At 43.1% G+C, this 57,671-nt stretch carries 50 protein-coding genes; 22 read left to right on the top strand and 28 right to left on the bottom strand.

Annotated elements, in window-relative coordinates:
• Positions 1-21: 21 nt before the first annotated feature.
• Positions 22-402, top strand: a complete 381-nt coding sequence (locus Q0E19_RS00250) for a DUF6465 family protein (protein WP_294405964.1) — start codon at positions 22-24, stop codon at positions 400-402.
• Between the two features lie 122 nt (positions 403-524).
• On the opposite strand, the gene Q0E19_RS00245 is transcribed toward Q0E19_RS00250, so the two are convergent.
• The 13 genes from Q0E19_RS00245 to Q0E19_RS00185 all read right to left on the bottom strand — a co-directional run bounded on the left by Q0E19_RS00245 (position 525) and on the right by Q0E19_RS00185 (position 11,768).
• Entirely contained in the window at positions 525-929 is a 405-nt protein-coding gene (locus tag Q0E19_RS00245) for an NUDIX domain-containing protein (protein ID WP_294405962.1), read from the bottom strand.
• A 191-nt stretch (positions 930-1,120) separates the two neighbouring features.
• Positions 1,121-1,354, bottom strand: a complete 234-nt coding sequence (locus Q0E19_RS00240; protein ID WP_294405957.1) for an acyl carrier protein — start codon at positions 1,352-1,354, stop codon at positions 1,121-1,123.
• A gap of 109 nt (positions 1,355-1,463) precedes the next feature.
• Positions 1,464-2,294, bottom strand: a complete 831-nt coding sequence (locus Q0E19_RS00235; RefSeq protein ID WP_294405956.1) for an acetyl-CoA carboxylase carboxyltransferase subunit alpha — start codon at positions 2,292-2,294, stop codon at positions 1,464-1,466.
• Positions 2,287-3,186, bottom strand: a complete 900-nt coding sequence (gene accD / locus Q0E19_RS00230) for an acetyl-CoA carboxylase, carboxyltransferase subunit beta (RefSeq protein ID WP_294405955.1) — start codon at positions 3,184-3,186, stop codon at positions 2,287-2,289. Before accD ends, Q0E19_RS00235 begins: the two co-directional genes overlap by 8 nt.
• Positions 3,186-4,556, bottom strand: coding sequence for an acetyl-CoA carboxylase biotin carboxylase subunit (locus tag Q0E19_RS00225; protein WP_294405953.1), 1,371 nt, complete (start codon positions 4,554-4,556; stop codon positions 3,186-3,188). Before Q0E19_RS00225 ends, accD begins: the two co-directional genes overlap by 1 nt.
• 31 nt (positions 4,557-4,587) lie before the next feature.
• Complete coding sequence (locus Q0E19_RS00220) at positions 4,588-5,031, bottom strand: hypothetical protein (protein WP_294405951.1); 444 nt, start codon at positions 5,029-5,031, stop codon at positions 4,588-4,590.
• 37 nt (positions 5,032-5,068) lie between these two features.
• Entirely contained in the window at positions 5,069-5,500 is a 432-nt protein-coding gene (gene fabZ, locus Q0E19_RS00215) for a 3-hydroxyacyl-ACP dehydratase FabZ (protein WP_294405949.1), read from the bottom strand.
• 37 nt (positions 5,501-5,537) lie between these two features.
• On the bottom strand, positions 5,538-6,014 hold the full coding sequence (gene accB / locus Q0E19_RS00210) for an acetyl-CoA carboxylase biotin carboxyl carrier protein (RefSeq protein ID WP_294405947.1): 477 nt from the start codon (positions 6,012-6,014) through the stop codon (positions 5,538-5,540).
• 15 nt (positions 6,015-6,029) lie between these two features.
• A complete protein-coding gene (gene fabF / locus Q0E19_RS00205) occupies positions 6,030-7,262 on the bottom strand; it encodes a beta-ketoacyl-ACP synthase II (protein WP_294405945.1) in 1,233 nt (410 codons plus the stop codon).
• Positions 7,263-7,861: 599 nt separating this feature from the next.
• Positions 7,862-8,596 (bottom strand): 3-oxoacyl-[acyl-carrier-protein] reductase, encoded by a 735-nt coding sequence (gene fabG, locus Q0E19_RS00200; protein WP_294405943.1) that lies wholly within the window; start codon positions 8,594-8,596, stop codon positions 7,862-7,864.
• 43 nt (positions 8,597-8,639) lie between these two features.
• Positions 8,640-9,767 carry an alpha/beta fold hydrolase gene (locus Q0E19_RS00195; RefSeq protein ID WP_294405941.1) on the bottom strand — a complete coding sequence of 376 codons (1,128 nt, stop codon included), beginning with the start codon at positions 9,765-9,767 and terminating at the stop codon, positions 8,640-8,642.
• On the bottom strand, positions 9,767-10,705 hold the full coding sequence (gene fabK, locus Q0E19_RS00190) for an enoyl-[acyl-carrier-protein] reductase FabK (protein ID WP_294405939.1): 939 nt from the start codon (positions 10,703-10,705) through the stop codon (positions 9,767-9,769). Before fabK ends, Q0E19_RS00195 begins: the two co-directional genes overlap by 1 nt.
• A gap of 40 nt (positions 10,706-10,745) precedes the next feature.
• Positions 10,746-11,768 (bottom strand): beta-ketoacyl-ACP synthase III, encoded by a 1,023-nt coding sequence (locus Q0E19_RS00185; RefSeq protein WP_294405937.1) that lies wholly within the window; start codon positions 11,766-11,768, stop codon positions 10,746-10,748.
• A 384-nt stretch (positions 11,769-12,152) separates the two neighbouring features.
• Here Q0E19_RS00185 and fabD point away from each other — a divergent pair, with 384 nt between their 5' ends.
• The 4 genes from fabD (at position 12,153) to Q0E19_RS00165 (ending at position 16,472) form a co-directional block, all read left to right on the top strand.
• Positions 12,153-13,091, top strand: coding sequence for an ACP S-malonyltransferase (gene fabD / locus Q0E19_RS00180; protein WP_294405935.1), 939 nt, complete (start codon positions 12,153-12,155; stop codon positions 13,089-13,091).
• A gap of 176 nt (positions 13,092-13,267) precedes the next feature.
• Positions 13,268-13,840: a DUF6630 family protein gene (locus Q0E19_RS00175; protein WP_294405933.1), complete on the top strand. Its 573-nt coding sequence runs from the start codon at positions 13,268-13,270 to the stop codon at positions 13,838-13,840.
• Between the two features lie 180 nt (positions 13,841-14,020).
• Positions 14,021-15,100 (top strand): histidinol-phosphate transaminase, encoded by a 1,080-nt coding sequence (hisC, locus tag Q0E19_RS00170; protein WP_294405931.1) that lies wholly within the window; start codon positions 14,021-14,023, stop codon positions 15,098-15,100.
• A gap of 142 nt (positions 15,101-15,242) precedes the next feature.
• Entirely contained in the window at positions 15,243-16,472 is a 1,230-nt protein-coding gene (locus tag Q0E19_RS00165) for a glycoside hydrolase family 5 protein (RefSeq protein WP_294405930.1), read from the top strand.
• Between the two features lie 69 nt (positions 16,473-16,541).
• Here Q0E19_RS00165 and Q0E19_RS00160 read toward each other — a convergent pair whose 3' ends face one another.
• From Q0E19_RS00160 to Q0E19_RS00130, 7 genes are read right to left on the bottom strand one after another with little or no spacing between them, the layout of a single operon-like run.
• Positions 16,542-18,815 carry a GGDEF domain-containing protein gene (locus Q0E19_RS00160; protein WP_294405928.1) on the bottom strand — a complete coding sequence of 758 codons (2,274 nt, stop codon included), beginning with the start codon at positions 18,813-18,815 and terminating at the stop codon, positions 16,542-16,544.
• Between the two features lie 41 nt (positions 18,816-18,856).
• A complete protein-coding gene (gene thrB, locus Q0E19_RS00155) occupies positions 18,857-19,747 on the bottom strand; it encodes a homoserine kinase (RefSeq protein WP_294405926.1) in 891 nt (296 codons plus the stop codon).
• A gap of 48 nt (positions 19,748-19,795) precedes the next feature.
• Positions 19,796-20,410 carry a TIGR04100 family radical SAM protein gene (locus tag Q0E19_RS00150; RefSeq protein ID WP_294405924.1) on the bottom strand — a complete coding sequence of 205 codons (615 nt, stop codon included), beginning with the start codon at positions 20,408-20,410 and terminating at the stop codon, positions 19,796-19,798.
• A 20-nt stretch (positions 20,411-20,430) separates the two neighbouring features.
• Positions 20,431-20,877 carry a hypothetical protein gene (locus tag Q0E19_RS00145; protein ID WP_294405922.1) on the bottom strand — a complete coding sequence of 149 codons (447 nt, stop codon included), beginning with the start codon at positions 20,875-20,877 and terminating at the stop codon, positions 20,431-20,433.
• A 4-nt stretch (positions 20,878-20,881) separates the two neighbouring features.
• Positions 20,882-21,853, bottom strand: a complete 972-nt coding sequence (locus Q0E19_RS00140) for a TIGR01212 family radical SAM protein (protein ID WP_294405919.1) — start codon at positions 21,851-21,853, stop codon at positions 20,882-20,884.
• Positions 21,846-22,619: a hypothetical protein gene (locus Q0E19_RS00135; protein ID WP_294405917.1), complete on the bottom strand. Its 774-nt coding sequence runs from the start codon at positions 22,617-22,619 to the stop codon at positions 21,846-21,848. Before Q0E19_RS00135 ends, Q0E19_RS00140 begins: the two co-directional genes overlap by 8 nt.
• A 3-nt stretch (positions 22,620-22,622) precedes the next feature.
• On the bottom strand, positions 22,623-24,002 hold the full coding sequence (locus tag Q0E19_RS00130) for an acyltransferase (protein WP_294405915.1): 1,380 nt from the start codon (positions 24,000-24,002) through the stop codon (positions 22,623-22,625).
• Between the two features lie 217 nt (positions 24,003-24,219).
• Between Q0E19_RS00130 and Q0E19_RS00125 the strand changes: the two genes are divergently transcribed.
• Positions 24,220-25,146: an NAD(P)-dependent oxidoreductase gene (locus Q0E19_RS00125; protein ID WP_294405913.1), complete on the top strand. Its 927-nt coding sequence runs from the start codon at positions 24,220-24,222 to the stop codon at positions 25,144-25,146.
• Between the two features lie 131 nt (positions 25,147-25,277).
• On the opposite strand, the gene Q0E19_RS00120 is transcribed toward Q0E19_RS00125, so the two are convergent.
• The 4 genes from Q0E19_RS00120 to metE form a co-directional block, all read right to left on the bottom strand.
• Positions 25,278-26,567, bottom strand: a complete 1,290-nt coding sequence (locus tag Q0E19_RS00120) for an aminotransferase (RefSeq protein ID WP_294405911.1) — start codon at positions 26,565-26,567, stop codon at positions 25,278-25,280.
• Positions 26,568-26,885: 318 nt separating this feature from the next.
• Positions 26,886-27,785 (bottom strand): dockerin, encoded by a 900-nt coding sequence (locus Q0E19_RS00115; RefSeq protein WP_294405910.1) that lies wholly within the window; start codon positions 27,783-27,785, stop codon positions 26,886-26,888.
• Between the two features lie 296 nt (positions 27,786-28,081).
• Complete coding sequence (locus Q0E19_RS00110) at positions 28,082-28,603, bottom strand: GtrA family protein (protein ID WP_294405908.1); 522 nt, start codon at positions 28,601-28,603, stop codon at positions 28,082-28,084.
• A gap of 243 nt (positions 28,604-28,846) precedes the next feature.
• Positions 28,847-31,132, bottom strand: a complete 2,286-nt coding sequence (gene metE / locus Q0E19_RS00105; RefSeq protein ID WP_294405906.1) for a 5-methyltetrahydropteroyltriglutamate--homocysteine S-methyltransferase — start codon at positions 31,130-31,132, stop codon at positions 28,847-28,849.
• 466 nt (positions 31,133-31,598) lie between these two features.
• On the opposite strand from metE, the gene Q0E19_RS00100 reads away from it, so the two are divergent.
• The 5 genes from Q0E19_RS00100 (at position 31,599) to Q0E19_RS00080 (ending at position 41,052) form a co-directional block, all read left to right on the top strand.
• Complete coding sequence (locus Q0E19_RS00100; protein ID WP_294405904.1) at positions 31,599-32,708, top strand: site-specific integrase; 1,110 nt, start codon at positions 31,599-31,601, stop codon at positions 32,706-32,708.
• A gap of 154 nt (positions 32,709-32,862) precedes the next feature.
• Complete coding sequence (locus tag Q0E19_RS00095; RefSeq protein WP_294405902.1) at positions 32,863-36,408, top strand: leucine-rich repeat protein; 3,546 nt, start codon at positions 32,863-32,865, stop codon at positions 36,406-36,408.
• Between the two features lie 43 nt (positions 36,409-36,451).
• Positions 36,452-38,623, top strand: a complete 2,172-nt coding sequence (locus Q0E19_RS00090) for a dockerin type I domain-containing protein (protein ID WP_294405899.1) — start codon at positions 36,452-36,454, stop codon at positions 38,621-38,623.
• A 24-nt stretch (positions 38,624-38,647) separates the two neighbouring features.
• Positions 38,648-40,573, top strand: a complete 1,926-nt coding sequence (locus Q0E19_RS00085) for an Ig-like domain-containing protein (RefSeq protein WP_294405896.1) — start codon at positions 38,648-38,650, stop codon at positions 40,571-40,573.
• 95 nt (positions 40,574-40,668) lie between these two features.
• Complete coding sequence (locus Q0E19_RS00080; protein WP_294405894.1) at positions 40,669-41,052, top strand: DUF5640 domain-containing protein; 384 nt, start codon at positions 40,669-40,671, stop codon at positions 41,050-41,052.
• Between the two features lie 4 nt (positions 41,053-41,056).
• Here Q0E19_RS00080 and Q0E19_RS00075 read toward each other — a convergent pair whose 3' ends face one another.
• On the bottom strand, positions 41,057-41,836 hold the full coding sequence (locus Q0E19_RS00075) for a ZIP family metal transporter (RefSeq protein WP_294405892.1): 780 nt from the start codon (positions 41,834-41,836) through the stop codon (positions 41,057-41,059).
• 227 nt (positions 41,837-42,063) lie between these two features.
• Here Q0E19_RS00075 and Q0E19_RS00070 point away from each other — a divergent pair, with 227 nt between their 5' ends.
• The 5 genes from Q0E19_RS00070 (at position 42,064) to Q0E19_RS00050 (ending at position 46,041) form a co-directional block, all read left to right on the top strand.
• Complete coding sequence (locus Q0E19_RS00070; protein ID WP_294405890.1) at positions 42,064-42,372, top strand: hypothetical protein; 309 nt, start codon at positions 42,064-42,066, stop codon at positions 42,370-42,372.
• 27 nt (positions 42,373-42,399) lie between these two features.
• Positions 42,400-43,356: a D-2-hydroxyacid dehydrogenase gene (locus Q0E19_RS00065; protein ID WP_294405889.1), complete on the top strand. Its 957-nt coding sequence runs from the start codon at positions 42,400-42,402 to the stop codon at positions 43,354-43,356.
• A gap of 30 nt (positions 43,357-43,386) precedes the next feature.
• Positions 43,387-44,175, top strand: coding sequence for a glutamate 5-kinase (gene proB, locus Q0E19_RS00060; RefSeq protein ID WP_294405886.1), 789 nt, complete (start codon positions 43,387-43,389; stop codon positions 44,173-44,175).
• A 23-nt stretch (positions 44,176-44,198) separates the two neighbouring features.
• Positions 44,199-44,726 (top strand): nitroreductase, encoded by a 528-nt coding sequence (locus tag Q0E19_RS00055; protein WP_294405884.1) that lies wholly within the window; start codon positions 44,199-44,201, stop codon positions 44,724-44,726.
• Between the two features lie 61 nt (positions 44,727-44,787).
• Positions 44,788-46,041 carry a glutamate-5-semialdehyde dehydrogenase gene (locus Q0E19_RS00050; protein WP_294405882.1) on the top strand — a complete coding sequence of 418 codons (1,254 nt, stop codon included), beginning with the start codon at positions 44,788-44,790 and terminating at the stop codon, positions 46,039-46,041.
• Between the two features lie 125 nt (positions 46,042-46,166).
• Here the strand turns inward: Q0E19_RS00050 and spo0A are convergent, their stop codons facing one another.
• On the bottom strand, positions 46,167-46,952 hold the full coding sequence (gene spo0A, locus Q0E19_RS00045) for a sporulation transcription factor Spo0A (RefSeq protein ID WP_294405880.1): 786 nt from the start codon (positions 46,950-46,952) through the stop codon (positions 46,167-46,169).
• Between the two features lie 375 nt (positions 46,953-47,327).
• Positions 47,328-48,596, bottom strand: coding sequence for a SpoIVB peptidase (spoIVB, locus tag Q0E19_RS00040; RefSeq protein WP_294405878.1), 1,269 nt, complete (start codon positions 48,594-48,596; stop codon positions 47,328-47,330).
• A 293-nt stretch (positions 48,597-48,889) separates the two neighbouring features.
• Here spoIVB and Q0E19_RS00035 point away from each other — a divergent pair, with 293 nt between their 5' ends.
• The 6 genes from Q0E19_RS00035 to Q0E19_RS00010 all read left to right on the top strand — a co-directional run bounded on the left by Q0E19_RS00035 (position 48,890) and on the right by Q0E19_RS00010 (position 56,934).
• Positions 48,890-49,528, top strand: coding sequence for a hypothetical protein (locus tag Q0E19_RS00035; protein WP_294405876.1), 639 nt, complete (start codon positions 48,890-48,892; stop codon positions 49,526-49,528).
• Positions 49,529-49,785: 257 nt separating this feature from the next.
• Positions 49,786-51,213: an MBOAT family O-acyltransferase gene (locus Q0E19_RS00030; RefSeq protein ID WP_294405874.1), complete on the top strand. Its 1,428-nt coding sequence runs from the start codon at positions 49,786-49,788 to the stop codon at positions 51,211-51,213.
• Between the two features lie 17 nt (positions 51,214-51,230).
• Complete coding sequence (locus Q0E19_RS00025) at positions 51,231-53,954, top strand: DHHW family protein (RefSeq protein WP_294405872.1); 2,724 nt, start codon at positions 51,231-51,233, stop codon at positions 53,952-53,954.
• Positions 53,955-53,984: 30 nt separating this feature from the next.
• Positions 53,985-55,793, top strand: a complete 1,809-nt coding sequence (locus Q0E19_RS00020; protein WP_294405870.1) for an HAD-IIIC family phosphatase — start codon at positions 53,985-53,987, stop codon at positions 55,791-55,793.
• A gap of 21 nt (positions 55,794-55,814) precedes the next feature.
• Complete coding sequence (locus Q0E19_RS00015) at positions 55,815-56,060, top strand: acyl carrier protein (RefSeq protein WP_294405868.1); 246 nt, start codon at positions 55,815-55,817, stop codon at positions 56,058-56,060.
• Between the two features lie 322 nt (positions 56,061-56,382).
• Positions 56,383-56,934, top strand: a complete 552-nt coding sequence (locus Q0E19_RS00010) for a TIGR04002 family protein (protein WP_294405866.1) — start codon at positions 56,383-56,385, stop codon at positions 56,932-56,934.
• A 117-nt stretch (positions 56,935-57,051) separates the two neighbouring features.
• On the opposite strand, the gene Q0E19_RS00005 is transcribed toward Q0E19_RS00010, so the two are convergent.
• Positions 57,052-57,498: an Rrf2 family transcriptional regulator gene (locus tag Q0E19_RS00005; protein WP_294405863.1), complete on the bottom strand. Its 447-nt coding sequence runs from the start codon at positions 57,496-57,498 to the stop codon at positions 57,052-57,054.
• Positions 57,499-57,671 lie beyond the last annotated feature (173 nt).

The following is a 57,671-nucleotide window of genomic DNA, read 5'->3' as shown; positions in this document are numbered from 1 at the left end:
TATAGAAAAGGAGATATAGTTATGGCAAGCAGAAAGAAAGTAACAGCAGCAGACGCAGCTGTTAAGGCAGAAGAGATCAAGGAAGAAGTTAAGGCAGCGGCAGAGTCCGTTGAAACAGCGGTAAAGGAAACTGCTGCCAAAGCTAAAACAGCAGGCAAGAAGGCTGCTGAAAAGACCAAGACAGCTGTTGAAAAGGCAGTTGCAAAGGACGTATGCGTACTCCAGCTCGCAGGCAAGGAGGATATCGACGTAGAGGCAGTTGTAGAGGCTTGCAAGGCTGACTACAAGGCTAAGGGTCACAGAGCGCCAAAGGCTGTTACAGTTTACATCAAGCCTGAGGAGAATGCTGCTTACTATACAGTAAACGGCAAGGGTTCTGAGGATATGAAGGTATATCTTTGATATCATCGCCCAATAATTTCTGAATAAAAAAGGTCCGCCCGATAAAGGCGGATCTTTTTCTGTTGTTGAAGAAAAGAATGTTGAGCGGACAAAATAAGCAAAACAACGATCTTCATTTGTCATCAGATAATGAATTTCTTAGCCTTGTTCACAATGCTCCTGTCATTTTCATATGCAAGTACCTGACCGCAGCGGTCGATCTCCACCCATCTTATATCCGCAATTTCTTCAGCCTGCGGTCTGTAATCGGTGTTCTTCGCCTTGCCTATAAAGTATACGACGATCTTCTGCGTATCCTTTCTCGGAGAATAGGATACGATCTCACGGAAGGTTGTGTCAAGGTTGACGTCAATTCCGGTTTCCTCCATGATCTCACGCTTGGCAGTTTCTTCTTCGGTTTCATTGCCCTCCACGTGACCCTTGGGGAAAGACCAATGCCCGCTGTTGATGTGTTTTATCAACAATATTTCTGTGTTGCCATGATATTTTCGGTATACGATAGCGCCACAGGATTTCTCATGCAGCATTGTCAAAGATTCCTTTCTGAAAGATATATTAATATAATTATATCACACAAACCCGTTTTTGTCTATACCTTTTAATAAATTAGCCATTCTTTTTTAAACAGCAGCAAAATCATAAAAATAAAAAAGCCATGCCGCAGCAAATGCTCAGCACAGCTTTTTGTATAATAGACATATCCGACATAATTAAGAAATTAAGCCTCTGTCTTAGCCTCGATGAACTTAACAATGTCACCAACAGTCTTGATGTTCTCAACCTCTTCGTCTGGGATCTCAATGTCAAAGCTTTCTTCGATGCTCATTACGAGATCTACTACGTCAAGTGAATCTGCGCCGAGATCCTCAGAGATAGAAGCCTCAGCTGTAACCTTCTCTTCCTCAACGTCGAGCTGCTCTACGATAATGTCACGAATCTTGTCAAATACCATTCTCACTTACCCTCCATTTCTATACTTGGAATCAATTAGATATGCAAGGCGGTGCCTGACGGCGTTTGCCCGCTATCAGCGTAAGAACACAGAAAAAATATCTGTTTTCTTATTTATCAGAAAGCGGAAGCTCTTCAAATTCTCCCACATCTCTAAACTTATTATACCGCCCCTTTATCAATTCGTCAAGACCTTTTTGCAATTTTCTTTGATTTCTTTCCAAAGCGGCGGCGATATACTCTGCCATATATTCTGCGGTCAGCTGCGGATCATTATGCGCTCCGCCGTCAGCCTCAGGAATAATATGATCGCATACGCCGAGTCTTGTAAGATCCTCTGCGGTTATTTTCATAATGTTGCAGGCCTCACGCTCTTTAGTGGAATCCTTCCACAGCAGGCTTGCGAAACCTCTCGGTGAAATTACCGAATAAATAGAGTTTTCCAGCATTGAAAGCTCATCGCATACAGCCAGCGCAAGCGCTCCTCCTGAGCCGCCCTCGCCCATTATGATAGATATAACAGGCGTCTTGAGCGTCATAAACTCCATTATATTTCTTGCGATAGCCTCGCCCTGTCCACGTTTCTCAGCGTCCACTCCGCAGAATGCTCCCGCAGTATCAACTAAACATATAACAGGTCTGTGGAACTTTTCAGCTTGCTTTGCAAGCCTTAAAGCCTTTCTGTAACCCTCAGGGTGTGGCATACCGAAATTGCATTTCTGATTTTCTGCAAGATTTCTGCCCTTTACCTCAGCTATGACAGTGCATGGAGTTCCTCTGAAGCTGGCAACACCGCCCATTATAGCGTTGTCGTCGCCGAAAAGCCTGTCGCCGTGCATTTCAAAGAATTCGTCAAATATCATCGGGATATAATCAAGAGCGGTAGGTCTGCCTTTGTGTCTTATTATATCAAGCCTTTCGCAGGCGGTAAGCTCACTCATTTCCTGTCACCTCCTCAGGCTGTTTGTGCAGTTTAAGAAGATGAGCAATAACTCTGCGCATTTTCTTTCTCTCCACTATCATATCAACAAATCCGTTTTCGAGCATAAATTCAGCAGACTGGAAATCATCAGGCAGTTTCTGTCTGATCGTTCCCTCTATAACACGTCTGCCTGCAAAACCGATAAGTACCTTCGGCTCAGCGATTATAATGTCGCCCAGCGATGCAAAGGACGCTGTAACTCCCCCAGTGGTCGGGTCAGTCATAACGGCAATGTAAAGAAGTCCTGCCTCATTGTGCCTTGCGACCGCTCCGCTGGTCTTTGCCATCTGCATAAGGGAAACTATACCCTCCTGCATTCTTGCCCCTCCTGAGGCTGTGAATGCGATGACAGGCAGCCTGTTTGCAGTAGCATATTCTATTGCTCTCGTTATCTTTTCGCCCACAACGCTGCCCATGGACGCCATCATGAAGTTTGAGTCCATAACGATGATAACGATTTTTTCGCCTCTTATAAGAGCAGTTCCCGTAAGCACAGCGTCTTTAAGACCTGTCTTTTCACGGAGAGCCTGCTGCTTTTCCTCATAGCCCGGGAAGTCGATAGGGTTCTTTGATATCATATCCTTGTCGAATTCCTCAAAGCTGCCCTTGTCAACGGTTATGTCAAGTCTTTCCCTTGCGGTAAGTCTTGAATGGTAGTTGCAGTGAGGGCAAACCTTGCCGTTCTTCTGAAAATCCTCTTCAAAAGTAACGTTTCTGCACCTCGGACACTTGAAAAGAAGTCCCTTTGGTATATCCGTCTTTTTAGTTTTTTCTGTTTTTTCTGTCTTTTCATCAAGCGGCTTTTCGCCGTTGAATCTTTCCTTGACAACAGAGAACAGATCTTCAAGCATCAGTTTTTACTCCTCTCGTCCTCAAGTATATCTGTGCGGTTAAGAAAACCGTTGTCGTAATCTCCCGCAAGGAACTCAGGCCGTCTTATGAGCTTGAGTTGGAAGTCCACGTTTGTGGATACTCCCTCCACGATAAATTCGGAAAGCGCCCATGTCATCTTTGCAATAGCCTCTTCCCTCGTTCTGCCGTAAGTGATAAGCTTGCCTATCATTGAATCGTAGTACGGCGATATCTCATAACCCTGATATACTGCGGTATCAACTCTTATACCGAAACCGCCGGGTATGAACAGTGACTTTATCTTTCCCGGTGAAGGTCTGAAATCCAGCAGAGGATTTTCAGCGTTTATTCTGCATTCGATAGCGTGACCTGTCAGCTTTACGTCCTCCTGCTTTATGGAGAGCCTTTCTCCTGCGGCAATAAGCAGCTGCTGCTTTACAAGGTCTATGCCCGTAACAGCCTCAGTTATAGGGTGTTCAACCTGTATACGGGTGTTCATCTCCATAAAGTAGAAATTACCATTCTTGTCAACAAGGAATTCGATAGTTCCTGCATTCCTGTAACCGCATACCTTAGCCGCCGTGCAGGCAGCCTTACCCATTCTCTCACGCAGCTCTTCGGTCATAAAAGGAGCTGGGGAAGGAGCTTCTTCAAGCACCTTCTGATTTCTTCTCTGCATAGAGCAGTCACGCTCGCCGAGGTAGATAACATCGCCGTAATTATCCGCAAGTATCTGTATCTCGATATGCTTAGGGTTCTCTATAAACTTTTCTATGTAAACTTCATCATTGCCGAAGCAGGCAAGAGCCTCCTGCTTTGCGGCAGTCATCTGCGCCTCAAGTTCATCATCGCTCTTTACGATCCTGATACCTCTTCCGCCGCCGCCTGCGGAAGCTTTTACGAGAACAGGGTAGCCAAGATCGTTTGCGAGGGTATGTGCGGCGTGGATATTTGAGATAGCACCGTCAGAACCCATTATAACAGGTACGCCTGCCTCTTTCATGGTTTCCTTAGCCTGAGCCTTGTCGCCCAGCATCTCGATAGACTGCGCCCTAGGACCTATAAAAGTGATCCCGCATTTTTCGCACATTCTTGCAAAGGACGGGTTTTCGGAAAGAAAGCCGAATCCTGGGTGAATGGCGTCAGCGCCTGTTATTTCGCAGGCGGAGATGATGGCACGCATATTAAGGTAGCTGTCCTTGCTCGGCGCAGGACCAATGCATACTGCCTCATCAGCTATCTGAGCATGAAGAGCGTTTTTGTCTGCCGTTGAATATACCGCAACGGTATGTATGCCAAGCTCACGGCAGGCTCTTATAATGCGGACAGCGATCTCGCCTCTGTTCGCTATCAATACTTTTTTGAACATATTTATACTGTCTACTCCTTCCGAAGTAAAGTTAAAGATTTTGCTTGTTTTGCGATGCAAGTCTGAATACATATCCTGCCAGCCTGCACAGTATCACGATGACCGAAAATCCAAGAGTGATAACAAAAGCAAACAGTATATATTCTATACCGTTAAGACTCATATAATCGCCCTGCTGCTGATGAACTATCCAGCGATCATTGTTCACCAGTCCGCATATCGGCACGCCGAACACAGCGCCGCAGATATTCCATATCACAAGCTGCAAAACGATGTTTTTCACAGGGTGCTCAGATATCTCCAGCCGCTTTCCTGCAATAAGACACACCACAGCGGCTATCACAGTCATAACAGCCCCGACGATGGTAAGCATATCGCCGTACATATCATAAAAATAGTCGAGCACCGTGAAGATCGTCCAACATACCACAATGGACAAAACAGAAAACAAAATAAATCTAACTGATCTTTTCATATCATACATTTTCCTGCGAGTTGCAGTCGTCTGTGATTTACTTTATCGCAAAAGTTATCTCAGCGGAAACAGCCTTCTTGCCGTCTACAGACGCAAGAGCCTTCCCTACGCCGATAGGTCCTTTTACCTTTATTATCTCGACTTCGATATCAAGCTTGTCGCCGGGAACTACCTGCTGACGGAACTTGCAGTCATTTATGCCGCCGAAAAATCCTATCTTGCCCTTGTTTTCAGGCAGTGCAAGCAGAGCAACAGCGCCAGCCTGTGCGCACATCTCTACCATAAGCACACCGGGTGTTACAGGGTAGTTAGGGAAATGTCCCTTGAACCAGAAATCGTCCTCTTTTATATACTTTGTTGCCTTTACACGCTTGCCGACTTCAAGCTCGTTTACCTCGTCGATAAGCAGGAAAGGATCACGGTGCGGAATTATCTCCATTATCTGTTCTTTATTCAAAACAACTGCCATTTTATTTCCTCCAAATTCTTCTGATAGATCATTTAGATCATTCCAGTATCATAACAGTCTGATCGTATTCAACAGCGTCGCCGCTGCTTACGCATATCTCCTTGACTGTGCCGTCAAATTCGCTCTGTACCTCGCTCATTACCTTCATTGATTCGATAATGAAGATAGTGTCGCCCTTTTTCACCTTGTCGCCAACGCTTACGAACGGAGCGGAGTCAGGTGACGGAGCAGCGTAGAATGTTCCAACGATAGGAGCTTTTACCTGCTTGCCTGAAACGGCAGGCGCAGATGCCTGTACAGCAGGAGCATCCCCACTTGCAGGCTGAACAGCAGGTGCAGCCGCAGCCATAGGCATACCGCCCATAGGAGGAGGCGGAGGACACTTTTTGCCCTTGATAGTGATCTCCTTATCGCCGTCAACTATTGTTATCTCGCCGAGATCCTTGTTCTTAACGATATCGGCAAGCTTTTCTATTGTTTCAAGGTCAAACTGACCGTAAATCTTTTCGCTCATATCAGCTTCTCCTTATCAGTCGCACTTCTTTATGCAGATAGTAGCATTGTGTCCGCCGAATCCAAGTGAGTTTGAAAGTGCAGCGTAAACAGGCATATCCCTGTTTGAATCGACCGCATAGTCAAGATCACATTCAGGATCAGGTGTAGTGAAGTTTATAGTCTTGTGAACAAAATCATTCTTAACTGAAAGTGCAGTAACGATAGCCTCAACGCCGCCTGCCGCACCGAGAAGGTGTCCGATCATAGACTTTGTTGAGTTTATAACTGTCTTTCTCGCAGCGTCCTCACCGAGAGCGATCTTAATTGCAGTAGTTTCATACTTGTCGTTAAGACCTGTTGAAGTGCCGTGAGCGTTGATGTAGTTTACCTGCTCCGGCTTGAGTCCAGCCTCTTCATAAGCATACTTCATTGCATATGCAGCAGCCTCACCTGTTGGTGAAGGACTTGTCATATGGTAAGCGTCGCCTGTTGCACCGTAGCCAGCGACCTCAGCGATTATGTTAGCTCCTCTTGCCTTAGCGTGTTCATACTCTTCAAGGCAAAGTATGCCTGCGCCCTCGCCGAGAACAAATCCCTGTCTGTTGAGGTCGAATGGAGTTGATGCCTTGTCAAGCTCTGTTGCCTTTGAAAGCGCCTTCATATTGTTAAATCCGCTGAGTGCGAAATGAGAGATACAAGCCTCTGCACCGCCGCAAAGACAAACATCAAGATAGCCGTCTTTGATCTTTCTGAAAGCCTCACCGATAGCGTGAGTAGCAGATGCGCAGGCAGTAGTCGTGCAGTAGTTGTCGCCTTTGAATCCGGTCTGCATAGCAACTGTGCCGGCAGCCATATTGCCTATCATCATAGGGATAAAGAATACAGATACCTTGTCCGGCTTTTCGTTGAACTTTGTAACTTCCTTTTCGGTCATATTAAGTCCGCCGATACCTACGCCGATGATAACGCCCGACTTGAAAGGACTGATATCCTTGAAGTCGCTGCCAGCCATATTCATAGCCTGCTTTGCAGCACATACAGCGAACTGGGTAAATCTGTCCATTCTCTTAGCTTCTTTTTTATCTATATACTCGGTGCAGTCGAAATCCTTTACTGCGCCGACGATCTTTACAGGAAAGTTCTCAGCGTCAAACTGATCTATAAAAGAGAGTCCGTTCTTGTTAGCCTTTATATTCTCCCAGAATTCCTCAACATTCTTTCCGAGAGGGTTTACTGTACCCATACCTGTGATTACAACACGTCTCATTTAAACACTCCTTTTGAAAATTTTATAGTCGTATAATAGTTTTATTAAATACTTTGAGATATATTCTGCTCTATAAAGCCTTGACAGCCTTTGCAGACGATATTCAAAATTCATTTCAATCAACACTGCCTTGCAGAAAAGCATTGATATTGTCCACTTGCTGAAAATAAATCCAGCGGGCGGGAAGCTTCAATTATCACTCTGTGCGGCGTAAATTTCCCCGTGCGGCGAGCATCAAACCTGTCCGCTTGCTGAAAATAAAATCCAGCGGACAGAAAGTTTCAATTACCACTTTGTACGGTGTGAAATACCCCGTGCGGTGAGCATCAAACTTGTCCACTTGCTGAAAGTAAATCCAGCGGGCAGAAAGTTTCAATTATCACTTTGTGCGGCGTAAAATACCCCGTGCGGCGAGCATCAAACTTGTCCGCTTGCTGAAAGTAAATCCAGCGGACAGAAAGTTTCAATTACCACTTTGTGCGGCGTGAAATACCCCGTGCGGTGAGCATCAAACTTGTCCACTTGCTGAAAATAAATCCAGCGGGCAGAAAGTTTCAATTATCACTTTGTACGGCGTAAATTGCCCCGTGCGGTGAGCACTACATCATTAAGCCGCCGCTGATCTCGATGACCTGACCTGTAACGTAGCTTGCGTCCTTTGATGCAAGGAATGATACAACGCCTGCGATCTCTTCAACCTCACCATATCTCTTCATTGCGATCTGGTTTATCATAGCCTCTCTCTGAGCGTCTGTGAGCTTGTCGGTCATAGGTGTCTTGATAAATCCAGGAGCAACAGCGTTGCAGGTGATTCCTCTTGAACCAAGCTCCTTGGCAACTGTCTTTGTCATACCGATGATAGCAGCCTTTGTTGCAGAGTAGTTCATCTGTCCCGGGTTTCCGTAAAGACCTGCTACGGAAGCAAGGTTGATTATCTTTCCTGCTCTCTGACGCATCATTACATTGCCGACAAATTTGGACATATTGAATACGCTCTTCTGGTTTACTGCGATAACTGTGTCGTACTGCTCTTCACTCATTCTTGCGAGAAGTCCGTCACGGGTAATGCCTGCGTTGTTTACAAGTACGTCGATAGTGCCGAATCTTGCCTTTACAGCCTTTACTGTTTCCTCTACCTGCGCATAGCTTGATACGTCGCAGATAAACTTTTCACATTCAACGCCCTCTGCCTTGATCTTGTCCATTATATCGTTGTTTTCAAACATAGCCTCAGAAATATCATTGAGAGCAATGTTGAATCCGTCTTTTGCAAGTCTGAGCGCAATAGCTGCGCCGATACCTCTTGCGGAACCTGTTATCAATGCTGTTGCCATTTTATTTTCCTCCTGTTATAAATTTTATATTGTCTTTTCGTAGTCATAAATGTGATTCAAAAAAGCTGTTTATATCATCAAATAATTTTTCATTAGGTTGGTTTGCAAGCTCCCTGTCAACGTCGTCAAAGAACTTTTTCCTTTCATCATCGGGAACTTTGCCGTCCTTGTATTTTTCAGCCATTTTGTCATATTCCTTATTAAGCTTTTCAAGGTATTCGTTTGCTTTTTCGGATCTGAATATGCTGTTGTGTCCGCTGTATTTATCGTCTATGGAATAATACTCCACGTTTTTGTTTACGATCTCGCCCTTTTTTGAAATTATAGACGAACGGTCGTAGCCTATCACTGTATCTTTTTTCCCGTGGATTATCATAACAGGGACATCAGAACTGTTTATACCGTCAACTGCGGACATATTTACCTTGCTGCCGAACCTTGCGAAACAATCGGTCCATATAAAAGGATAAAGCAGATATGAAACCTTTCCCATCATTCCGTCAGCAGTTTCCATTATCATATCAATAGGATAAGCATAGCCTGAAATACTTGCGCTCGCCTTTATATCGTGATCGAAATTCAGCACAGCTGTAACAGCATATCCGCCCCAGCTGTGACCTGCAAGAAATACAGGCAGCTTTGAAAGCTCGCTGTCACTTTCGATGTATGTAAGAGCGTTGTCCAAATCAAGTGCGGACTGCGGAAGTCCCTTTGTTCCGTTGCCCTCACTTGTGCAGCTTCCTGTGGCATCATAGGCGAAAACTCTCCAACCCTTGTCCACCATATAGGTTATAAAAGACAGATACCATTCGTGTCCGCCGCCAATGCCGTGAGCGAAAACCAGCAGACCTTTATCGTTATCATTGCCGTAAATATAACCCTGCAAAAGATTTTCCCCCGACTTAAAGCTTACGTTTTTCCTTGGGTAATCTTTTTCATAATGGTCATAGCGGTAATTTGTGGTGTATTTATTGTATTCGCCTCGTGAAAAATTATCGTTCAGCAGGATATGCGTCACCGTCTGAGTTACTATCAGCGTCAGCAGTACAAAAGCAATAACGCATATGCGAATTATCTTCTTTTTGCTTTTGTTTTTCCTTTGCGTGACTGTTGTATCAGGCTCAGAAGAGCTTATCATATCCTGTTTTTCATTTGCAGCGATATCAGCCATTATTTATTTAAAAGAGCCTCAGCCTGTGTGAACATTTCTTCGATCATATCCTTTGCAGGCTCGATCTTTGTTACCATACCTGCAATAGCGCCGCAGAGGAATGAACCCTCGTCAAGGTTTCCGTCCTGTACAGCCTTTCTCAGTGAGCCGAGTGTGATCTCTTCAAACTCGTCAGGTGTGATAGTGCCGTTAGCCTCTCCGCTTGCAAGCTTCTTTGAGAACTTTGTCTTTACGTTTCTGCAAGGGTGACCTGTGTATCTTCCTGTGACTATGCTGTCTGTGTCCTTAGCCTTTACAACAAGCTCTTTGTAAACAGGGTTGATCTGACACTCCTCAGCAGCAAGGAAACGTGTTCCAAGCTGAACGCCCTCTGCGCCAAGCATGAATGAAGCTGCGATACCTCTGCCGTCAGCTATTCCGCCTGCTGCGATAACAGGGATCTCAACAGCGTCAACTACCTGCGGAACAAGACACATTGTAGTGTTCTCGCCGATATGTCCGCCTGACTCTGTACCCTCTGCGATAACAGCGTCAGCGCCCGATCTTTCCATTCTCTTTGCAAGAGCCACAGACGGAACGACAGGTATTACCTTAACGCCTGCCTCTTTCCATGCAGCCATAAACTTGCCTGGATTTCCTGCGCCTGTTGTTACAACAGGTACGCCCTCTTCGATAACGAGCTTTGCAAGCTCCTCTGCGTTAGGACTCATGAGCATAATGTTTACGCCGAAAGGCTTGCCGTTTACAGCAGCCTTTGTCTGTCTTATCTGATCTCTGAGATAGTCGATAGGAGCAGAACCGCCTGCGATGATGCCGAGTCCGCCTGCATTAGTTACTGCCGCAGCAAGTGTATGCTCAGCTATCCAAGCCATACCGCCCTGAAAAATAGGGTACTTTATGCCAAGCAGTTCAGTTATTCTTGTCTTTGTAGTTGTCATAATGGTTCTCCTTTTACAAGTCGTTTATATATGCGTCTTATCAATATTCAAAAATAACAGCGCCGTAAGTAAGACCTCCGCCGAAGCCTACTACGCAGACCTTGTCGCCTCTCTTTATCTTGCCGTCCTCAACAGCGTCGCAGAATGCAGTCGGGATAGAAGCGGAAGATGTGTTGCCGTATCTGTCGATGTAAACAATGAACTTGTCCATAGGGAGTCCGAGGTTCTTTGCGGCAGTTTCGATAATTCTTACGTTAGCCTGATGAGGAACGATAGCGTCAAGCTCGCTAGGCTCGATACCGGCCTTCTTGCAGGCCTCTGATATAGCATTAGGCATAGCCTTAATAGCGAACTTGTAAACTTCCTTGCCGTCCTGATAGAAGTAATGAGCCTTAGTTTCAGGCATATTCATATCAAATTCTTCTGTGCTTGTGCGGAATGGGTTCTCTACCTTGAGCGCTCTTGAAACGACCTTGTTAGCGCCGTTTCCGTCAGCTCCGAGGAAGCTTGCGTAAGGAACGTCCTCTTCCTTAGTAAGAACGAATGCACCGGCAGCGTCACCGAAAAGTACGCATGAAGAACGGTCTGTGTAATCTGTGAACTTTGAAAGCTCCTCAGCTGCTACTACAAGAGCAGTCTTTATGCCGTCGTCGCTCTGAAGATATCTCTTAGCCATATCAACAGCATATGCAAATCCTGCGCAGGCAGCGTTTATATCGAAAGCCATGCAGCCGATCGCACCGATCTCTCTCTGAATAAGGCAGGCAGCAGACGGAGTATAGAAATCCGCCGTAACCGTTGAAGCGATGATAAGGTCGATATCCTCAGCTTTTATTCCTGCATTTTCGATAGCGTTCTTTGCAGCCATTGCGCCGAGATGATATGTAGGCTCACCATTTGTGATGTGTCTTGTCTTGATACCTGTTCTCTGTGTTATCCATTCGTCGCTTGTTTCAACGATCTTAGTGAAATCCTCATTAGTCGCAATAAGCTCAGGAACGTACTTTCCTACTCCAATTACCTTTATTCCGACTGTCTTGTTTTTTTCTGTATTTTCTGCCAACTTAATTCCTCCATTCAGTAGATCACAGACAATCCCATTTCATCATTTTGAAAAATTTACTTTTTTGTGTTGTATATCTGAAAAATATATGCTATAATGTGTTTGTCTGAAGCATGAGGGCAGAATTTTACTGTATATTTGCCCTAACATTATAATTATAAACTCTTTTCCAGACCAATTCAATAACAAATTATGAACAACCCTGCTCGAATTTAAACATTTGGAGAATATTTCACAATATTTCGGGCGTTATTTAATATTTTGTGTCTTTTTTTGAAAAAATCTTTCAAAAATTAAAATGTTTAACCAACTAAATTCAGACAGCAAAACCCTGCTTGTAAAGGTAATTTATTTATAAAGTATATATAAAGGAGTAAAAATTCTATGGCAAGTTCAATGAAAAACATCTTCCTGTTCTCAGGACAAGGCTCACAGTATGTTGGTATGGCTAAGGAGCTTTGCGAAAAATATCCTGCCGCAAAAGCTGTCTTTGATAAGGCCGGTGAGATACTCGGCTATGATATTGCAGATATAGCTTTCAACGGTCCTGAGGAGGAGCTTAATAAAACTATCAATTCTCAGCCTGCTATAATGGCTTGCTCACTGGCAGCGTTTGAGGCTGCAAAGGCTGAGGGCATAACATTTGACGGAGTTGCAGGTCATTCTCTCGGTGAGTATGCAGCTATGGTCGCAGCGGGCGTTGTTTCTGTTGAGGACGGTTTTAAGCTTATAAAGGCGAGAGCAGCCGCAATGCAGAAAGCAGCAGAGCAGGCAAGCGGTTCAATGTATGCTATAATCGGACTCGATGCAGCTGATGTTGAAAAGGTGTGCGAGGAAACAGAGGGATATGTAGTTCCTGTAAACTACAATTCAGCAGTACAGACCGTTATCGCAGGCGATACAGAGGCTTGCGAGGCTGCCGCAGCAAAGTTTGCTGAAATGAAGAAAAAGGCTATAAAGCTCAACGTTGCCTCAGCTTTCCATTCAAAGCTTATGCAGCCTGCCGCAGATGAGTTCATTGAAACTGCTAAGACAGTAGAATTCAAGCCTGCACAGGTAGATTTCTATTCAAACGTTCTCGGCGAAAAGCTGGAGGATTTCTCCGATATGGCAAATATGCTGGCTAAGCATATCGTTTCTCCTGTAAAGTTCACTTCCGAGCTTGCTGAAATGGAGAAGGCTGGCTATGAGAACTTCATTGAACTCGGACCAAACAAGGTTCTTACAGGTCTTGTAAAGAAAACCCTCAAGGGCAAGACAGCTGTTAATATCGAGAATGAGGCAACTATGGAAAAGGCTCTTGCCGCAATAAACAAAGAATAAAATAAGCTGTTTATAGCTTTTATAAGTGATATATGCCGCAGGAATGTTTCTGCGGTTTTATTCGATCTATGCAGTGTCATAAAATGGCGAATTTAGAAAATAATATAACAAAATGTCTTGAACTTATAAAATATTTAATTATTGATAAATCAAGAATAGAAAGGAAGTAAAATAATATGGGATTATTCAGTAAACTTAAAAGCAAAAATTCAAAACCAATGGACAACGATTCAGTCTACAAAGAGATATTCTCGATGATATCAGATAATGACGAAAAGGCAATGGCAGAGATAACAGAATGTCTTGAAAAGCCCAGACTTTATGCAAGGGATAACTATGATGTTTTCGATACAAAGGGACTTGTCCCCACAACAGTTTCGGATTTCAAGGTAAAATGGCTCGGTTGTATACAGATAATGATAAAATACGGCTATGCAAGAGAGTTCGGTGCAAAGATAGATTTTGATGATTTTTACAAGCAGTTCGGCGAACTAAAGATAGTCAGCGAAAGAGGGATAATACCGCCCGAAGATGAGATCTATCTCGACTATGAGATAAACAGCTGGATAAGCTGCATAGAGCATTTCTGGGGAAAATCGGGTATGTGCGTAGGCGAGTTCGATATAAACAGTATTCTCCCCGACGATTATAAGGGCAGGAGCAGAACTGTGTTCGTCTGCACAGTAGAACAGCTTGAAAAACTCAGCAGACTTGCCGCTGACGCAGGCAGAAAGATAGACAGAGCATAATTAGCGTCTGGCAATGCGGCGCAGGGGATTTCTTGACATTCATACTAAAACAATATATAATTTATAAAGGTCAGATATCAGTCTGAGTGATATTGACAAACCTGCGGATATGTGTTATTATATTGAATGTAATAGCATATTACCACTTTACCACGATAAAATGAAAAGAGGATATTCCCTATGTCAGATAATAAACAGCTTTGGAGAAAAAATCTTATAAATATCGAACCATACGTTGCAGGCGAACAGCCTAAAAACGACAGGATAATAAAGCTCAATGCAAATGAAAACCCTTATCCGCCTGCTCCAAGTGTGCAGAAGATATTAAATAGTATAGACGCTGCCGAGCTTAAAAAATATCCAAGCGCAGACGCTGTGCCGCTGAAAAAGGCTCTTGCGGAAAGATACGGACTTGAACCGGAAAATGTTTTCTGCGGAAACGGCTCTGATGATGTGCTTGCCACAGCGTTCCGTGCGTTTTTTAATTCCGATAAGCCTATTGTTTATCCAGATATAACATATTCCTTCTATCCTGTATGGTGCGAACTGCTTAAAATACCTTATGTAACTAAGGCGGTAAACAAGGATTTTGAGATAGACGTTAAGGACTACTATGAAGAAAACGGCGGAGTGGTCATTCCTAACCCTAACGCCCCCACAAGTATAGGCGTGGGCAAGGATTTTATCGTTGATCTTCTTGAACACAATAAGGACTGCATAGTTATCATAGATGAAGCCTATGCGGATTTCGGAAAATATTCCTGCGTGGAGCTTATAAAGGAGTATGATAACCTTATCGTAACGCAGACATTCTCAAAGTCACGCTCCCTTGCAGGTATGAGAGTGGGAATGGCTTTTGCGCAGCCTGAGCTTATAAAGTATATGCAGGCGGTAAAGGATTCATATAACTCCTATCCGCTGGATCAGATAGCTATCGCAGCCGCATCAGAGTGCCTTAAAGATGAAGAATATTTCAGCGAAACAGTTGAGAAGATAAAGAAAACAAGAGATGAGGGAAAAGAGATCCTCAGAGAAATGGGATTTAAGGTTTTCGACAGCGAAACGAATTTCCTCTTTGCCTCACACAATAAATATCCTGCCAAGGAGATATTTGAGTTCGTGAGAGAAAAGGGCATTTTTATAAGATATTTCAACAAGCCGCTTATAGATAACTTCCTCCGCATCACAGTGGGTACTGATGAAGAAATGAATATGCTCTATTCTGCGATCAGAGAATTTTTAAGCTCAAAGAATAGCTGAAAAATATAGAAATATGAACCCCTTTGTTCAAAAAATTATGGTATAATATACTTGTAACAGAAAAACAATGCGGTTTTTAAATTGCTATATTGCGTAAATATAAAAATCTGAACATTGTTTTTAGTGAAAGGGAGGTTCGAGTATGAACATATTCAGAACAATTAGAACAATGAAAAGCGCAGGTGCTTTGGTATGTGCGGCAGTGTTAGCCTGCACAGCATTTACAGCCTGCTCAAACACTTCGGACAGCTCGGCTGCAAAAAGCAGTTCTGCTGCTAGCTCCGAAAACGGTAAAAATGACAAAACAGCAAAGGGCGAGATGAGGGATATATCCTCTATGGAGCTTTGCGGCGAAATGCAGCTTTGCTGGAATTTGGGAAACACCCTTGACGTCTGCAATGCAGACAGGGACGGCGACGGTCAGATAGACGAAAATTCCGATAACGTTGATGAAACGCTTTGGGGAAACGTTATGACTACTCCTGAGATATTTGAAACTCTTAAATCACAGGGCTTTAACGCAGTAAGAATACCTGTGACCTGGCGTGACCATATCGACGAGAATTATACTATTGACGAGGCATGGATGGACAGAGTGCAGGAGGTCGTTGATTACGCTTATGACCTCGATATGTATGTTATCATCAACGTTCACCATGACGGCGGCGGAGATCCTGAGTTCGGCGCATGGATAAGAGAAACCGCTGAAAATGATTATGACAGCTGGTACAAGGAATATTCGACTATCTGGACGCAGATATGCAGCAGATTTGAAAACTATTCCGACAAGCTTATTTTCGAGTCAATGAACGAAGTCGGGTTTGATGACCTTAACACAAATAAGGCGTATGAGCTGCTCAATAAGATGAACCAGTCATTTGTTGACCTTGTGAGAAGTACAGGCGGAAACAATCCGCAAAGGCATCTGCTTATTGCAGGCTACTGGACGGATATAGACAAAACTGTTTCAAGAAGTTTTAAAATGCCGACAGACCCACAGAACAGATGCATAGTTTCAGTTCACTATTATACCCCTTGGGAATTCTGCGTGTGTGAAAACCAGTATGAATGGGGAACGGATGCAGAAACCGACGTTATGAAAAATCAGATAAACAAACTCAAGACCACATTCATTGATAATGGTATCCCTGTTATAATCGGTGAGTACGGTACAGGAAACAATGAAAAGGCAAGCGTTATCTATTTCGATGAAATGCTGACAAAGCTTACACACGATATAGGAATACCTGTTTTCCTTTGGGATAACGGCGCAGGTTTCAACAGATCAACTCTCCAGTGGAATGATCCTGACCTTCTTACAGCTTTGCAGCGTGCGGTCAGCGGTGAGGATTACGAAGTAACAAAGGGATAAAAGCTTTTATATTACATAAAAAGAGGACGTTTTAAAGCGTCCTCTTTCTTTATGTTATGTTAAATATTTCTATATCTCTTTCTTGCGGCGGACCTTTACGGAGTAGAGCAGACCGTCTGCCTTATCCAACGCAGTCTGGAGATCATAGCTGTTTGCGCATACAAATTCGCCTATGCCGAGGGACATATTTATCCTGTACGGCTTGCCCGAATTTTCGTTGAGAGTTGTTATAAAGCTTTCCTTTTTAGCCTTTATATCCTCTATCTCATTTTCGCAGGTCTTTATTTTCAGCGCAGCGTATTCATCTCCGCCCATTCTCGCTATGACAGCGTCCTCGCCAAAGGAATGTTTCATACATTCAGCCAGTGATTTAAGGGAGAAGTCGCCCTCTGCGTGACCATACTTATCGTTGACCATTTTAAGGTTATCCATATCGCCGTAGCAGATTATAAGCGTCTTTCCTGCATTTTCAGGCTTGCTCATAAGCTCTTCTGCGTTGGTGTAGAAACCACGTCTGTTGAATATTCCCGTAAGCTGATCTATCTGCGATTCGTTTTCAAGAGCAAGATTTTTGCTGTGCAGAGCGGCAAGCATATCTTCCTGCGTTTTCAGCAGATGTATTGTCTTTACTGATGTGCTGAGCTGATATGTGATAAGCTCCAGTTCGTCAAGATTTTCCTCGCCGTGCGGTTCAACAAGCACCATTCCATACTGCCATTCCGTATAGAAAAGCAGTGTTGCGACCATTGTGTGCCGCCTGTCGGAAGCAAGCCTGTCATGAACATAGATCTCAGGAGATGTTACCTTCTGCTTGTCCTCAGGTACTTTATGAATATCACGTCCGTAGCAGTATGCCTTGAAATTGAGCGTTCCTATATCGGGAAAATCATCAGTCGGTCTGTGAAGCATAGGTGCGTCAAATACGAAAAGATAAGATGTATCAATGTTAAGACAATGGAGTCTTTTTAATGCGAGCGTATATCCCTCGCTGACAGTAACGTCAAGCATGAGGGCATCTCTTATAACAAGGTTGTCCATATGTATGCGGTCGTTGTGCTGGTTCTGGAGCCGCCTGTAATCCGCAACAACATATATTGACATACGCTTGTAGTAATATTCGTGTATCCGTCTTAAATACTGGAGATTTTCTTCGGGACATTCACGTTTTATCCAATGCATACAGCTGTCAACAAGGCTGTTGAACTTGCTTATGTTGTCGATTATAACATATACCTTGCTGAACATATCGTCAATGATATCCACAGCCTGTCTGAAATCATCATCTGTGGCAATAGCCTTTTTGAACCTTTGGTCAAGAAAATCAAAGAATCTTGAGATAAAGTTTGCGGCAGCATTTTCAAATTCAGCGTTTCCGTTGCTGTCGAAAAGAAATTCTTTCGCTTTTTTCAGTATCTCATCTTTTGTACCTGTGAAAACGCTGTCACCGGTGTTCATTATGCCCAGACCACAGTAGCTTGACTGTCTTGGTATGAAAGTCGTGCTGAGCAGATGATCGTTGTCCTCAACCCCGTTAAGATAGTTCACAGCCTTTTCCACTGCACGGATACCCAATAGCTGAGCGTCCGCTCTTACAGATGAAAGGGGCGGATCGAGCCTTGCTGAAAACGGCAGATCGTCAAATCCTACGACGGCAATATCTCTGCCAACTCTCTTTCCTCTTTCCTGCAGAACGTCATACACAACAGTAGCTATCATATCATTAACGCACAGTATAGCGTCAAGCTCAGGGTTGTTGTCTATGAGTATTTCAGCCTGCTCACGGCAGTTTGGTGAAATATCGCTTGTCTGAACATAGCTTTTTTTATAGTCAAGACCATTGTTTTCAAGACCGTTGAGATAAGCATTGTATCTTTCAACACATTCAAAGTTATTGAGGTCGCCTATCATCATACCGATATTTTTTCTGTTCTGCTGCTGTGCAAGATAGTCTATGGCAGCGATTATTCCCGACTTGTTGTCGAACTGGAGGAAGTCATATCCCTCTACCTCAGCGGCAACGCTCATGCATGGCGTGCCGTCGAACATCGAGAGAAATTCTTTCTTTCGTTCGTTTGTGCAGGCATAGCATATTGTGCCTGTGGCAACGATAAGATAGTCCAGCTTTGCTTTAGCCGCATATGCAAACAGTGATGTGTACTGGTATTCATATGGAGCGTCATGATCTTTCTTGTCATAGTCGATATCAAGATATTTGCCTGGGAAAATAAAAAGGTTGATATCAAGGTCCTCAGAGGCTTTCATTGCTCCGCTGGTTAGACGGTTGCTGAACGGGTCGGTTATGCAGGCCACAAGCAATCCGATATTGTATCTTCTTTTCATCATATTGTACACCTAAATATATAAGTCATTATGTCAGATAATTGTTATTCTATAATTTTTGTCCCGTCGTTGTCAATATGGAATTCCCTTACCTGCCAGCCTTTAAGACCTGCGTTGTCAAGGGAGAATTTCATCTTTCCTGCGAAGTATGTATTATCCTCGTCTACGATAGCCATTATTGTCGGACCTGCGCCGCTTATATAGCTTGCGTATGCGCCGTGAGTGTATGCGATATCGAAAACATCTTTGCAGTGTGGGATAAGCTCCATACGATATGGCTGATGCAGCTTATCGTCAACTGCCGTTCTCAGATTTTCAAATTTTCCGGTCAGCAGTGAAGCTGAGAACAGAGCCGCTCTTGAAAGGTTGAAAACAGCGTCCTTGTGCGAAACCTCTTTCGGCAGACAAGCTCTCGCAGCCTCGGTCTTTAACTCAAAGTCAGGTATTATAGCCACGAATTTCAGCTTTGTAAATACCTCCTGCTTTACCCAACGTACCTTTCTTCCGTCAAATACCGCTGTAACGATACCTCCGAGAAGTGCAGGGGCAGTGTTGTCAGGGTGTCCCTCTATCTGAGCCGCAAGATCCACAAGATCGTCCTTTGTAAGAGGATCTCCCAGCATTTTGTTTGCTCCAACAAGACCTGCGATTATGCAGGCAGATGAAGAGCCTAACCCCCTTGCCATAGGTATGTTGCTGGTCTGGACAAGCTTTAATCCCTCCAGCTTTTTTCCGCATACCGCATAAAGATCCTTTGCGGAAATGTAGATAAGGTTGTTTTCGTCTGTGGGAACATCAAGTCCGTCAGCGGATTTGATGTCGATCCTATCCGACTCTTCCAGTTCAACATAGTTGTAAAACGAAAGCGCAAGTCCCAGTGCGTCAAAGCCTGCGCCAAGGTTGGCAGATGTCGCAGGAATCTGTATTTTAAACATAATTTTTGCCCCTTTTCAGTAAATTTGCTGTATTTTGCGGCAGTAAGATCAGTCCTCGTATGGGCGTACTCTTAAATGAATGCCTGCCTTGTCCGCAACAGCCTGAGATCTCTTTATCTCATCTTCCCCTATAATGTCAACAACGGTGAGCATAACGTTAGGCACTTCCTTCTGTACGCTTTTAGCGAAAGAAAGCATCTCTTCAAAGCAGTTTACGTCCTTGAATGAAGGTCTTGTAACAGCGTTGTATTCCTCAGCGGTAGGCGCATTGAGGCTGATGGATATTGTATCCACAAGTCCGCTGAAATCGTGTGCGATATCACGTTTGTTGATAAGATCGCCAAGACCGTTTGTGTTAAGTCTTATGGGAGTCTTTGAAACCGAGCGGATATATCTTGCCGCAGCAAGGAGGATATCAAGCTCACAGGTCGGCTCGCCGTAGCCGCAGAAGATTATCTCTTCATAGCTGTTAAGATCTCTTGTTTTAAGATTTGCGATAACCTCCTCTTCATTCGGCTGATGTTCGAGCCACAGAGGGTCAGAGCCATATGCTCCGTCACCATTGTTCCTTATGCAGAATGTGCAGCTGCATGGACATTTATTTGTTATATTGAGATAAAGTTTATTTCCTATCTCGTAGGATATATTCATTGCCTTTTGCATTTTTGTTACCTCCGCAGATATTATTTTCTGTATTTTGACGTGTCTATTTCAAGCGTATTGCCGGAAACGTCTATTTTTATTATATCACCATTTTCTGAAAAATCTACCGTCTGATCTTTGTCCGTATCTACTCTGGTTTCACAAACGGAACGCACACGTTCATCTGTGTTGTCGATAAGATAAACAGATATTTTCATACCATTGGTCAGAGCAGTTTCGGGAACAGTTCTCAGCGAAACTGTAAACTCGCCGTCCTGTGATGTAAAGGAAGCATATTCCTCAAACCTGTTCATATTGAACTTCTGATAAGCCGAGCTTATATAAGGCGAGAAAGCCGCTGCGATGACCGCAAAGACTGCAATGCAGATAAAAATAATGATATTCTTTCTGCCGTTTTTGCCTTTGTTTATATTTTCTGTTTTTTCATTATTTTCATTGCTTGAATTATTATCAGTATTTTCAGCCATAATTCTATCCTTTATCCTCTGCATAATGCTTGTAGTATTTGCCCTGCCAGGAATTTCTCCTGCCAAGCTCTTTGTCTATCTCATTCATAACGCAGAATTTTTTCAGACTCCACATAGGTGCGATAAGCTCGTCCCTTGCGCCGTCACCTGTTACACGCTGAACCACAGTTTCTGGGGAAAGCAGTTCGATCTGATCGCAGACCAGCTGAACGTAATCCTCCATTTCCATAGCCTTGAATTCTCCACGCTCATACATTGCCGCAAGCTCCGTATTTTTCAGAACGTGCAGAAGATGTATCTTTATGCTGTGCATATCAAGCCTGCTAAGCTCCCTGACCGTTTCAAGCATCATTTCCCTGTCCTCATTGGGCAGTCCGTTTATGATGTGAACGCAGACATTAACGCCGTTTTCCCTCAGCATTTTATAGCCCTTGAGAAAGTCCGCATATGTGTGGCATCTGTTCATAGCCAGCGCAGTTTCGTCATGTATGGTCTGAAGTCCAAGTTCCACCGTAAGATAGGTCTTTTGAGCAAACCTGCCCAGCAGAGCGCATTTTTCTTCATCAAGGCAGTCCGCCCTTGTGGCAACGCTTATGCCGACCGCATTATCAAACCCCATTGCCGCAGAAAGCATTTTTTCGAGGGTGGAAACGTCACAGTAGGTGTTTGAGCCTGCTTGAAAATAAGGTATGCATAACCCGTCTGCCCACTTGTGCGACATTTTTTCCTTTATCTCAGCGTACTGAGTTAATATATCGTCCGCAGGGTCGCCCGCAAAATCTCCGCTCATTTTAGCCGAGCAGAATTTGCAGCCGCCTATGCCTTTTGTGCCGTCCCTGTTAGGGCAGCCGAGGTCAATGTTCAGCGGGACTTTATATACCTTTTTACCGAAACGCTTTTTCAGATACCAGCTGTAAGTCTGATATCTCTTGTTGTCGTCAGAGTATGGAAAAGGGTTGTCGAATACGCTATTCATCAGTAGGATTATCTCCTCCCTGCGCAGTGGTTTCAGAAGTCGTTGTTTCGGTAGGAACAGGTTCTGTCGGCTGCGTAGTTTCCGAAGTTGCAGGCGGAGTTGTGGTCGTTACGTCCGGCACAGGAACGGTAGTTGTTACCGTTACGTCAGGTGCGTCATTATTTGTTGTGGTGGTTTCGGCTGTGGTAGTGGTGGTGGAAGTCGTTCCGTCGGGTCTGTCTACCGCCGTTGTACCCTTGCCGTTATCTTTTTCGTCCTTTTTGGAAGTCGTTGTGTTTCCGTTTTTATCCGTCTGCGGAGCAGTTGAGGTTATTACATTTTCATTTTTGTCCTTGTTGTTATCGGACGGCTCGTCAAAGCTGTTTCTGTCTGCATTTGTGCCGTCGTCAACAGTCTTTATAGGATCGGAAAGCTTATTTCCTATGCCGTACAGCAACGAAACTCTCTCCTCGATAGCCTTGAATGTTTCCGGAACAGGGAGCTGATCGTTGTATCTGTTTTCAAGTGACTGTGTGTATGCGCCCGAAATAAAGCTTTTCAGATTGAACACAAGTCCGCCGCCGTCAGATGAATTTCCTCCATTCACCGCAAGGAAAGTGACCGCTGTGAAAATAAGCAGAGCCGCAAGAACAAGCAGATTTATGTTATCGTAATGACCTGTTTTTGTTTCGTCCGCAAGAGTTTTCAGCGCCTTGTCATTTTCGGGGCATTCCTCAGGGATATTTATATTTTCAGATTCCTTTTTAAGCTTTTTGATGTTATCCATAGTTTAAACTCCAGTATATTCCACCGTCAGCGTAATAACGCTGAGCAGGAAAACGAACGCTGTGCAGATAGTTTTTATTATTCTTACTGCGCCATAGCTTCTCTGACTTTTTGCGCCGATCTTATCCATAATGCCAAGCACAAGCTTTTTAGCTTGCGGACAGATGATAAAGAAAGCTATAACGATAAGCGTCAGATTTTTCAGTACAGCATATTTTACCGATACGCTGAGGGCATATTTTGTGTTCACTCCCACAAGGGCGAGCAGCCACTTTCGGTAACCATAAAGGCTGTCGAAATAGAGCGCACCGAAAATTATCATGCTCGTGATGACAAGATAAATGTATTTCACCAGTACAGGCAGCTTTGACAGCGGCTTTTCAAGCACAAGCTTTTCAAGTGCGATAAGAAGTCCTGCCGCAAGACCTGCAATAAGGTAATTGAGCTTTGCGTCATACCAGAAGGAAACGGCTATGCCGCATATTACCGCAGCAACAGCAGTATATATCTTTGAGCTGTCCCTCTTTATGCCGGCCACATCTGTGAAAAATCCGATAACAGTCGTGTTGAAACTTTTCACCAGACCGCTGAACAGACCGTTTGCATCTATGTCAGTGTAGTTGTCTGAATAGCAGAAACCGCCCACAAGTCCCATGCCCTTGCCCATATCGCAAAGACCTGTGAAAGTGAAGTAATACTGAGCGAAAAATGCCAGCATACCAAGCCAGCAGCCGATAGTCGTTATCTCAGAACCGTTGAGTCCCGCAAGCTTTATCCTCTCGAAAACAGGAGCGATAAGCACTATCTTGCCGAAACCCCATACTATCTTGTTAAAACCCATATTGAGCTTTTCAGTCGTGATCTCACGTTCTCTTATCTGCGGCTCTACCTCGCAGTAGTGCATAACAGGTCCTGCCGCCATAAGGTGAAATGACACCATGTATGTAAACAGGCAAAGCGGATTTCTTTCAGGCTTGAACCCTCTTTTATAAATGTCGAAAACATAATAAAATCCACGGATCGTATAAAATCCGATGCCGATAGGCAGTATAGCCTCGTCGAAACTGAGAGCGGATATTTTGTTAAAAAGATAGTTGTGACCGAACACAAGGAACACCGCAAGGTTCATCAGCCCGTCCAGAGCAAGAAAAAGCGTTGAGAGTGATCTCTTTTCAGAAAATCTGTACACCGCAAGTCCTGCACCCCAGTCTGCAAAAACTGTCAGGAATATGAGGCAGACTGCAAGAGGACGTCCCCAGCTGAAAAACAGCAGCGACGCTATTATCAGTATGAGATTTTTGTACTCCGCACTTCTGTCGAACAGCGAGATTATCGCCGTCAGCGGGAACAATGCAAGTATAAATATCAGATTTGAATAAACCACCGTCAGATCTCCTTAATCTACATAAATAATAAAAAAATAATACAAAAAACACTTTCTGATTTCTTATATAATTTTAGCACACTTCACAAAATTCTGCAAGCGAAATTATAAAGAAATTCTAAATTTTTGAGAAATTCTCAAAAACTATTTGCAAAAAACAAAAAGTGTGATATAATTATAGTACATAAATATGCGCTTTGGGGAAGGGGTGGCAGTTTTGGCATCTATTTTAGTTACCGGAGCAAGCGGAATGATAGGTCAGTACCTTACTTCCAGCCTGCTGCACAAGAAACACCGTGTTTATGGCGTAGACTCAAAATCCAATGAATTTATCGGCTCAGACCCGAACTATACATTTGTTCAGTGCGATATCACCGATAAAGCGGCTATTTCGTCAATAGTTGAGAGCAACAAGATCGACGTTGTGGTACATCTGGCGAACTCCGTGGATAATGATATCGATCCATATATTACAGACGCTGAGATAAAGAGGAGCAAGATCTGTGACAAGTTTATCTATGCGATAGCAGATAAAGCCGAAGTCAGAAGCTTTATACTCCTCAGTACGACGGACATTTACGGCGTCCAGAAGGGAAGAGAACCTATCCGTGAAACAAATCCGGAAAAGGGCAACTCCAACTATGCGGAGCTGAAGAGCAACAGCGAAAAGGCTATGCTCAAGCAGTTCAAGAAATCTGATACAGTGCCTGTCATAGCGAGAGTATCACCTATCTATGACGCAGAGCATACCGAAAATCTTCACGCACACGTTTTTGACGTAAAGGAAAACGTAGGTTACATATTCAATGACGGCGAGTATGGATATGCATTCTGCTGTGTATTCAATCTTATCGACTTTATCAATGGTATAATCAATGTGCCGACGGGTCGTTACGAGGGCGTTTATAACGTATGCGATTCGAGAATGACTACGGCGAAAGAGATAATCGATTATGAGAAGGCTCATCACCGCATCGGCGCTGTCGTTCAGAAGAACACAGGCGGACTTAGTCTGAACAAGGGCAAAATGAAGAGCGATTACAGATATTTTGATCCGTCTATCACATTCCATAACTGGAACTATGATAATACCAGAGCTAAGAGAATTGCTCCGTTCCGCTGGACACTTTCAAACACTAAGTAAACAAATAAACACGGATATATTCGGACGGGAAATCGGATTTCCTGTCCGTTTTGTTTTTGTGGGATATGAAAAAGACCTGAGAAATTTTGGTTTCTCAGGTCTTTCTATATTTAGAATTAAATTTTCAGCAGTTAGTTAAGCTCGCCCAGAAGCTTTTCTGCACTTGCAAGCTTTACAGCGTCTGTGAAAAGCTTTGCTGCAAGCTTCAGCTCGTCAACAGGCGGGAATGTAGGAGCGATTCTGATGTTTGAATCCTTAGGATCTTTTCCGTAAGGGAATGTTGCGCCTGCGCCTGTAAGAACAACGCCTGCCTCCTTGCAAAGTGAAACTATTCTCTTTGCGCAGCCTTCCATAGCGTCAAAGCTGATGAAGTAACCGCCGTTAGGCTTTGTCCATGTTGCGATGCCGAGAGGAGCTATCTCCTTGTCAAGTGTGTCAAGAACTACCTTGAATCTAGGAGCAATGATGTCACGGTGCTTCTTCATATGCTCTGTAAGGCCTTCATAGCTGCCGAAGAACTTTGCGTGACGGAGCTGGTTGATCTTATCGTAGCCGATAGTCTGAACTGTCATAAGTGACTTTATATACTTAACATTCTTCTCAGATGCAGCCATAACAGCGATTCCGCCGCCTGCAAATGTGATCTTTGAAGTTGAAGCGAACATATAGACCATATCCTCGCTGCCTACCTTCTTGCATTCGTCAAGGAGGTTAAGGAGCTTGTCAGGAGTATCTGTAAGGTGGTGGATGCAGTATGCGTTATCCCAGAAAATTCTGAAATCCTTTGCCTTTGGCTTAAGGTTTGCAAATCTTCTTACGACCTCGTCAGAGTATGTGATTCCTGTCGGGTTAGCGTACATAGGAACGCACCATATACCCTTTATAGCATCATCTTCTGCGACCAGCTTTTCGATCATATCCATATCAGGACCGTCATCATGCATCGGTATAGGGATAAGCTCAAAGCCAAAGCTTTCGCAGATAGCGAAATGTCTGTCATAACCAGGACAAGGACAGAGCCACTTTACCTTCTCGCAGTCCTTCCATGGCTTCTGAACGCCGTCAACACCGAAGATGATGCATCTTGCGATCATATCGTACATAATGTTAAGGCTTGAGTTTCCGCAAACGATAAGCTCATCGTTTGAAACGCCCAGCATTGGAGCGAAGAGATTTTTTGCGTCAACGATTCCGTCGAGTCCGCCATAGTTACGGCAGTCTGTTCCGTCTGAAGCCTTGTAGTCTGCGTCAAAGCTGTTTACAGCCGCAAGCATTTTCATAGCAAGGTCGAGCTGCTCTGAGGACGGCTTTCCTCTTGCCATATTCAGGGTAAGTCCCTTTGCCTTGAACTCGTCGTAATCCTTCTGAACGTCAGCTTTGAATTTCAGAAGTTCGTCCCTGGACATTTCTGATAACATCATAAAATAACCTCCACTTATAACTTATAAATTATAGATAGTAAACGGCGACAGCCGTATAAATAACGATGACACGGGCGCTGTGACCCATATAGTATTGTACTCCATTTCTTTGTTTTTTGCAAGTGTAAAATGCTATTCCTGCAAAAAATCTGTATTTTACACTAAGCAGGCAATAAAAATATGTACAATATGGGCATTTTTAATAATGCTTTGTCAAAACGGCTAAATCTCTGCTTTTATATTCCTGCAAAAAAACGGGACAGATCTTTTTAGACCTGTCCCGTAATATAACTTTGATAATACTATTCTTAAAATAGATTATTCGTTTGTAAGACCTTCGATCTTGAATGTAACTTCGAGGCTCTTAGCGAACATAAGTGCATTCTTGTCGATTCCAGGATCCTTAGCTGTGTCGCCGTAATCGTTGTAGATCTCGATTCTGTAACAGTTGTTGTTGTCCTCAATGTTTCCGTAAACGAACTTAGAAGCGTCGAATTCGATCTCTTCGCCGTCAGCCTTGATAGATGTAACTTCAACCTTTACATCCTGACCTGTGTACTTACCCATTGTGTACTTGTTTGTGTTAGCATCGTCGCCTTCCTTGAGCTGGTTCTTTTCGATAGCCTCGCCCTTAGCGTTCATTGTACCGTCGCAGATACCTGTGATATCAACGCAGAATACAACTGCTCCGCTTGCAGGAAGAACATAGTTGCCGTCCCAGACGACCTGTGGGTTAGTTGAGTTGTTGATCGGGTCTGTTGCACCGATAGAGTCAGCTGTGATAGCAACTGTGTACTCACCGTCAGCAGTTACGTCAGCGTCAACGCCGTAAGCGCCGGCATCTCTGTCGTCAGCAGGGAATCCCTGACCGCTGAAGTTGCTCCACATCCAGTCCTTGTCAGCGAACATGAGGTATGCGTCATAACCCTCGAACTCTGTTACAGGTGTGTAATCAGCAGAAGGGATCTGGCACTCAAGTCCTGTTACCTCGTCGATGTAAGGTTCATCGCTTGCACCGTTTGCATTTGAATCAGCTGAGCTGTCAGCAGCAGACTCAACAGGAGCCTCTGTTGCAGCAGTAGTTGTAGTCTCAGCAGTTGTTGTAGTTGTAGTTGTTGCCGCCTCTGAAGAGCTGCTTGAAGAATCGCCGCATGAAGCGAATACAGTTGCTGTCATGCAAAGAGCTGCAGCCATAGCAAAGATCTTCTTAAAATTCATTGTAATAACCTCCATACATAAAAATAGGTGTCAGCAGCCGCAGATACATAGATCTTGAAAATATGTAAAACTGCGTATACTCTAATCACTATAATATATAATACAAAATTTTCGTATTTTTTTCAAGGTGCTAATTATACAAATCGCACAAAGATAAATCGTTTACAATGCACAAAAACAAGTGAAAAAATATTAATTTATTCGCTTATTTAAGCATATTGCACAAAAGACAGCCTTGCAGAGCATACCCTGCAAGGCTGTGGAATACGAAAATATTAACGAAAAATCTCAGCGTTTCAGTCCTTTTTCTTTCGGAAAACGAAAAGCTTGCTTATAACGTAGTTGAGTATCAGAACGACCACGTTCGCCACGATCTTAGCGATCCAGTAGTTTATCTGCATAAGTGAATAGCCTACCCACATCATGAGCATCTCAACAAAAAGTGTGAAAAGACGTCCGCCGTAGAATGAGGCTGCCTCGGTGGCAATGCTTTTTAAGCCTTTTGCATTTGAGTCAAATACCCATATGCGGTTTGTGACGTAGGCAAAAGTTACTGCGCATATCCACGAAATTACTGTGCTGACTGTGGAAACGATGTCCTTTGAACTGCCCAGTCCTTCCAGCAGCATTTTTGAAAGTCCTGCCGTCAAAAAGCTTACCGCTGTGGTAAGCACTCCGAAAAAGAGGTAAAGGAGCATTTCCTTGTTTTTCTTGTAAAACGGCTGAAAGATCTTTAAAAATCCCCAGTCCATTATTTTGTCAAATATGTCTTTCTTTTCTGTGCTTTGACTAATCTCTTTTGTTCCGCTGTTTTCCATGATGTTCCTCAGATCTCCTGTTCTTTTTATCTTTTATAATAATGTATATATTTAAACAACGCTATATATTATACAGTATTTGTCCGAATAAGTCAACATAAGTTTTTGAAAGCGGCTTTATGCTGAATTTACCGCCTTTTCGCCGTCACATACTGCGATAATTTTAACTTTTCATAAGCTTTGAACATCAAGAAAGGGAGCAGTTTGATGCTGCTCCCTTATCCGTTTTGTAAGTTTATGCCTTTATGCTTTTACTCTGTTTCTGATGTTCTTTGCAGCTGCTACCATGTTCTCAAGGCTCGGTACAGTTTCCTTTTCTCCTCTTGTTTTAAGACCGCAGTCAGGGTTTATCCACAGCTTTGACGCAGGAACGTTTTCCAGCATTTTTTCTGCCGCACTCTCTATTTCTTCTGCGGATGGTATTCTTGGCGAGTGGATATCATATACTCCCGGACCAACCTCTGTGCGGAAATTATTCTCTTTAAGCACATTGAGGATAGTAAGATCTGAACGTGAAGCCTCGAATGTTATAACGTCTGCGTCCATATCGTCAATATCTCTGATAATATCAGAAAATTCGCTGTAACACATATGAGTATGCAGCTGTGTTTCAGGCTTTGCACCGCTGTGAACAAGTCTGAATGCAGGTATTGCCCAGTCAAGATACTCGCTGTGCCAGTCAGACTTTCTCAGCGGCAGCTTTTCACGGAGGGCAGCCTCGTCTACCTGAATTATCTTTATACCGTTTGCTTCAAGGTCAAGCACCTCTTCACGGATAGCAAGAGCTATCTGGAATGCGCTTTCTTTAAGTGATATATCCTCTCTTGGGAAAGACCAGTTGAGTATAGTCACAGGACCAGTAAGCATACCCTTTACAGGCTTGTCTGTAAGGCTCTGAGCGAAAACAGACCACTTTACAGTCATAGGCTTTGCTCTGGAGATATCTCCCCATACAACAGGCGGCTTTACGCATCTTGTGCCGTATGACTGTACCCATGCTTTTTCTGTAAAGATATAACCGTCAAGGCACTCGCCGAAATATTCTACCATGTCGTTGCGCTCAAATTCTCCGTGAACTAGAACGTCAAGACCTATCTTTTCCTGAAGTCTTATGCAGTCTGTTATCTTTTCGCCAATGAACTTGTCATAAGCCTCCTGAAAGATATCGCCCTTGCGGAACTGCGCACGGGTCTTTCTTATCTCTGCCGTCTGAGGGAAAGAACCGATAGTTGTGGTCGGCAGAAGAGGGAGAGAAAATCTTTCCTTCTGTATTTTTTCACGCTGAGCAAATTCAGGCAGTCTTACAAAGTCCTTTTCGCTGAGTGCAGCTACCTTTTTCTGAACCTGCGGATCAGCACCGCTTCTAGGCTGACTGAACAGTTTTATATTCTTCTTTAATTCCTCAGAATCTGCGGCATTGTCTGAATCCAGTATCTTTTTAAGCTCTGCAAGCTCCGTCAGCTTTTCCTCTGCGTAAGCGAAGTGACTTCTGTGTTCGTCAGAAAGTTTCTGCTCGTGTCTGAGTGTGTATGGAACGTGGAGAAGTGAGCAGGACGATGAAATAACTATCTCACCGCAGTGATCCTTGATCTGTGAGATGATATCGAGAGTTTTCGCATAGTTGTTTTTCCAGATGTTCTTGCCGTTTACAACGCCTGCGAAAAGCACCTTGTCCTTTGGTATGCCGTATTTGGCAATAAGTTCTGCTGACTTTTTGTCCTCCACAAGATCTATGCCTATGCCGTCAAGATCAAGTGCGCATACCTGCTCAAAGCAATCTCTTATGTCGCCGAAATAAGTCTGAACGATGACCTTTACGCCGTGCTTGTCAGAAAGTACAGCCTTGTAGATCTTTTCAAACAGAGCGATATCCTCCGCTGCCATATCCTTTACAAGGCAAGGTTCGTCAAACTGAACCCATTCTGCTCCCGCCTGTCCGAGCTTTTTGAGTATGTCGGAATATGCCTTTGCAGCGTCATCTGCAAAATCTGCGGCAGATCTGCTGCCTGTGTATCTTGCAAGCTTAAGGAATGTATATGCGCCGATAATAACAGGCTTTGTTTTCACTCCGTTTTCAAGAGCCTCAGCAAAGAGCGCAAAAGGCTTGGCTGAATTTCCGCCTGCAAGAGCGATCTTTGTATCATCGTCTATCTCAGGAACCATGTAGTGATAGTTTGTATTGAACCATTTTTTCATAGCAAGAGCCTTTACGTCGCCCTTTTCGCCCTGATATCCTCTCGCCATAGCAAAGTAAAGGTCAAGCTGGCTCAGACCAAGTTTGCTGTATCTTTCAGGAACTGCTCCCAGCAGAACAGCAGTATCAAGCATACCGTCATAGAATGAAAAGTCGTTTGACGGAATAAGATCAAGTCCCGAAGCGGTCTGTACATCAAGATTTTCTTTTCTCAGAGCCTTAGCTGTGTATTCAAGCTCCTCAGCAGAGATCTCTCCTCTGAAATATTTTTCCTCTGCAAATTTCAGCTCTCTCAGCGAACCGATACGGGGATAACCGATAATAGAAGTTTTCATTTTCTCATTTCCTTTCTTTTTATGAAATTAATCATATTAATTCAGTAGGTTATGAGTATATTATATCCTAATATCGGCAGCTTGTAAAATACTTAAATTTGTTAGCAATATATAGGCTGGGACTATGGCTAAGGGTAAAAATATATCGCAAATCCCATATTTTTCGGCATATCCGCCTTTATCTTAAAATTAAGTTAGGTTTTCACAAAAAACGAAGAATTATCCTATATTGTCATATAATATATCACTATAAGATGTAAATATCAATTCTCAGATTAACTAAAACTGACAAAAAATATTATCCTTTTTGTACAAAATGACTGGTTTAGTTAAGTGATTTTATATAAAATATCCTATAATTTAAAACATACACCTATGCTGGCGCTTTAATCCCGCTATTTATGGTCGGATTTCTTGTCAGGATAGTGTACACTATAAAAATATATTCTTAACAGGAGGTATCGCTATGTCAAGACGAGGAGAAAACATATTTAAACGCAAGGACGGCCGCTGGGAGGGGAGATATATGTGCGGCTTTAAGAATAATGGAAAAACGAAATATTTATCTGTTTATGCCAGAAGTTATCTTGAATGTTCGCAGAAATTACAGCTGGCAAAAGCAGATATGCTTCCGAGGAGCAATCCGGTCACAATGTCTGAATTATTTCATCTGTGGCTTGAAAACCGTAAAAACAGTATAAAGCTTTCCACCTATGTGACTTACAGGACAATGTACAAAAATCATATCTCAGCAGCATTTGATAATATGCCTGCTGAGAGAATAACGTCAAATATGCTGAGCAGTCATATGACGTATCTTCTTAACGGCGGAGGAGAAAACGGCAGACCTCTGTCGCCGAAAAGTGTACAGGCTGTTTTTATGATAATAAGATCTGTATTCGCCTACGCAAAGTCAGAATACGGACTGGAAAACCCAGCCGAAAATATATCTCTCCCCAAATCGGAATATAGGGAAATAGAGGTGTTTTCAAATGAGGAGATGGAGAAAATATATAAAAGTGCATTATGCAGTGACCATATAAAGCTGGGCATACTGTTATGCCTTTATACGGGACTTCGCATAGGTGAAATATGTGCGTTGAAATGGGAAAACATTGATGTGAACGAAAGCGTTATTCATGTAAGAAAAACGCTCCAGCGGATAAAAAATCCGAATAATGAAAGTCCAAAGACCATTGTAATAATAGAAGCTCCGAAAAGCGCAAAATCTATCCGTGATATACCTATACCGCCGTTTATTATGAATGAACTGAAAAAATCAAAGGTTCGTATAAAGCCAGAGTGTTATTTTCTGACAGGCGCAAAGCGGTATATAGAACCGAGATCGTATCAGACGAAATACAAGGCTTTTTTAAAGAGCATAGATGTTCCGTATAAAAATTTTCATGTCCTGCGCCATACATTTGCGACAGAGTGTATAAGGCTGGGTATAGATGTAAAGACCGTCAGCGAGATACTTGGCCATTCCAGCGTCAAGATAACTTTGGACAGATATGTACATTCCAGTATGGATATGAAGAGGAAACAGCTTGAAAAACTTTATGCCTGCGTATAGCTTTTTTTCTGCTGTTTATGGTCAGAATTATGGTCATTAAACTGAAAAACACACCGATTTCAAAGGGAAAACGGACGAGTTTTCTTATAGTGATATAATATAAGACAGAATAAAATGCATAATTATAATTTATTCTGAATTAAGGGGGATATGTATGAAAAACAAGCGCTTTTTGTCGCTGATCGCAGCTGTTGCAATATTGTTTGATGCCGCTTTGCCGGCAGGTAGCTGTCTGAATGGAAAAACATTTACAGCCAGCGCAGAAACTGCGGAAGATACATCTCTCATCGAAGTTGAGAGTATGGAAGAAGAATCAGAAGAAAACCAGTCAGGATCTGACAGGGAATATCACAGTACATATGAGTTTGCAGATGATGTTGTTCAGATACCTGAGGATACACAGTTGTCTGTGACTGATGATGTAGTCACGATAACAGACTGCCCTGAGGTCATTTCTGAGGGCGATACCTTTGCGGTATTTGAGGCTGGTGTACCGTCGGTCTATGTGGCGGAAGATGTTGATAAAAGCGGAGATGTAACATCAATATCTGTTTCAGACGCCGATACGTCCGAAGCAATAACAAGTATGGACGTTTATGAAGACACAGATCTTGATCTTTCATACTTCCAGCCTGCAGAGGGATTTGAAATAGTTTCTGTTGAAAACAGCGGTGCGTCAAGTACCGGCATTGCGGACTCGATCACAATAGCAAACAAAAAAGTTCAGCTGGGCGATGCTGTCACAGTAAATGTTACAGCGGGAATATCAAATCTCCAGCTTCATCAGGATATTTCAGACACAAAGGCTGATATTTCTATCACAGGAGATATTGACCTGAGTGCGTCGCTGAGCGCTGATCTTACCTCAGGCGACGGATATAAAGTATTCCTTGGCGGCGGTGAGATACCCGGACTGGGCTATGCAGGACTTTATGTCAATATAGCCTGCGAAGGAAAATTCACGGTTTCTTGGAACGGCAGTTTTGAAACCGGTATGAAATATTACAAGGGAAGCAGTATACAGACATACGGCAAACTTGATAATAAGGGAGTTACGTCCGAAACCCGTGTAAATCTTATGACAGGCATAACAGCGGGGTTCAGTATAAAGCTGCCTTGTTTCAGCGGTAAAGTATGGGCAGGCGCAGGCTTGAACTTCACAAAGGCTGAAAAACTTTATTTTGACGGACAAAAGCCGGTAGACTGTATTACTTTGTCAAAATATCTTTATGCTAACTGCGGTGCGCAGGCGGAATTCACTTTAGGCGCTGTAAAAAAGAAATTCGGAAAGACATGGGAAATATACAATGAGCGCAACAGCCCTCTGAAAGAATATCACCATTGGGAGGACGGCGCTGAGGTAAGAACTTGTACAAGAGGTCTTGAAATCGAAAAGTTCCTGCCTTGGAATGATGATTACAATTCGTATTATTCAGACCCGATAGCTTATAATGACGGCATGGGCGGCGGAAAAAATGTTGAACCTTACAGCATTTTTGAGTATGAGACCCTTGAAAATGACAGCACAGCCGCAATAATCACAGGCTGGAGCGGAAATGTTTCGGATATAACTATCCCTGAAACCATTGACGGATATAAAGTCGTTGGAATCGGTAAAGAGGCATTTGAGGAAAACAATATAATAAAGTCAGTTTCAATGGCTGACAGTATAACTGAGATCGGTTATGCTGCGTTTGAAAATTGCAGCAATTTAACCAAGGTAGATTTATCTGATAATTTAAAAATACTAAATAATAGAGCTTTCGCTAACTGTAAAAAGTTAAGTTCTATACTAATACCTAAAAAATTAGAAAATACTAATACAAATGAGTTTGCACAGTCAATAACAGGTGCTTTTGCAGAATGTGATAATCTAAAAACGGCAACGTTTGAAAATGGAACAACAACTATTGTTGCGTACTTATTCCAATATTGCACAGGATTGGAAAATGTGTCGATACCTGATACTGTAACCACTGTGGAGGCTGGCGCATTTAGGCAATGCAAGAATTTAAAAGCTGTAAGTTTTCCTGATTCTGTGACCTCAATAGGTAGAGAAGCATTTGAAGATTGTTTGTCACTCGCTGATGTGAAGTTGTCCCCCAAATTAGTGTTTTTAGATGTAAGAGCGTTTAACAACTGTGATAGTATTACCAGCATAGAGATTCCAAAAACATTGAGAGATACAGGTTTAAGTGGAATCGGTGGATATTGGACGGGACCTTTTTCAGATTGCGATAATTTAGAGAATGTTACATTTGCAAAAGGAACGGTTTTTATTGAAGATTTTCTTTTTCAGGATTGTTATGGATTAAAGAGTATAGTTATACCTGATACCGTAACTGATATGGGCGTAGGTACATTCTATGGTTGTGGGAATTTGGAAAGCGTAGTACTTTCGGATTCATTGACTCTTATTAAAAATAGAGTTTTTGTAGATTGTAAAAAATTGAAAAGCATATATATACCTGATACGATAGAGGCTATATATGGTAGCGCATTTGAAAATTGTACTAGTTTGTCACAGGTGAATTTACCTAAAGCTCTTACAACAATAGGCGGAAATGCATTTGCTAATTGTGAGAGTTTAACAAGTATTACAATTCCGAAAGGCTTAAAAAATACTGATGGATCGTCAGGACCTTTTAGTAATTGCATTAATTTGAGCAACGTGAATTTTGAAGAAGGTACAACTAATATTGCACCATATTTATTCGATAAGTGTACAGGCTTGGTTAATATAACGATACCTAGTACGATGGTAGTAATAGGAACTTGTGCTTTTAGAGATTGTATTAATCTATTGGATATAGTAGTTCCTTCATCTGTTACCGATATGTACACAGATATATTTAAAAACTGTACATCATTGAGATCAGCGGTACTTCCTGAGGGCAGGATCAACATTAATTATGGAACATTCTACAACTGTTCATCTCTTGAAAGCATAAAGCTGCCGTCCTCTGTGCAGTACATCAGAGGAGAAGCGTTCTATGGCTGTAAATCTCTTAAAACCGTTGAGTGGAGCAAGCCGTTGGAACTCATTGAAGGTTCAGCTTTCTATGACTGTACTTCGCTGACAGATATCATACTGCCAAGCAAGGTGAAAGAAGTGGGCAGCGAAGCATTTAAAAATTGCAGTTCAGCTAAAAACGCTGTTATCCCCGACAGCGTGAAAAAGATCGGTACGGGCGCATTTTCAGGCTGCGAATCACTTGAAAGTCTGACTCTCGGCAGAAAGCTGGAAACTATCCCGTCTGAGGCATTCAGATATTGCTATGAGCTTACAAATGTAAAGCTTCCTGCCTCTGTAAAAAATATCGGCAGCAAGGCATTCGGCGAGAATACTTCACTTAAAGAAGTTGACATTGGCAAGAATGTGACCGAGATCGCGTCCGACGCTTTTTCATATCCGAGAAAGATGACCTTTATCGGATATGCAGACACATATCCGCAGACCTATGCGGAGGAAAAGGGAATAACCTTTGTTGCCAAATCGGAAGAGGCCGTTTCGGGCGACACCAGCGGTGACGGAAAGGTAAATATGAAGGATCTTGCCCTGCTCCAGCAGTATCTAAACGGCTGGGACGTAAGCATTGCTGAGGACGCAGCAGATGTAAACGGCGACGGCAAGGTAAATATGAAGGATTACGCTTTGCTTCAGCAGTATCTAAACGGCTGGGACGTTGTACTGAAATAAGTATAAGCGCTTAACTAAAAAAATAATATAGGAGGTTGGTTTTATGAAAAAACGATTGTTGAGTCTTGTCACCGGTTTGATAATGGCACTGAGTACATCAGCAGCTATGTCAGGTATCACAGCTGACGCAGCGGGTTCGATATACTGGCCTGTTCCGGGTCATACAAGACTGAGTCAGGGTATGCATAATGGAAATGCGATAGATATAAGCGACGGCTCTATCGGCGGAGCAGATGTTATCGCTGCTTGCGGCGGCACTGTCGTTACGATCTATCTTTGTCCCGATCAGCATTACCCGTATGAGAATGATTGTCACGGATTTGGTACTGGACTGGTAATCAACGGTGATGACGGCAGAGTTTATCAGTACGCCCATATGCAGGCAAACAGTGTGCCGAGCGAGGTGCATTACGGTGCATATGTAAGTGCAGGACAAAAAATAGGAAAGGTCGGAACTACTGGAAACTCGACAGGAAATCACCTGCATTTTGGTATTTCATACGGCAAGTATTGGTATGAAAGTGGTATAGACCCTGAAAAAGAGAGCTACATCTATACATCGGCTCATACACACAGCTATTCATCAGCTGTTACAACACAGCCGACTTGTACAGCGGCAGGTGTAAGAACATATACCTGCTCCTGCGGTAGTTCTTATACAGAAACTATACCTGCAAAAGGACATTCATATGTAAATAAAGTTGTTGCACCGACAACAACTGAAAAGGGCTATACTATTCATACCTGTTCAGTCTGCGGAAACAGCTATAAGGACACATATGTTGATCCGCCGAAGAAAAATGATGACGGCTGGTATTACTGCGATAATCTGCCGACAGGAATTTCTTCCGATAAGTATACGATACAGTACAACAACTATTATGAAAAGATACAGACTACTTCGCCTGGCTCAGACTGGACGAATGCAGGCACAGTAAAGACCGAATGGCAGAATTCAGGCAGTCAGTATAAAAGTGCTTATGACCTTACAACATCTGATTCAAGAATACTTGTAAGCTCTATCTATTACCACTTCTGCGGTCCGAAAGCAGGCAACGAGGCAAATTATGAGCAGTCGGGAAATTTTGTTCATTATGACTGGATAGCCGCAGACAGAGTAGTTTCGACATATCTCGGCGATGATAACGGACATCCGTATTACTTTATTAATTGGCCGGGCGGAAATCAGATCTATTGTGCGACTAACGTTACTTGTGACGGTACATATGGTTCTCATTCAGCAAGATCAAGAGCATGGTATAAAGAAAATACATATCAGGACAGAGTCAAGGTAGTATCAAACAAGTATACTAAAAACAGCGGCTGGGTAACATCGAAGGATTCGGGAGCAAGTTCAGTAAAGATCAGATATAAGCTCAAGGAATGCACCCACAGTTTTTCTGAATGGAAAGTAACAACACCTGCGACCTGTACTCAGGAAGGTATAAAGACAAGAACCTGCAGTATCTGCGGTGCTGCTGAAACTGCAAAGGTAAGCAAAACACAGCACAGCTATACAACAAAGGTCGTAGCGGCAACAGCTGACGCAAAGGGTTATACCCTGCATACCTGCTCAGTCTGCGGTGACAGCTATAAGGATAATTATACCGATTATGTATCAACTGCTCCGCAGATAAAGGTCGCTTCAAGGACCTGTGCCGCAGGCGATAGCATAAAGGTACAGATCTATCTTGAAAACAACCCCGGAATAATCAGTATAAGACTTAATGCAGAATATGATTCAGATGTGCTTACTCTGGAAAGCGCCTCGGCAGGCAGCTTTGAGGACGTGACCTTCGGTCCTACAAATAAAGATCCTTTCACTATCCTGTGGAGTGACTCTATACACGGAAACAACAGCACCAACGGTATTCTGGCAGAACTCACCTTTAAGGTGAAGGATGATGCTCCTGAGGGAAATTACCCTATAACAGTTTCTTATGACAAGGAAGAGATCTTTGATGAGAACTTCAAGAACGTAGAGTTTACTACTGTAAATGGTTCTGTAACTGTTTCATCAGCTATACCAGGTGATATAAACGGTGACGGAAAGGTGAATATGAAGGATTATGCTCAGCTCCAGCGTTATCTCAATAACTGGGACGTAGCAATAGAAGAAAGCGCAGCCGATGTAAACAAGGACGGCAAAATAAATATGAAAGATTACGCATTACTTCAGCAGTATCTTAACGGCTGGGATGTTGTACTCAAATAAATCAATATATGGAGGATGAACGAAATGAAAAAAACATTATCGGCGGTAATGACAGCGTCATTGCTGCTGGCAAACAGTTGTGCATTGCCTGTATTTGCAGAGGGAGAGCCTAGCTTTTCTGTTTCAAATGCAAAGGGCAAAGCAGGAGAAGAAGTGACCATATCGATCGATATCTCAAACAACCCCGGAATTATCTCCTGCCTCGTTAAGGCAGAATATGATTCTGAGGCGCTTACGCTGAAAAACGCAAGCGTAAAGGATTTTGAGGCAGCGACTTTTGGTCCGCTCAACAAAGATCCATTTACTATTTCATGGGGCGACGCTATTCACGGAGATAATACCACGAACGGAACGCTTGCCGAGCTTACATTCACTATCAATGACGACGCTGAGGCTGGTACATACCCTATAAGCTTATCATATGATGAGGATGATGTTTTCAACACATCTTTCGACAACGTTGATTTTTCTACTGTTGACGGCTGGGTAACAGTTGAAACAACTGTGGTATCAGTAGAGGGGATAACAGTTTCACCTGCTGAGAAAACTCTGAAAGCTGAGGGCGAAAGCTTTACATTAGTTCCAAGCGTAACACCTGCGAATGCGACAAATAAAAATGTTTCATTCATCAGCAGCGATCCGTCGGTTGCTGTTGTAGATGTAAACGGTAAGGTCACAGCAGTTGCAAACGGAACAGCCGTTATCACAGCTAAGACTGAGGACGGCGGAAAAACTGCTGATTGTACAGTTACGGTAGATATACCTCATGTACATACCATGAAGAAGATCGCCGCTAAGGCATCTACCTGCACGAAGAAGGGCAACAATGAATATTATGTTTGCGAAGATTGCGGAAAGTATTTCAAGGATGAGAATGGCGTAACTGAAACTACACCTGAAAACGAGTCACTTCCGCTTGCAAAGCATAAGGGCGGCAAAGCAACTTGTACAGAAAAGGCAGTTTGCGAGGTTTGCGGCAACGAATACGGTGAACTTGCAGATCACAAGTTTACAGCTGAAAATACTGATACAAAGTACCTCAGCACAGAAGCAGACTGCACTCATAAAGCAGTTTACTATTACAGCTGTGAGGTTTGCGGCGCAGCAGGCACAGAAACCTTTGAATATGGCGAAGTAGACCCTGACAACCATTCTGGCAACGTTAAGATAGTTGGTCAGAAAGAGGCTACTTGTCAGGAAGAGGGATACACAGGCGATACAGTATGCACAGACTGTAATGCAGTAATAATCAAGGGCGAAGTTATCCCTGTCGGCGGACATACACCTTCTGATGTATGGTCAACAGACAGCGAGAGCCATTGGAAAGAGTGTACATTCGGCTGCGGCAACATAATTGATAAATCCGCACATGAGGGCGGTACAGCAACTTGTCACTCAAAGGCAGTTTGTGCAGTATGCGGAGTTGAATACGGCGAGCTTGATCCTGATAACCATGACGGAAAGACAGAGATCAGAGATGCAGTTGCTGCAACTACCACATCTGAGGGTTACACAGGAGATACATATTGTCTTGGCTGCGGTGAAAAGATCGCAGACGGCAAGGTCATCGAAAAGCTGGATCATGAACATATCATCAAGAAGGTAGAGGCAAAGGCTGCAACAGCCACCGAGGACGGAAATATCGAATACTACACCTGTGAGAACTGCGGAAAGCTCTATAAGGACGCTGAAGGCCTTTATGAGATAACTGCGGCTGATGTAGTTATAAAGGCTTACGGCAGCGACAGCAGCACTTCTGATAATTCAAGCACAAGCACATCAAGTTCTGACAACAAGAGCAGTGCAGCATCATCTTCTAATGCATCAAGCAGCAAGAGCGAAAACAGCAATGCTTCAAATGCTAACCCTAATACAGGTGTTGGTTCAGCAGCAATGGCAGCAGGTGTAATGGCACTCGGCGCACTTGTTGTTGCAAAGAAGAAAAAGTAATAAGTGATTAAATAATAGTAAAAAAGTAATTTAATGAAACGAAAAGGCGACATTGGTTTTTACCGCTGTCGCTTTTTCTTAATATAGGTGATAAAATGAAAGACAAGATAAAAAAGATTTTTGGCAGCAAGGTGATCGTGGTCGCAGCACTTTGTATACTGGCTGCGGTCATAGCTGTTGTGATATGGAATAATTCCGATACAGGCGAGGACAGCAGGTCAAGTCCGCTGGAGGGAGTCTGGGTATATGATGAAAGCACAAAGTATGAGTTTGATAAAGACGGCAGAGGCGCAATGTTCATTGGAAAGACCGAATACAGCTATTCCTTTAAGATCAAGGGCAGTAAGCTCAGAATAGATTTTGATAATGATGCTGTCCATGATGCGACCTATGATTTTTCCGTAAAAGGTGATAAGCTGACATTGGTCGGCGGAGAGGGAACGATAGGCGGCGAATATGAACTGACAAAAGAAAGCTGACCCCTCACATCGCACAATCCAATATCATCATCAGCACAAATCCAAGGGCGAAAACTATCGTGCCTGTGTTTGAATGGGGTTCTTCCGACATTTCGGGGATAAGTTCCTCCACAACAACATATATCATCGCACCTGCCGCAAAGCTCAGCAGATAAGGCAGGATAGGTATAACAAGTCCTGCGAGAAGTATGGTTAGGGCAGCGCCCACAGGTTCAACTATTCCAGAAAGGACTCCGTAGACAAAGGCTTTAGGCTTGCTTTCTCCCTCTGATCTCAGCGGCATTGAGATTATAGCCCCCTCAGGGAAATTCTGTATCGCAATGCCGAGAGTGAGCGCAAGAGCGCCGGTTGCTGTAATAGAGCTGTTTCCTGCCGCCCAGCCTGCATAAACTACACCGACAGCCATTCCCTCAGGAATGTTATGTAAAGTCACCGCAAGAACAAGCATTGTCGTCCTTTTAAGACTGCTTTTTCGTCCCTCAGGCTTGTCGGAATTCATATGCAGATGAGGAATGACCCTGTCAAGACCAAGCAGAAAGAATATGCCTGTGAGAAAACCCACAGCCGCAGGAATAAACGCAAGCCGCCCCATTTTAGATGACTGCTCCATAGCAGGGATAAGCAGGCTCCATACGCTTGCGGCAGTCATAACTCCTGCGGCAAAGCCTGTCAAAGCACGTCTTATCATTAAATTCAGATCTTTTTTCATAAAAAACACGCAGGCTGCGCCCAGCGATGTGCCGATGAAAGGTATAAGTATACCTCTTAATATAATATAATTCATTTTTTCTCCTTTTATCTGTTTATCTTAACTGAATAGTCAAGTTACATTTGGTTAGTTGTTACTAACTAAATATTATCACACAAATACCTGTTTGTCAACTGAAAAAAAGTACTGACTATGTATTGAAAATATATCCTGCCTGTGATATAATATATCTATATGTATGTTTTTATACTTTTAATTATTAAGGTAAAAGCAATGGAATAATTTGAATCGGAGATGACGAGATGACCGAAATTTTAGTCAGCAGTTCAGAAGCTATGCAAAATGTTTATACCCCTCTGCCTTTGAAGCTGCATCTTATTTTCTGTATAATAGCAACAGTGATATATCTTATACAGTTCTCAAGAAAGGGTTCAGCACATTATCTTGTTATAATGCTTGCTGTGGATCTGACTTTTGTAACGCAGATATGCACAAAGACGATAGTTATGAACTGCCTGTTCGGCGCAGAGATCATTCTGCTCATACTGGCGGCGGTATTGTCTTTCAGATTCAACAAAAAGCAGAAAGCTGCGTCAGCTAAACAAAAATAGAAATTGGAAAGTTTGGAAAGTAATAAAATGAAAATAGTGATACTTGATTCCGAAACAGTTTCCCGTGGGGGAGATGTTTCGCTGGACGGGATAGCCTCTCAGGGCGAATGTGAGGTGTACGGCTATACGCCAAATGACAGCGTTGCCGAAAAAATCGGAGATGCAGATGCTGTTATATGCAACAAATGCCTTATAACGGAAGAGGTTTTTGAAAAATGCCCGAATTTGAAATATGTGGGACTTTTCGCAACAGGCTATAATAATGTTGACCTTGATGCCGCTTCAAAACATGGTGCGGTGGTGTGCAACGTGCCTGCATATTCCACTGATTCTGTGGCTCAGCATACTTTTGCACTTATTTTAAATCACTTCAATAAGATAAGGGAATATGCCGATACTGTGGATAACGGCGACTGGGTGAACTATAAGCTGTTTACCTATTTCTATATCCCAACATATGAGCTTAAAGGAATGACCATAGGTATAATCGGCTATGGCGATATAGGCAGACGTGTGGCGGAGATAGCTGCTGTGTTCGGAATGAATGTGCTTGCTTATACACGCTCCCCCGAAAAGGTGAGCGGAGCTGCAAAGGCTGTGCCGCTTGACGAACTGCTGGAAAAGTCAGATGTTGTGACTATGCATTGTCCGCTGAATGACGGCACAAGGGAAATGATAAATAAGGACGCTCTTTCTAAAATGAAAAAGACCGCATACTTTGTCAACACCGCAAGGGGCGGAGTAATGAACGAGCAGGATCTTGCTGATGCTCTGAATAACGGAGTGATAGCAGGAGCGGGAATAGATGTCCTTACCCTTGAACCTATGAGAGAAGATTGCCCTCTGAGAAATGCAAAAAACTGCACCATTACACCACATATAGCCTGGGCACCTAAGCAGACAAGGGAAAGGCTGCTTGAAACGGTGGCTGAAAATCTCAGAAAATGGGCGGCAGGAACACCGCAGAACGTTGTTAATAAGTAATAAAGATCGTAAGCGAATCGAGGAAAGAAAATGAATTTGAAGGATAAAAAACGTATCGTAATAAAAGTGGGAACTTCTACTCTTACCCACAGAACAGGCAGACTGAATATAAGACGTGTTGAGGGACTTGTAAAAAATCTTGCTGATCTTCAGAATGCAGGTCATGAGATAATACTTGTTTCAAGCGGAGCGATCGGACTCGGTATGGCAAAGCTTGGACTTCGTGACAGACCAAAGGATACACCGTCAAAGCAGTGCTGTGCGGCTGTGGGACAGTGTGAGCTTATGTATCTGTATGACAACCTTTTTTCAAATTACAGCATAAATGTGGCTCAGATGCTGCTGACAAAATACATACTTCTTGAGGACAGAAGACAGAACGTGCAGAACGCTCTCGAAACGATCATAGCGCACGGCGTTATCCCCATAGTAAACGAAAATGATACTGTGGCTATTGATGAGCTGGAGCTTGAGGTGGGCGAGAACGATTCTCTTGCGGCAACCGTTGCGGAGATAGCAAAGGCTGATCTGCTCATCATAATGTCTGACATTGAGGGACTGTATGACAGCGATCCGAGAAAAAATCCTGACGCAAAGCTTATACCTGTGGTTGAGAAGATAGACGATAATATCAGAGAGCTTGCAGGCGGTGCAGGAACTACCCTCGGTACAGGCGGTATGATAACAAAGATCAATGCGGCAGAGATCGCAGTCAGAAACGGAATTGATATGATAATAATTAACGGCAAGAATCCGGACAACCTTTATTGGCTCTTTGAAAAGGGCGAGATGGGAACAATGTTCAAAGCCGAAAAGTAATATTTTGCAGGGAGGAAAAAACTATGAGCGATGTGCTTGAAAAGATCAAAACCAGAAGAAGTGTAAGAAAATTCAAACCCGATATGATCGACAGGGAAACTATCGACAAGATAATCGAGGCTGGCGAATACGCCGCAACGGGAATGAACAGGCAGTCGCCTATCATTATCGCCGTTACGAACAAGCAGCTGCGTGATAAGCTTTCTGCATGGAATGCAAGGATAATGGGAAAAAGCGAGGACACAGATCCTTTCTATGGCGCTCCCGTTGTGCTTATCGTGCTTGCTGACAAGTCAATGCCTACTCACGTCTATGACGGCAGCCTTGTAATGGGAAATCTTATGCTTGCGGCTCATGAGCTTGGCATAGGCAGCTGTTGGATACACCGTGCAAAAGAGGAATTTGAGAGCGAAGAGGGAAAGCAGCTTCTTAAAGACCTCGGCATAGAGGGTGATTATGAGGGAATAGGTCACTGCGTTCTCGGTTACGCTGACGGTGAATATCCTGCAACAAAGCCCAGAAAGGAAAACTGGGTATATTACGCCGAATAAAGATCATAAAGAGCTAAAGCTCTAAGATCTTAAAAATTTATTTTCCGAAAGGGGTAGAAAAATGGGTTATATAGATGTCCTCGGACAGAAGGCAAAGGCTTGCAAGGGTGAGATAGCTTTTGCATCTACATATCAGAAAAATGACGCTCTGCTGGAGATAGCGCATATCCTCCGCAGCAGCAAAGACGATATCATAAAGGCAAACGAAATAGACCTTGAAAACGGCAGAATGAGAAAGATGAGCGAATCTCTTCTCGACAGACTTGCGCTTAATGAAAAGCGTATAGAGAGTATGGCTTGCGCCTGTGAAAATCTTGCTAAGCTGGACGATCCTGTTGGCGAGGTAGTATCGGGTTCGACACGTCCGAACGGAATGAAGATCGAGAGAGTCAGAGTGCCTATGGGCGTTATAGGCATAATCTACGAGGCAAGACCTAACGTTACAGTAGATGCCGCTATACTTTGTCTTAAAAGCGGAAACGCAGTTATCCTCAGAGGCGGAAAGGAAGCAATAAATTCAAATAAAATGCTTGCCGACCTTATGAGAACGGCTGTAAAGAGATCAGGCTTTGATCCTGATATAATCCAGCTGGTGGAAGATACCGACAGAGGTATCGCAATAGATATGATGAAAGCAAACGAATATATCGACCTGCTTATCCCAAGAGGAGGAGCGCAGCTTATCAGAGCAGTCGTTCAGTCCGCAACTGTGCCTGTTATCGAAACAGGTACGGGAAACTGCCATGTTTATGTTGATTCAAGCGCAGATCTGAATATGGCTGTCGATATAGTTGACAATGGAAAAACTCAGCGTCCGTCGGTGTGCAATGCAGTGGAAAGTTGCCTTGTTCACAGAGATGTTGCGGAAGAGTTCCTGCCTAAGCTAAAGAGCAGACTTGACAAGCATAATGTTGAGATAAGAGGCTGTGAGATGACAGCGCAGATACTCGGCGCAGAAAACGTTGTTTCTGCCGATGAGGAGGATTACGCAACGGAGTTCCTTGACTACATTATCTCAATAAAAGTGGTCGATGATATGGCTGAGGCACTTGAACATATCGGAAAATACTCTACAGGACATTCAGAATGTATAGTTACCGAAAGTCTTTTTGCTGCGCAGGAATTCCAGAAGAGAGTTGACGCAGCGGCAGTATATGTAAACTGCTCCACAAGATTTACCGACGGCGAAATGTTCGGCCTTGGAGCAGAAATAGGAATTTCCACACAGAAACTCCACGCAAGAGGACCAATGGGACTTAAAGAAATGACCACCACAAAGTATCTTATCAGCGGAAACGGACAGATAAGAGAGTAAAAATAATAAAAAATCATAATCAGAAACGGCTGACATACGATATCTTCGTATGCCAGCCGTTTTATTTATATCTATATCATCTTTTGTTCTTTCGCCTGTTTTCTATTTATCTTTTATCTCATATCTCAGCAGGCGAGGCTTGCTTTGAATTTAAGGGAGATCTTGTCTGTGATAAGGGCGATAAATTCGCTGTTTGTGGGTTTGCCCTTGCCTGTGTTTATGGTGTAACCGAAAAAGCTGTTGAGGGTGTCGATATCTCCCCTGTCCCATGCTATCTCAATGGCATGGCGGATAGCTCTTTCCACTCTGGAGGGAGTAGTTGCGAATTTTTTTGCCACCGCAGGATACAATAGCTTTGTAACGCTTTCAAGCATTTCCTTATCATTCACGCAGCAGATTATTGCTTCCCTCAGATAATGATAACCCTTGATGTGCGCCGGAACGCCTATCTGGTGGATTATGTCCGTCACGATTATTTCAAGATTTGGACTATGCCCCGATCTGCGCCTTGTGAAATCCGCATCTGCGGTTATGTCGGTGTCTATATCAAGCATCGCCTTTATGCGCTCGCCAAGTATCTTGATGTCAAAAGGCTTTAGCATAAAATATGATGCACCTGCGTTCATGACCTGAGTTTCGATAAATGCATTCTCATAGGGACTTGTAATAATGAAAAGCGGCTTGTTTGTGAGCTGTGCAGACTTTCTGATAAGCTCGATAGCGTCAAGCCCAGGCATAACTGCGTCAGCTATAACAACGTCAGGCTGCTCATTTTTTATTGCGTCATATATCACCATTCCGTCTTTCTGCCTTGTGATAACAAAGAAGCCAAGACTTCTCAGTGATGATGCGCAGGATACCCCGTACTGTGCTGTGTCGTCGCCTATAAGGATCTTTATTTTATTTGTCATTTTTTATTCCTCCGTAAATTATGTCTTGAATTGCAATAAAAATTACAACTTTTTTGTTTTTTGAATATTTGCATCAAAAATTATACCCACGGGTCAGAAACGCTTAAGCTTTGTTTTTACTTTCTATATCTTAACACACTTATTCGTAAAATGCAATAAGTTTTTATGAAAAATGTCAAGAAATTTGCGACTAAATAATGCATATTGCACAATATATTGCTATAAAATAGTTCTAAACAGCAAATTATCTGATGATTATTTCAAATTCGTCATAAAAACCTTTCCTGCTTTGGCAATTTGCCGGTTTAACGGGATAAAGCGGGAAAATTGTCGGTTTTGATGAAAATTTGAAGCTTTAGGGATTAAGATGTTCGTTTAGCTTGCGTTTTCGGAAGAATTTTCGGAACTTTCGGCTATCTCCTGACTTCTGCTGTACATTTCGTCGGCGAAAATGCCGTAGCCGTGCTGAGGATCGTCAATAAAAACGTGAGTAACAGCGCCTACCAGCCTGCCGTTCTGTATTATCGGCGAACCGCTCATGCCTTGAACTATGCCGCCTGTCTTTTCAAGCAGGTCTGTATCTGTTATCTTTACCACCATATCGTGTTCAGAGCCGCCTGCCAGATTTATTTGTTCGATTAGGATATCGTAGCTTTCAGGCTCTTTTCCGTCTATGGAGCAGAGAATTTTGGCTTTTCCTTTCTTTATCTCCTGCCTGAAACCAAGCTCAACAGGTTCGGCGGCGGAGGGGTTTTTGTCCAAGCTGCCGTATACACCGTCCTCGCAGTTGAGATTTATGCTGCCAAGGTTTTCGCTGCCCGAAAACTCACCTAAAAGCTGCCCTGGCTTGCCCTTGTCCGACTGCACAAGACCGGTGATATTCACTTTTCCCACAAGTCCTGCGGAAAGCGGCAGCATCTCTTTTGTGTCGGAGTCGCAAACAGGGTGTCCAAGACCTCCGAAAGTGCCGTTCTGAGCGTCATAAAAAGTGAGCGTTCCGATGCCTGCGGAAGAATCCCTTACCCACATTCCTGCTTTGTATGCGCCGTTTGAATATACAGGCGTAAGGTCAACAGTCTGTTCTTTTCCGCTGCGTCTGAGCAGAACGCTGCACTTTTCACCGTCGGAATTTCTTATGATCGAGGAGACCTCAGCGTTGGAGCTGACCTTTTTTCCGTCAATGGAGATGATGATGTCGCCCTCTTTAATGCCGCAGCTTTTCGCAGGGCAGCCGCCCTCAACTCTTGAAAAGTCCACCACCATAACTCCGTCTGTCAGAAGCTTTATTCCGAAAGCTTGTCCGCATGGAACAAGTGAGGGGCGGTCGATAGACGTTGACGTGACATTTTTTATAGGTACAGAGCCGAAAAGCATAAGTGTGCTTTCTGTCGTTTTGGACGCTCTTGCAGAAGTGTCCGTCAGCGCTACTGTGTACTTGCTCTCGCAAGGCTTTGCCGATATTGAGAAGGCAGAATTTATCATTAAATTTTCCCCCTTTGAGATAAAGTAACTGTTTGGCAGCGCAGTTTTGTAAAAGCCTGCTATGCTCACCGCCGAGATCATAAGCGTTCCGCTAAGCACCGCAAAACGCTTTATAACAGCGGACAAAGCAGATGACAGGTCAGACCGAGATAAATTTTTCATCTGATATTTTTTCCTTTCTGAATTTTGAATTTAATAAATTTGGAGCAGTTTTTCCTTGCAGATATATTGTTGACATATGGACAGGTTTAATTCAGTTTGAAAAGCAAGTATAATTTGCATTGGAATTTCGGGAAATTTAGCTGATTTTTTTATTCCATAAAATTTTTCGGCAAATTATCATTGATATTTGAATGAAGCTGTGCTATAATATCTTTATGCTTGTTTTCGGGCTGTGCCGCATGATATTTATGTGGTGATGCCTTTATTATTTTAATACATAAAAGAGGTTTATTATGTCAAAAAAAGACAGACTAAAAGCGCAGAAAGCTAAACAGGATATATTGAAAAAAGAGGCAGAAGAACAGGAGCGTCTTGAAGCGGAAGAGGCAAAGCTGAAACAGAGCAAAGCCGCTAAAAAGATGATGAAAAAGGCAAAGCGCAAGGGCAGAGAACCTGTGTTTTACCTTATCCTCAAGATACTTATGATAGTGCCTTTTGCATATTCGGGATTTTTCTACGGCGGAGTGCTTGTGCTTGGTGTGTTCGGAAAATATATCACACCTCAGCCGCCTAAGTGGGTAGGCTGGTGTGCGGCGGCAGGAATAGTGCTTATCCTTGCGGGAATAATCATTGCATTCCTAAAAAAATATCTTGTATCGTTCATCGTCACCTGTGTGGGTACGGGGGTATTCCTTAAAGCTCCTCAGTATATGATAGGGAAGATACAGAATATCCTTGAAAATTACACGGTAGATGAATCTTATCTCGATATGGACAAGCAGTATATGCAGTATTATTACCCTATAATCTGCACAGCTGTCATATCGCTTATACTGCTTATATTCGCTGTTATAAGAAAGATACGGGATAAAAAGCAGGCTCAGCATCAGAAGGATACAGCGCCTGTTGAAAGCATCGTTTCAGAGGACTGATACAGAGCAACAGAGCGGTTTATTGATTTGCATATTAAAAGGTCGGGAAAGCATTGTTCCCGATCTTTTTTGTTTAAGATCTTTATAAACTTTTTTATTTGTGCATAGTGCCTTATAATATAATGAATTTTTGTTGTATAGTTTTGCCTGAATTTTGTTGACCTGTTTTTGCAGACGTGGTATAATAAAAGATACAGATTTTGTCGGAACAAATGTCAAATATTCTGACAAAAATAAAATATTAAGGAGAAAATAAAGTGGTTTTTGCAGATCTGTTTTTTCTGTATTTCTTTCTGCCTGTTTGTCTGATCTGTTATTTTATAACAAGAAAGCTTCAGATAAGGAATGCAGTGCTTATAGTATTTTCGCTTATATTCTATGCGTGGGGCGAACCTGTATGGGTATCCATACTTCTTGTGTCCTCAGTCGTGGATTATATAAACGGCAGGGTGGTCGGGAAATATAAGGATAAATGGCAGGCTAAATGCGCTCTTGCCTTTTCGCTCATATTCAATCTCGGCGTGCTGTTCGGGTTTAAGTATACGGGATTTTTTGTTGAGAACATCAATGCTCTTACGGGACTTTCCATACCTGTGCCGAACATAAAACTGCCGATAGGCATATCATTCTATACATTCCAGACTATCTCATATACAGTTGACTGCTATTGGGGAAAAGTCAAGCCGCAGAAAAATTTCGCAAAATTCCTTATGTACGTTTCCCTCTTCCCGCAGCTTGTGGCAGGACCTATCGTCAGATATGCGGATATAGCTCAGGAGATAGATGACAGAAAAACTACTATCAAAGATTTTTCGGACGGTATGTCAAGAATGATCCTCGGACTTGCAAAAAAAGTCATTATTGCAAACAATCTCAGTACAATAGTTACTTCACTTTTCGGCAGCGCAGACAACGGCTATGAAAACATCGCTTCCCTGTCGGTGGCTGGAACATGGTACGGAGCGGTACTGGTGGGACTATGGTATTATTTCGATTTTTCGGGCTATTCCGATATAGCTATCGGTCTGGGCAGGATATTCGGTTTTCACTTCAATGAAAACTTCCGCTATCCGTTCATATGCAAGTCTATTTCAGAATTCTGGCAGAGGTGGCATATCTCCCTCAGCTCGTTTTTCAGAGATTATGTTCTCTACCTGCCTATATTCGGCAAAAGAAGAAAATACGGCGGACTTTTCCTTGTATGGTTCTGTACAGGACTTTGGCACGGCGCAAGCTGGAATTTTATCATATGGGGGCTTTACTACGGCGTGTTTATCTGCATAGAAATGATGATAGGCAAAAAGCGTATGAAAAAAATGCCGTCCGCCCTTGCACATATCTATACAAAGCTTGTGATCTTCTTAGGCTTCGGCATATTCTATTTTGAAAGCCTGCCTGCGCTGGGAAAATTCTTCAAGGCGCTTGTGGGAGCAAATTCAAACCCTCTCGGCGATACATATACCCTGCATATCTTTATGAACAACATATGGCTTTTCATTGCCGCAATAGTTTTCAGTATGCCGATAATCCCGAAGATAAAGGAAAAGGCTGTCGCCGCAAAGAACAGCGGCGGAGCATATGCGATACAGACCGCAGGCATAGTCGGCAACGCTGTGCTGCTTATCGTCAGCAGCATACTTCTTGTAAATACAACAAACAATCCGTTTCTGTATTTCAGATTCTGATTTAGGAGGAGAAACAGATGTATACTCCAAAGGGCTATAAGCCTGAAAAAGAGAGTTCACCCGAACATGACAGAATAGTAGAAAAAATAAAGGAAAGGCACAGAACACTCAGCCACAGCGTATGGACGGACGAACCTGTCCTGAAACCGAAAAAAAGCGTGTGGTTAGATGATGAGGAAGATATCCAGCCAAAGGCGAAACCGGCTCCGGCTTATTCTGTGCCAAAAGAGCCTGTTAAAAGGGCAGAGCCGCCAAAGCCTGTCGTAAATGAGCCGCCGCTTATGAATGATACCCTTAAACAGCCTTACAAGCCGATCATACCTATAACAGAGGAAAAGCAGCCTGTAAAGAAAAAGGAATTTATGATGAGCTTTTCTGACGGCGAGGTGCTTGATGTTGAGGAAACGCCCATAAAAAGGAAACGTCAGGTAACAATGAGTATCCCTCTGCATCATGAGGAAAAAACGTCTGCACCTGTAAAAAACACTGCGGCAGAGAAAACAGACAGATCAGAGCGAACAGAGAGAAAACAGCCGAAAAATAGCACATCAAAGCGTACTGTTGCAATAAGTATGCCGCTGTCAAAGCAGATAAAAGAACCTAAGCTTGATGTAGAAGTAAGATCCTCTGCAAAAACGGAACAGGTGAAAAAGGCTGAAAAAATCGAGCAAAATGAGAAAGCTGAAAAACTTCCCCGAAATGCAGATACAAAATCAAAAACTGAAAAGTCTGAGAATTCCGAGAAAGTAAAAAGCTATGAAAAAATAGTCAATGATGAAATGCCTGTCAGAAAAAAATCTGTCAGCGCAGATGATATACTTAATGACGCAGAGCTTTTCGGCGACAGAGTTTACGGCGGTGTAAAGAAAAGATCGCACCACGTTGATGATGACGAGATAGACCGCATAATAAGCGAGGTAACGGCAGAATTCAGCGCAGTAAAGGCAAAAGGCACAGAGATAGCGGATATAGACAAATATGATGCGGCAGTAAAAGCTAAGCCTGCTGCGGAAACGAAAAAAGTCAGTAAGGCAATATCTCCGGAAAAAGCCGCAAAAGCTGAAAAAATAGCAAAGGCAGTTTCGGACACATCAAAAGCACAGACCGCAAAGCCTGTTATAAAAGCAGAGAAAGAGGACTCCGAAAGCAAAAAGGAAAGCGCTGAAAAGGAGGAAACTCCCTCAGAACCTGTAAAAAAGACATCAGAACCAAAAGAACAGAAAACGCAGAAAGAACCAAAAGAATCCAAAGAACGTAAAGACCGAAAGGTGCTGAAAAAGCAGGAAAAGCCGAAACATCACGAAACTGAGTTCGGGTTTATAAACTGCATCTGTACCCTTGGGATAATCTTTGCGGTGTTCGTTTCGCTGCTGGTTATGAAGCGTGAAAGCGGCTTTATAGATTCTGAAAACAGAAATCTTGCCGAGTTCCCGAAATTTTCGCTGTCCTCCTATTTTTCGGGGGATCTTACAAGCGGGATAACTGATTATTTCACCGACACTATACCCGGCAGAGAAACCCTTAAAAAATTCTGTGCAGGCTTTACAAGCCACCTCGGAGTAACTCTTGATGATACAGTTATCTCTGGAAACCATAAAACTGTGGAAAAGGAAGAGCTTGATAAGGACAAGATAGCGACCACCACCACGGTCACAGCCTTTACGGGAAAGGCAGACGAGAAGGATCCGTCTGCCGCGCAGACGCACAAAAAGAGCGATGAATCTATTGCCGAACTTCCCGACGATATGGACGACGGTCAATTTATGGGCGATGTTATCGTAAGCGGAAAAGGCGAAAATGTCAGAGCAATGAGCGCATACTACGGCACATTTGACGTTGGAACAAGGTATGCTCAGACCATAAACAAGTGGAAAGAGGAAATGCCCGACATCAACGTGTATAATATGACTATACCGACTTCTGGAGCATATTATATGCCGAAGAGCCTTAAAGACACCGTTTCAGATCAGAAGGATAATATCGACAACATTGCGGCGAGCCTCAGCGGCATAATCAACGTTGACGTTTTCGATAATATCGGCGAGCATACGGACGAATACATATATTCAAGAACGGATCATCACTGGCAGCCTCTCGGCGCATACTATGCGGCGCAGGTCTTTGCTGAAAAATCGGGAATAAAATTCCCTGAGCTTGATACATATGAGGAGTGCAAGATAGATAATTTTGTCGGCACGATGTATGCATACAGCAACTATAACAGCGAGCTTGAAAAGTACCCCGATACTTTTATCTACTATAAGCCTGACAATGAGTATTCTGTAACGTATTATGATACAAGTTTTCAGAATGCTCAGAGCGGGGATCTTTTCTTCGACTATGCAGAGGGCGTAAACTGCTATTCCGCTATACTCAATGTGGATAATGAGATAGCAGAGATCACGACTGACTGCGATAACGGCAGAGTGCTTGTTATATTTAAGGATAGCTTCGGCAACGCTCTTGTTCCGTTCCTTACTCACGGTTTCTCAAAGATCTATGTCTGCGATCTGAGATACTTTGACCTTAATGCAGTAGACTTCTGCCGCTATGTGGGCTGTACAGATCTTCTTTTTGCAGTTTCCATAACGTCCTGCTCAACGCCAACGCATATAGATGCAATAAATAATGACAGGATACAGGAAAGCTCATGGAACTTTAACGGCGCAGCCGATTACAAGAGTGAGGAAGGACCCGAAGAGCAGGAGGATAACGCTCAGTCCGAAACCAGCGGTGAATAGAAACAACAGAGAATAAAAGGAAAACGGCAAATGAAAGAACTTGAATACCCATTTGACAGCGGGTACATAATGAAAAAGAAAAGATCCCTCAGAAAACAGCTGCTTGCAGAACTTGATAAAAGCGAAAATTCTGGCGGCACTATAAGCAAGAGGATAGCCGTTCTGGGGGGATCAACAACGGCGGATATAGTCAGCGTACTGGAGCTTTTTCTCCTTGATGCAGGGATAAAATGTGAGTTCTATCAGTCCGAATACGGTATGTACTGGCAGGACGCTGTGTTCGGCAATGAGGAGCTTGACGCTTTTCACCCCGACATTATCTATATACATACAAGTTTCCGCAACCTTGAATTTCTGCCCGAACCGAATATGACGGAAGAGCAGGTAGAAAGCGGCTATCAGTCGGAAATGTCACGCTTTTGTCAGATGTGGGACAGCATAGAAAAGAAATACGGCTGCCCCGTAATTCAGAACAACTTTGAACAGCCTTATTTCAGACTTTTGGGCAACAGCGACGCAAGCGATTTCAGAGGACGTGTAAACTTCGTCAGCCGTATAAATACAGGCTTTTACAGCGAGATACGCAGGAGAAAAAATCTCTATCTCAACGATATAAACTGGTTATCTTCAATGTACGGACTTGAAAAGTGGTCATCACCCGAATACTGGTATATGTACAAATACAGCCTTAATATCTCGGCTATCCCTGACCTTTGCTATCAGACAGCATCAATAATACGCTCTCTTTTCGGCAGAACCAGCAAGGCGCTTGCACTTGACCTTGACAATACGCTGTGGGGAGGTATAGTTGGTGATGACGGCGCAGAGAATATCATTATCGGGCAGGAAAGTGCAGAGGCAATGGCTTTCAGCGAGTGGCAAAAGTATCTTAAATCACTGAAAAGCATTGGCGTTCTGCTGACGGTATGCTCAAAGAACGAAGAGGAAAATGCCCTTGCAGGACTTGAACACCCTGAAGGTACGCTCAGACCTGATGATTTTACAGTCATAAAAGCAAACTGGGAGCCAAAGGACAGGAATATTATCAGCTCGGCGCAGGAGATAAACATTATGCCCGACGCATTTGTTTTTGCGGACGATAATCCTGCTGAAAGGGAGATAGTGAGAAGTCAGATCAAAGGTGTGAAAGTCCCTGAGATCGGCGAGGTAACTGATTATATAAGGGTCATAGACCGCAGTGAATTTTTTGAAGTTACGGCTTTGTCGGAGGACGACCTTAAACGAAATGATATGTACAAAGCCAACGCAATGAGGTACAATGCAAGCAGACAGTTTGAAAACTATGAAGATTATCTGCAAAGTCTTGAAATGCAGGCTGAGATAAAGCCTTTTGCCCCTGTGTATTATCAGCGGATAGCACAGCTGACGAACAAGAGCAATCAGTTCAACCTCACCACAAGAAGATATACCCCAGCCGAAATAGAAACGTTTGCGCAGTCGGACAAGTTTATCACACTTTATGGAAAACTGACCGACAAGTTCGGTGACAACGGGGTAGTTTCGGTGGTTATCGGCGAAAAGACAGGGGAAAACCTCAATACGCTTGATATAAAGCTGTGGCTTATGTCATGCCGTGTGCTGAAAAGAGATATGGAGCTTGCCATGCTTGACAGCCTTGTGAAAGAGGCAAAGGCGCAGGGGATCTCCGCCCTTGTGGGAACATTTATCCCTACGGCGAAAAACAAAATGGTAAAAGATCTGTACGAACAGACCTTCGGCTTTTCGCCACTTGACAGCAATGCAGACGGCGAAACACGCTGGATGCTCTGCCTTGATGATTATGCAAACAAGAATAAAGTCATAAAGATAAATATGTAAATTTATGAAAGGAAAAGAAAAATGCTTAGTGATAACGAGATAATAAAAAGACTTACAGCGGTTTTTCAAGATGTTTTTGATGATGATACGCTGGTGATAACGGCTGAAACTACTGCGGACGATATAGAGGACTGGGACTCTATCGAGCATATCACCCTTATCGGCGCAGTTGAGGACGAGTTCGGTATGCGCTTTAAAATGGGCGAGGTATCGGGAATGAATGATGTGGGCGAGATGATAGACATTATCCGCAGCAGAGGAAAATAAGAAAGTAAGCAAAAAATAAAAGCATAACAGCTGATAATTTCAAGCTGTTATGCTTTTTGCATTTCTACCTGTTTCACAAATAGTGCGGTGAAATGCCGCTTTGATATGTGCAGATTTTATTTTAAGACTTAAAAATGAGAAAATCTGACTTTGATTCTATGTTATATCATATAAATAGCTCAACATAAACGTTGGACGTATTATAGATAATAAACAAAGTGCTGTTTTTGACCTGCTGTTCCGTTCAGATTTGCAAAATCCGAGCAGAAAGGGTAAAATAAGAAGATAAAATAAATTGAATCAAAGAACAGAGGTCATTTTTATGTCATCAACAGCAACAGTAAAAACTCAGGCGGCGAAAACACGTCTTTTAGCATTATCGGGACTTTTTGCGGCAATGATATTCGTGCTTACCGCATATCTTCACATACCGACAGGCGCAGGCTATACACACGCAGGCGACGGTATGATATATCTTGCGGCTTGCCTTCTGCCAACACCATACGCAGTGTGTGCGTCTGCTTTAGGCGGAGCGCTTGCAGACGGTCTTACAGGCTTTATCATATGGGCGCCTGCGACTATAATCATCAAAGCCTGCACAGCACTTTTCTTCACAAACAAAAGCGAAAAGATAATCACACTCAGAAATATCCTCGGAATAATACCTTCACTTGCGCTCTGCGTAGTTGGTTACAGCCTTTATGAGGGTATATTTATGACAAAGGATTTCTCAACAGCTACCATAGTTGCTGCATTCGGTCAGACCCCGGCTTACTGCATACAGGTACTTGCGAGCACGATACTTTTTGTAGTATGCGGCATTGCACTTGACAAAATCAAGTTCAAGAGAAAGTTCGGGCTTTACAGCGAGTAAGATTTTTAGAGATCCGACTTTACAATGGACAAAGTAAGATCAAAACCGTAACACCATAGAAAAACTCCCTTTTCTGAAAATGAAAAGGGAGTTTTTGATATTTAATATTTATTATCTTTAGATAACGTAATTGTCAGCTGCGCTTTCAGATGCCGCCTTTGATTTTTCCACAAGCTCGGCAAGCGTTATGTTGTCCACAACATCGTTCACAGCGTCATATATTCTCTGCCATACGAAAAGGGTAGGACATTTGTCCTTTCTTTCGCATGGATTTATCTCAGGTTCAAGACAAACCACAGGGGCAAGACTTCCCTCTGTAAGTCGCAGTATCATTCCTACGGTGTATTTGTCAGGGGTGTCTGCAAGCTTGTATCCTCCGCCTGCACCACGCACACTTCTCACATATCCTGCACGGCTGAGTACAGAAATTATCTGTTCAAGATATTTGTCGCTTATATCCTGTCTTTCAGCTATTGCTTTTATCGGCACATAGCCGCTTTCGGAATGAAGGGCAAGATCTATCATCAATCTCAGCGCATATCTTCCTTTGGTAGATATTTTCATTTTTCAGCCTCCAATGTATCATATAGAAATAGTATGATTTAATTATACTACACTTTTTCACCATTGTCAACTATACATAGCGGAAAGTTATGAAACTGAAAATTGCAATATAAAATGTCACCAAAGTTCAGAAGGGAGATTTAGTAAAAGTGACGCTTCAAAAGGTGAAAGCC

This window comes from uncultured Ruminococcus sp. (genome assembly GCF_934476685.1).
In the GTDB taxonomy this organism is placed as follows: Bacteria; Bacillota; Clostridia; order Oscillospirales; family Ruminococcaceae; genus Hominimerdicola.
The sequence above is the reverse complement of the archived record's forward strand: the minus strand, read 5'-3'. Positions and strand labels throughout refer to the sequence as shown.

Excerpts from the sequence above, each read along its gene's own strand:
- Q0E19_RS00250 (WP_294405964.1), top strand. The coding sequence starts at position 22 with ATGGCAAGCAGAAAGAAAGTAACAGCAGCAGACGCAGCTGTTAAGGCA.
- Q0E19_RS00245 (WP_294405962.1), bottom strand. The coding sequence starts at position 929 with ATGCTGCATGAGAAATCCTGTGGCGCTATCGTATACCGAAAATATCAT.
- Q0E19_RS00240 (WP_294405957.1), bottom strand. The coding sequence starts at position 1,354 with ATGGTATTTGACAAGATTCGTGACATTATCGTAGAGCAGCTCGACGTT.
- Q0E19_RS00235 (WP_294405956.1), bottom strand. The coding sequence starts at position 2,294 with ATGAGTGAGCTTACCGCCTGCGAAAGGCTTGATATAATAAGACACAAA.
- accD (WP_294405955.1), bottom strand. The coding sequence starts at position 3,186 with ATGCTTGAAGATCTGTTCTCTGTTGTCAAGGAAAGATTCAACGGCGAA.
- Q0E19_RS00225 (WP_294405953.1), bottom strand. The coding sequence starts at position 4,556 with ATGTTCAAAAAAGTATTGATAGCGAACAGAGGCGAGATCGCTGTCCGC.
- Q0E19_RS00220 (WP_294405951.1), bottom strand. The coding sequence starts at position 5,031 with ATGAAAAGATCAGTTAGATTTATTTTGTTTTCTGTTTTGTCCATTGTG.
- fabZ (WP_294405949.1), bottom strand. The coding sequence starts at position 5,500 with ATGGCAGTTGTTTTGAATAAAGAACAGATAATGGAGATAATTCCGCAC.
- accB (WP_294405947.1), bottom strand. The coding sequence starts at position 6,014 with ATGAGCGAAAAGATTTACGGTCAGTTTGACCTTGAAACAATAGAAAAG.
- fabF (WP_294405945.1), bottom strand. The coding sequence starts at position 7,262 with ATGAGACGTGTTGTAATCACAGGTATGGGTACAGTAAACCCTCTCGGA.
- fabG (WP_294405943.1), bottom strand. The coding sequence starts at position 8,596 with ATGGCAACAGCATTGATAACAGGTTCCGCAAGAGGTATCGGCGCAGCT.
- Q0E19_RS00195 (WP_294405941.1), bottom strand. The coding sequence starts at position 9,767 with ATGGCTGATATCGCTGCAAATGAAAAACAGGATATGATAAGCTCTTCT.
- fabK (WP_294405939.1), bottom strand. The coding sequence starts at position 10,705 with ATGACAACTACAAAGACAAGAATAACTGAACTGCTTGGCATAAAGTAC.
- fabD (WP_294405935.1), top strand. The coding sequence starts at position 12,153 with ATGGCAAGTTCAATGAAAAACATCTTCCTGTTCTCAGGACAAGGCTCA.
- Q0E19_RS00175 (WP_294405933.1), top strand. The coding sequence starts at position 13,268 with ATGGGATTATTCAGTAAACTTAAAAGCAAAAATTCAAAACCAATGGAC.
- hisC (WP_294405931.1), top strand. The coding sequence starts at position 14,021 with ATGTCAGATAATAAACAGCTTTGGAGAAAAAATCTTATAAATATCGAA.
- Q0E19_RS00165 (WP_294405930.1), top strand. The coding sequence starts at position 15,243 with ATGAACATATTCAGAACAATTAGAACAATGAAAAGCGCAGGTGCTTTG.
- Q0E19_RS00160 (WP_294405928.1), bottom strand. The coding sequence starts at position 18,815 with ATGATGAAAAGAAGATACAATATCGGATTGCTTGTGGCCTGCATAACC.
- thrB (WP_294405926.1), bottom strand. The coding sequence starts at position 19,747 with ATGTTTAAAATACAGATTCCTGCGACATCTGCCAACCTTGGCGCAGGC.
- Q0E19_RS00150 (WP_294405924.1), bottom strand. The coding sequence starts at position 20,410 with ATGCAAAAGGCAATGAATATATCCTACGAGATAGGAAATAAACTTTAT.
- Q0E19_RS00145 (WP_294405922.1), bottom strand. The coding sequence starts at position 20,877 with ATGGCTGAAAATACTGATAATAATTCAAGCAATGAAAATAATGAAAAA.
- Q0E19_RS00140 (WP_294405919.1), bottom strand. The coding sequence starts at position 21,853 with ATGAATAGCGTATTCGACAACCCTTTTCCATACTCTGACGACAACAAG.
- Q0E19_RS00135 (WP_294405917.1), bottom strand. The coding sequence starts at position 22,619 with ATGGATAACATCAAAAAGCTTAAAAAGGAATCTGAAAATATAAATATC.
- Q0E19_RS00120 (WP_294405911.1), bottom strand. The coding sequence starts at position 26,567 with ATGATGTTATCAGAAATGTCCAGGGACGAACTTCTGAAATTCAAAGCT.
- Q0E19_RS00115 (WP_294405910.1), bottom strand. The coding sequence starts at position 27,785 with ATGAATTTTAAGAAGATCTTTGCTATGGCTGCAGCTCTTTGCATGACA.
- Q0E19_RS00110 (WP_294405908.1), bottom strand. The coding sequence starts at position 28,603 with ATGGAAAACAGCGGAACAAAAGAGATTAGTCAAAGCACAGAAAAGAAA.
- metE (WP_294405906.1), bottom strand. The coding sequence starts at position 31,132 with ATGAAAACTTCTATTATCGGTTATCCCCGTATCGGTTCGCTGAGAGAG.
- Q0E19_RS00100 (WP_294405904.1), top strand. The coding sequence starts at position 31,599 with ATGTCAAGACGAGGAGAAAACATATTTAAACGCAAGGACGGCCGCTGG.
- Q0E19_RS00095 (WP_294405902.1), top strand. The coding sequence starts at position 32,863 with ATGAAAAACAAGCGCTTTTTGTCGCTGATCGCAGCTGTTGCAATATTG.
- Q0E19_RS00090 (WP_294405899.1), top strand. The coding sequence starts at position 36,452 with ATGAAAAAACGATTGTTGAGTCTTGTCACCGGTTTGATAATGGCACTG.
- Q0E19_RS00085 (WP_294405896.1), top strand. The coding sequence starts at position 38,648 with ATGAAAAAAACATTATCGGCGGTAATGACAGCGTCATTGCTGCTGGCA.
- Q0E19_RS00080 (WP_294405894.1), top strand. The coding sequence starts at position 40,669 with ATGAAAGACAAGATAAAAAAGATTTTTGGCAGCAAGGTGATCGTGGTC.
- Q0E19_RS00075 (WP_294405892.1), bottom strand. The coding sequence starts at position 41,836 with ATGAATTATATTATATTAAGAGGTATACTTATACCTTTCATCGGCACA.
- Q0E19_RS00070 (WP_294405890.1), top strand. The coding sequence starts at position 42,064 with ATGACCGAAATTTTAGTCAGCAGTTCAGAAGCTATGCAAAATGTTTAT.
- Q0E19_RS00065 (WP_294405889.1), top strand. The coding sequence starts at position 42,400 with ATGAAAATAGTGATACTTGATTCCGAAACAGTTTCCCGTGGGGGAGAT.
- proB (WP_294405886.1), top strand. The coding sequence starts at position 43,387 with ATGAATTTGAAGGATAAAAAACGTATCGTAATAAAAGTGGGAACTTCT.
- Q0E19_RS00055 (WP_294405884.1), top strand. The coding sequence starts at position 44,199 with ATGAGCGATGTGCTTGAAAAGATCAAAACCAGAAGAAGTGTAAGAAAA.
- Q0E19_RS00050 (WP_294405882.1), top strand. The coding sequence starts at position 44,788 with ATGGGTTATATAGATGTCCTCGGACAGAAGGCAAAGGCTTGCAAGGGT.
- spo0A (WP_294405880.1), bottom strand. The coding sequence starts at position 46,952 with ATGACAAATAAAATAAAGATCCTTATAGGCGACGACACAGCACAGTAC.
- spoIVB (WP_294405878.1), bottom strand. The coding sequence starts at position 48,596 with ATGAAAAATTTATCTCGGTCTGACCTGTCATCTGCTTTGTCCGCTGTT.
- Q0E19_RS00035 (WP_294405876.1), top strand. The coding sequence starts at position 48,890 with ATGTCAAAAAAAGACAGACTAAAAGCGCAGAAAGCTAAACAGGATATA.
- Q0E19_RS00025 (WP_294405872.1), top strand. The coding sequence starts at position 51,231 with ATGTATACTCCAAAGGGCTATAAGCCTGAAAAAGAGAGTTCACCCGAA.
- Q0E19_RS00020 (WP_294405870.1), top strand. The coding sequence starts at position 53,985 with ATGAAAGAACTTGAATACCCATTTGACAGCGGGTACATAATGAAAAAG.
- Q0E19_RS00015 (WP_294405868.1), top strand. The coding sequence starts at position 55,815 with ATGCTTAGTGATAACGAGATAATAAAAAGACTTACAGCGGTTTTTCAA.
- Q0E19_RS00010 (WP_294405866.1), top strand. The coding sequence starts at position 56,383 with ATGTCATCAACAGCAACAGTAAAAACTCAGGCGGCGAAAACACGTCTT.
- Q0E19_RS00005 (WP_294405863.1), bottom strand. The coding sequence starts at position 57,498 with ATGAAAATATCTACCAAAGGAAGATATGCGCTGAGATTGATGATAGAT.